Source organism: Mesorhizobium sp. ArgA1, from assembly GCF_053714375.1.
In genome coordinates, this window is the sequence record NZ_JBSKBQ010000018.1 from 12,615 (window position 1) to 70,285 (window position 57,671).

Genomic DNA, 57,671 nt, shown 5'->3' on the forward strand with positions numbered 1-57,671 from the left:
CTCGACCGGAGCGACTGGATCGACCGGTGCCACAGGCTCGACCGGAGCGACCGGCTCGACCGGAGCGACTGGATCGACCGGTGCCACAGGCTCGACCGGAGCGACCGGCTCGACCGGAGCGACTGGATCGACTGGTGCAACTGGCTCGACCGGTGCGACTGGCTCGACCGGAGCGACTGGTTCGACCGGTGCCACAGGCTCGACCGGAGCGACTGGCTCGACCGGCGCCACAGGCTCGACCGGTGCCACAGGCTCGACCGGAGCGACTGGCTCGACCGGCGCCACAGGCTCGACCGGTGCAACTGGCTCGACTGGGGCAACCGGAGCGACTGGCTCGACTGGGGCAACCGGAGCGACTGGCGCGACCGGGGCAACAGGCTCGACTGGGGCAACCGGAGCGACTGGCTCGACTGGGGCAACCGGAGCGACTGGCTCGACTGGGGCAACCGGAGCGACTGGCTCGACTGGTGCAACTGGCTCGACCGGGGCAACCGGCTCGACCGGTGCGACTGGTTCGACTGGTGCCACAGGCTCGACCGGTGCGACTGGTTCCACCGGAGCGACTGGCTCTACTGGTGCGACTGGCTCGACGGGAGCAACAGGCGATACCGGAGCGACCGGCCCGGGCGGTGAGACTGGTGACCACCATGGCAATAACGGCTTTGGCAATGGAGATCAGGATGCACCTGGTAATTCCGGGAACCATAACAATGCCGAAAACGGCCCTGGTCACAAAGCCAACCTCACGACCAGTACGCTGGGCCTAAAGGACTCGACGCAGTTCCTGCAATCCGGCTCGACCGACAGTGGTGCAGTCAGCCATGCGTCGTTCCGGCAGCTTGTCGGCCTGGCGGCCAGTTCGGTGACGACCGACCTCCTGAATGTCCTCAACACGATCAGGGGATTTGGTCAGAACCAGAACAAGCCGGTGGGTGCGAGCACCGACCTGATTTCGGACAAGACCAAGCAAGGTGCCGGCTATGCCAACACCGACGAGACAGTGAAGAAGGCTCTGAAGGATATTCTGAAGCCGCATGAGTGAGCAGGAATGGTGACCGGACAAACCACGATAGAGGCCGGTCCAAGGGTAAGAAATGGTCGCGCGGGCTTTGCGAGAGAGCAAAGCCTGCGCGTTCACCATTTCCGAAAGGACACAGGGCTCGTGCGAGCGAGTGGCCAAAGGTGTAGTCAGTGCCGCCGGAAATCCCGACGGGGACGGTCTGCCCTGGGCACGACTGGACCTTGGCTTGCGTGCCGGAAGGGAAGACCATGGTGAGCATCCCTTTGAACGCCGAAAACCAGCCCGTCCGAATCCGCACCGACACCGAAGCCGACGGGACCGGCAAGGCCGGCGGCGAGAGCGCAGTGGGGCGGACGCCGGGTGGCCCCGCCGAGTTTGACCAGGTCGGGCCGCGCCTCAAGGCAATCCTCGCGGTCGCCCGCTATTACGGGGTCGAGCTCGACCCGAAGGAATTCAGGGCGGCAAGTGCAAGTCCGTTTCCAACCTCCACTGATCTGTCAGAATGGGCCCGTAATGGCGGTATGTGGTCTCGCGCCGTCCGCGTTCGCTGGTCTCACCTCTTGCGCTTTCAGGACACCGGACCGGTCGTTCTGTTGTTCAACGATGGGGGCGCGGGGCTCCTCATCGGCGCGAGTGCGGAGCGCAACTTAGTCTTCCTCAAAAGCGCGGACGCGGCTGATGATGGTCAATCCACCGCGATCGACGAGTTGCGGCTGTCGCAGGTGTGGACGGGCGAGGCGGTGCTGCTGCGACAGGCGCGATCCTCTGTAGCGGCGGATGCGCCTTTCACTCTCGGCTGGCTCGTCGAACTGGTGCGGCTCGAAAGTCGGCCGCTCCGCGACGTCGCTATCGCCTCGTTCACGCTCAGCGTGCTTACCATCCTGCCGCCGCTTATCGTCATGACGGTCGTCAACAAGGTGCTTCAGTTCAACAGTGTCTCCACGCTGTTGCTCTTATCGGCCATAATTGCCGTTGTCTTCGCCTACGAGACGCTCCTGGGCCACGCGCGGCGATTGATCATCAACGTCGTCGGCGCGCGTCTGGACACCAAACTGCAGCTGCACGTTTTCAGTCGGCTCCTGCGCCTGCCGCTGGACTATTTCGAGCGTCATCCGGCCGGCGAGACGATGTACCGTCTCGCCCAAGTCTATCGCATCCGCGAGTTCCTGACCGGCAAACTGCTCAGCACGTTGCTCGACCTGATTACGCTGTGCGTGCTGATACCGGTGATGTTCTACATCAACGCCAAGCTCGCCTGGATCGTGATCGCCTGCGCAGGCGTGATCGTGGTGATCATTCTCGCCTTCCTCAAGCCGATGCGCCGGAGGTACCAGCGGGTGATCGAAGCCGAGACATGGAAAGCCGCAGCGCTCGGCGAAACTGTTGTCGGGATAAAGACCGTGAAGGCACTTGGTCTCGAGCCGCAACGCAAGGCGCTTTGGGACGAGCAGGTGGCGGAGTCGGGAAGGGCGCGCCTGGCCTTCGGCCAGTTCGCCAGCTGGCCGCAGACCCTGGTTACGCCGATCGAACGTGCCATGGTGCTTGGCACTATGCTGATCGGCGCCTATCTCGCGATGAACGACAGTTCGGGATATATGGTAGGCGGCCTGTTCGCCTTCATGATGATCTCCCAGCGCGTCGCACAACCCCTCGTCGGGCTTGCACGACTGATCGAAGACTACGAGGAGGTCGGGGCAGCGATCGGCGAGGCGGCGTCTGTCCTGAACCGGCCGCTGGAGAGCAGTTCGAATTCCCTCGGCCTGAGACCAAGGCTCGTCGGCGAGATCACGTTCAGCGATCTGACCTTCAGCTATATCGGTACGAAGACGCCTGCGCTCGACCGGGTCAGCTTCAACATTCCGGCAGGATCCATGTTCGGCATCGTCGGGCGCAGCGGGTCGGGAAAATCGACGATCGCGCGTCTCCTGCAGGGGATTAACCGAGACTATAGCGGATTCCTCAAGCTGGATGGTGTCGACCTCAAGGAATTCAACCTGCGCCACCTGCGCCAGGGGCTCGGTGTGGTGCTCCAGGACAATTTCCTGTTCCGCGGGTCGATCCGCGACAACATCATTGCCGGGCGCGCAGGCCTGACGCTTTCCGACGCCATGCGTGCCGCGCATCTGGCCGGCGCCGAAGAATTTATCGAACGAATGCCCAATGGCTACGACACCTACATCGAGGAAGGATCGCCCAATCTGTCGGGCGGTCAAAAGCAGCGGCTGGCGATCGCGCGCGCCCTCATCCACAATCCGACCATCCTCATCCTCGACGAAGCGACCAGCGCACTCGACCCGGAGAGCGAAGCGGTCGTCAGCAACAACCTGATGCGCATCGCCAGCGGGCGCACGATGATCATCGTTTCGCACCGGCTCTCCTCTCTCACGGAGTGTGACCAGATCCTGGTAATGGAGCAAGGTAAGGTACTCGACGTGGCACCGCACGCGACCCTGCTCGAACGATGCCCCCTCTACAGGCAACTGTGGTTGCAGCAGAACCGGCACCTCGACGGCCGTGCCGGCCGTCCGGTGGCCGTACCGTCGCGGCTGGATTGACGATGTCACTTTGCGATCGAGTGAGCCCGAGGATCGCCCGCAAATCGGCGGTCCATACCGGCGCCAAAGTGCTTGGCGGCATGAAGGTGGAATGGGATAGCAAGCCATGAGCAGCAGCACCTCACTCGCCATCCGCCCTGCCCGCTGGCAGCGAACCAAAACGAACGATCCGACCACACCCGCCATCCTCGAATTCCAGTGGCCGTCGACGGCGATCGCCAATGCCCCAATTCCGCGAGCGGCGCGGGGCATCGTCTGGGTTATTTCGAGTTTGGTGATCGCCTTGATTGCCCTGGCAGGGTTGATCCCCGTCGACCAGGTGGTGACGACCAGAGGGCTAGTGGTCTCACAATCGCCGAACATCATTGTGCAGCCACTGGAGACGGCGATCGTTCGCTCGATCGACGTGCGCGAAGGACAGAATGTGCGAGCCGGTCAATTGCTTGCCCGCCTCGATGCTACCTTTGCCTCAGCCGACCTCCAGTCGCTGGCAATTCAGGTCTCGACGCTTGAGGCCGAAGTGGCTCGGTTGAAGGCAGAGGCCGACGGGCAAGCCTTCAACTATGACGGTCTCGATCCAAGCTGGACCCTGCAGGCGTCCATCTTCGAGCGCCGTAAGGCGGTCTATGACTCCAAGCTGGATAGTTTTGACCGACAGCTTGACGAACTCAGTTCGGTGATCTCGCGATCACAATCTGATGCGGAAGGCTATCGCCAGCGGCTCAAAGTCGCGGCCTCGATCGAACAGATGCGAAAACAGCTGGAAGCAAGACAGGTGGGAAGTCGCCTCAATACGCTCCTCGCCGAGGACAACTGGGCGGAAATGTCCCGCTCGCTCAGCAATGCCGAGCAGACAACAGAAGCCGCCAAACGCCAGCAGGCGGGGGCGGCTGCCGACCGCAACGGCTACATTCAGAGCTGGCGAGCGGAAGTCTCGCAGAGCCTGTCGGAGGCGAACTCGCGACTGTCCGACGCCCGCGAACTCCTCAACAAGGCGAAGCTGCGCAAGCAGTTGGTCGAACTGCGGAGCGAAGCCGACGCTATCGTCCAGTCGGTGGCGAAGGTTTCGGTTGGGTCGGTTCTGCAGTCTGGTGAGCGCTTGATCACTCTGGTTCCGGTCAACGCGCCTCTCGAGATCGAGACAAACATCGTCGGCCGGAGCAGCGGCTTCGTTCATGTCGGCGATCCGGTGGTCATCAAGTTCGACACCTTTCCCTATTCCCAATACGGCCTCGCCCACGGCTCCGTACGAGCGCTCAGCCCTGATTCCTTCTCGGCACGAGACCAAGTGCGCGATCAGAACAGCTCCCGGGCCATGCTGCCTTCGGATGCTGAGCCGTTCTATCGTACGCGGATTTCCATCGACCAGGTCGCGTTGCACGACGTGCCCGCCGGGTTCGTGGTCAGCCCCGGCATGCCGGTGACGGCAGATGTGAAAGTCGGCCGGCGCACCGTGCTCAAATACATTCTTGGCGTGATGCTCCCGATCGGCCAGGAAGCCATGCGGGAACCCTAGCGCAGTTGGACTACGGAGGGTCGCATCGATGGCAATCCTGAATCGGCTGACCGATCGCGCCTTCCCGGCAGCGGCCTTGCGCCGGGCAATCCAGCTCAGCGACAAGCCGGCAGAAGCCTTTCCGCACTTGGCGGTCGCGGCACGCGCCGGTCTCGTCGATGCCGAGTATCGGGTCGCCCGTTGCTATCTAGAGGGCTCAGGCGTGCCGGCGAGCCGGGCGGAAGGCAGGCGTTGGCTGCTGCGGGCGGCGAACCACGGAAGTGCTGACGCGCAGGCTCTTCTGGCTGCCCTCTATCTGGCCGGGCTGGTGCCCGCGGATGCTGACGGCCGCGATGCCGGCTCCGTGAGTCTTTTCGAACGAGATTACTCTGGCGAACCTGACTTCGCCGCTGCGCTCGGTTTTGCCACCAAGGCGGCCGAGGCAGGCTCGGCAACGGGACAGGCGATCCTCGGTTACATTCTGGCCAGCGGCCCCGAGGCGATGCGGGATGCGGATGCTGCGCAGCGCTGGTACGAAAAGTCGGCCGCAGCTGGCTGCGCCGAAGGAAGTCTCGGCCTTGCCCTCTCGCTGGCCCGGCGCGGCAGGCCGGAACAACGGAGCAGGATCGCCGACGAGGTACGGCGCGCGGCAGATGCCGACCTGCCGACCGCAACCTACCTTCTCGCGGTCCTCACCGAACATGGGTTCGGAGTCACGAGCGATCTTGCTGCGGCCGCGCGGCTTTATCAGCAAGCTGCGGAGAAAGGCCTTCCCTCGGCCCAGTACCGGTTAGGGCTGGGGCTGATCGACGGGAGCCTCGTCGATCCGGATCCCGTGGCCGGGGAGGCGTGGATGCGGCGCGCCGCGCTGGCCGGCAACGTCGAGGCAGCCCACTTCCTGGGTGATCGTAACGCCAAGAGCCGGCCACCGGATTTTGCGGAAGCCGCAACATGGTATCGACGGGCCGCCGAGGCGGGTCACCAGGCCGCCGCGCGCGCACTGGCATCCCTGTACTTGACGGGAAACGGTGTTGTCAGGGATGAGAAAGAGGGGACACGCTGGCTGCGCACTGCAGCGGCCAGCGGGAACCAGGAAGCACAAGTAGACCTGGCCAACCTCGTGCTTCAAGGGGCTGGCGAGCCGGCAGATACTGCAAGTGTAGCCCGATGGTTCGAGGCTGCCGCATTGTCGGGCGACCTGACCGCTGCGTTCAATCTAGGGCTCTGTTTCACCAAGGGCGTCGGTGTACGCCAGGACGAAGGTCAGGCTGCGCAGTGGCTAAGGCGCGCGGCCGAAGGCGTGGCCGAGGCTCAATACATGTATGCGCGCATGCTCAGGGATGGGCGTGGCGTGGTGGCCGACGCGCACCACGCCCGCGCCTGGTTTGCCGAGGCAGCCGAAGGTGGCGTGCTCGACGCCCAAGTGGCACTTGCGGAGATGCTGCTCAACGGGGGCGGCGGCAAGCGTTTGCCGGAGGCCGCCGTGAAGCTGTTCGAACGGGCCGCCGCCGACGGTCATGCTGGGGCAATGTTTGCCTTGGGGGTGCTGCACAGTTCCGGCGAGGGCCTGCCCATCGACCAGGTGGCGGCGCAGAAATGGTTTGCCGCCGCCGCCGAACGTGAGCACGGACAGGCCCAATTCATGCTGGGCCGGTATCTCTCCAGAGGTCTTGCCGGAGAGCGCAACCCGGTGGCCGGCCGCCTTTGGCTCGAGCGCGCGGCAGCGCACGGCATCCAGGAAGCGGTCGAGGAGCTCGCCCATTTTGCCCCGGGTTGAAGCAGGTCAGAATATGAGCAGGCGCGCCGCCGACTTTCTACGCAGATGGATGCTCGACCATCTGCCGCCGCGAATTGAAGACCCCGCCCTTGTCGTGACCACCATGGCGGCCGACGCCGTGCGGGCTGCCGAGGTCCAAGGCATGACGCACCAAGAGATCGATCAAGAGATCGCAAGCGTCTATGAAGCGATCATGTGTACGCTCGAGGATCGCGCGTCAGATTTGGCGGGTTAGGCAAAACGCCCAGGCCGACTCGCGATGCGCCTGCGAGTGTCAGTCACATTTCAGGAGAGAATTGCCGGCATTCATCTTGCACCGTCAGCGGCCCGACAGTCTGTTGGGGGGTGTTCGCAAGTCTGCAGCAGAACCTTGTTCGGACGTTTTCCCCCGCTAATGGCCGGGCAGCTTTCGTGTTGGGAGTAGTCAGCAATGAGTTTGCGGGTGAGCTTGTCGACCGAGATGAGATGCGCCTTGCTCGTCTCCTTCGTAGAACCAAGTCCTGGCGAAACAGGAGCGGCCCGGCCTGCTTATCAGCTTGACAGAGGATTTGCTGTCGATGAGTCAGGGCAACGGGATCGGCTTATCACTGAGTGTGCGCAAGTAGGCAATTACGTTTGTTCGCTCAGTTTCGTCCGGAAGACCCGGGACCTCCATGTAAACGCCCGGCGTGGTTAGCATAGGCCCGAAGAGATATTTATTCAGGTCCTCGTACGTCCACACACCCTCCCAGCTCGACAAGGCCTCGGAGTAACGCATATTTGCCACAGATGCCTTGTCGCGGCTGACGACCCCCCACAAATTCGGTCCCGTCTTGATTCCTCCCTGTGGCTCGACACTGTGGCAACCGCCACATGTGTGAGTGAAGGTGCTCCGGCCCTTTTCGACATCCGCAGAAGCCAACTTCGCCGAAATCGGCGCTGGTGTCGGCAAGATCACGCCGTGAGACAAGAGATAGTCGGCAACTTCGCGGCGCCCCTTGAGTTTTGCCAAATGGAGCGGCGTTTTGCCGTCCTTCGTCCTCGCATTCACGTCCGCGCCGGCCTCGACCAGTGCCTTTACGCAGTCGAGACAACCGGCAGTGACTGCGATGTGGATGGCGTTTTCGCGGTTGCGCGGCGAATTCGGATTTGCGCCGGCATCCAGCAACAGTTTGATCAGATCGATCCTGCGTTTAGCCAAAGCCGGCATGAGGGCAGGACCCAAGGCTGGCGTCGGGGCGGCGTTGACGTCGGCACCGCGTTCTATGAGCAGTTTTGCTACCGCGAGATGCCCGGCTCTGACAGCAAGATAGAGTGGTGTCCCGCTCCCGTCGCTTTCATCGACGCCAACACCCGAGTCGAGTGCTGCCGCGACCGCCGCAACGTCGCCCTTCTTGGCGGCGTCATGAATGGCTGCCGCCTGCGATGTCAGCGGGAGCAAACAGAAACACATCAACCACAGCATTCCAGCGCGCATAGTTGCCTCCCGGCAGCTTCAGATGCGAGCGACGGCGAGCGCGATCAAACTTTGCGCCTCCGGAAGAATATTAGCAATATCTAAACGAAGGCACCCTGGTCTCGGGCGGGCCGCAGCTAGCGGACCGCCGAATCAGATCCACTAAATGCCTGCATGCTGCGTTGCCGATATGTTTCGTCATCGTCGTTTGTGGCCTTGAGACGCGGGGCGACTTTCACCTTGTGCTATTGACAACCGGGCACAACTTTCACGGCAGTTCAATAAACTAGGAAGTTGCCTTTTTCGTCCCGCTGAACAGATCTAAACGATAGCGACTAGAAAGAAATACGAACAATAGTATAACAAAGATCGGCGTTAACCTCACTCTACCTCTGATAATTGTAACACCTGTAAGGTTTCGCCAAGCTTACTTTGAGAATTCTTATGGGATCAGCGCCCGTTAACTCCAATTATCTTATGTTTCTTTCAACCAACTCGTCGAAGCGGAACCGATGTATGGGGTTGTGCCAGATTAACGAAATAGTTATACACACATGAGACATCGGTGGGTGGCGGGGCATAGCAATCTTGACTTTCGCGTATATGCGCGGATAGCGGGAACCAGCGGAGCGTCGCATGCGCGGAACCAAGTCTCTTGCCATCCTTTCAGCTCTGTTGCTGACGTCTCACCCTTCGTTTGCGGCCACGGCCACCGGCAACATGGCCGTCCGGATAACGATCCAGGCCGAATGCAAGGTTCAGACAGCGACCGATCTGGACTTCGGCACGAAGGGCGTCATTGATGCCAATGTCGACCAGACGAGCACCATCTCGGTGCAATGCACCAACAGCACACCCTACAACGTTGGTTTGGGCGTCGGCGCCGGCGCGGGCGCAACGACGGCGGTTCGCAAAATGACGGGGCCGGCGTCGGCCGTCGTCAACTACACGCTCTACCGCGATGCGGCGCGAACCCAGCTTTGGGGGATCACCGTTGGAACCGACACGGTAGCCGGAACCGGTAACGGCGCGGCTCAACCGCTCACGGTATACGGTCGCGTGCCTCCGCAGACAACCCCGGGCGCTGGCGTTTACAGCGACACAGTGCAAATCACCGTCACTTATTGAACGTCCGAAACTTATTGACCAACTGAACAAGGAGGTCACATGCGTTCTATGCTGGCAAGCATCGGCGCTGCAGCATTTCTGTTGGCTGGCAGCGTCCTCTCCGAAGCCGCCTCTTTGAGAGTGGCACCAACAAATCTGGAACTCCTGGCACCCGACAGTGCATCCGTTCTCAATTTGAGAAATGATGCGAAGCGGCCGATCAACGTCCAGGTGCGTGTTTTCCGCTGGACCCAGGAGGGAGGGGCTGAACGTCTTGGGCCTACCAACGCGGTGGTCGCCAGCCCCCCAGCCACGACACTAGGCCCAGGCGCCGATTATGTGGTGCGCATCGTTCGGGTATCAAAGACACCCGTTGCGGCAGAGGAAAGCTACCGGGTGATAGTCGATGAGCTCCCGGACCCGTCATTGAAGAAAGCCGGAACCGTGAATCTCGTGCTTCGGTATTCTGTTCCGGTTTTTTTTAGGAACCCGGACGCTTCAGCTCCCAAGGTCTCCTGGAGTTTGTCGCGCCATGGCGGTGCTCTTGTGCTAACTGCTCGGAATTCGGGCGACAGCCGGCTCAGGATATCGGACCTGAAGCTCACGCAAGATGGACGGAGGCTTAGTAGCCGTCAGGGCCTGGTCGGCTACGTGCTGGGCGGCGCGACCATGCAGTGGCCGATACCGGGAAAATCGCCATCGAACGGGGCGGTTGCGCTCTCGGCCGAGAGCGATTTTGGACCGTTCGATGCCGATGTCGCAGTCAAGGGCCGCTAGGATCGCGATCGCTGTCGTCCTAGCTATTCTCTCATCCTCGCCGGTCAACGCAGAAGATTTGTTACCGGAGCCTAAGGCGACCGAATCCAACACGGCCCCAACCGAGGGCCGTGACCTTTATCTTGAGGTCTTCATCAACGACGCCTCCACGAAATTGATCGGGGCCTTTAAAGAGCTGCCGGACGGGGGGCTGGCGGCGACACCCGACGAGTTGCGAGAAGTTGGACTGAAGCCCATCGACGCGGCTATCGACGCCAATGGGCTGGTGCGGGTCGATCAGCTTCCTGACGTCTCCTTTCAAATCGATGAGGCGACGCAGCGGCTTTATGTGAGGACCACGGATGAAGCACGCTCCGCACGCGTCATCGATATTTCCACCCCGGAAAAACAGGATCGCATAAAACCGCAATCGGGGTACGGCGGTGTCTTGAACTACACGCTGTTTGCCAGCACCGACGACCTGATGGATCGGACCGCGCAGCTCTTTCGGGGCGTTTCGGGAGGGTTCGACGCGCGCCTTTTCAGCCCCTACGGCACGTTGAGTCAAGGCTTTATAGCCAGTCTGACCGACGGCACCTTCGACGGCCTGACGCGCCTGAACACGACCTGGAGCTATTCTGATCCCGAGAGGCTGCTGACCTATCGGGCCGGGGATTTTGTCTCCGGTGGTCTGTCGTGGACGCGGCCAGTCTATCTCGGTGGGCTTCAGGTGCAGCGCAATTTCTCGCTGCGTTCCGATCTCGTGACCTTGCCGCTTCCAAGCTTCTCCGGAACGGCAGCGGTTCCTTCTACCCTTGAGGTCTATGCCCAGAACGTCAAAACCTACACAAGCGACATTCCCGCCGGGCCGTTCCAGGTAACCAATCTCCCGGTGTTTACAGGATCGGGCCAAGCGCAGATCGTGTTGCGAGACAGTCTCGGGCGAGAGACGACAGCAACCTTACCATTCTACAATTCAAGCATGCTTTTGCGACAGGGGCTTCTCGATTTCTCGGCAGAAATCGGGTACCCGCGGCGCAATTTCGGAATCGAATCCGACGACTATGACAATCGCATCTATGGTTCACTAAGTGCCCGTTACGGGCTGACCAATTCCCTCACCCTGGAAGGCCATTTTGAAGCGGGCCAAGACCTCGTCAATGGCGGCGCCGGCGCTGCATTCCCCCTGGGTGCATATGGAGCGGCGTCGATTGCGACCGCCATCAGCCGTTCTGGCGGGCAGACAGGCGGCCTCGTCAACGCATCGATCGAATTGAGCCATGAAGGCTGGTCCGTCTATGGGCGCATCCAACGTGCCTTCGGAGACTATCAGGATATTGCTTCGGTCACTGCCGAAGCAAATTTGATCCCAGGCCCCGGCGAATTGCCGATCTTCAGCACCCGTGTTCCAAGGGCGCTCTCCCAGGTGACGCTTGGCGTGCCTCTTCCGATCGATTTCTCAAGTCTCAATCTGTCATATGCGCAAATCGAAAGCGCCGGAGGCGACAAAAGCCAAATCGTTGGTCTCTCCTACAGTCAGCAGGTGTTCAAGGACAGCACGGTGTATGCAACCGCGTTTACCGACCTGGACGACAAGAAGAGCTTTGGGGTTTTTGCCGGCATCTCGGTGCCGATCGGCAGGGACGTCACCGCTTCGACCGGCGTGGAGCAAGGGCCAGATGGCGCGTCGGTTGTTGCCGATATCGCCAAATCCGAGAAGCTCGAAAATGGCAGCATCGGCTGGCGCACCAGGACGTCGGAGGGTGATACGCCAGCTCGCGCGGCAGCCGTCAGCTACCGCTCGCCGTGGGCCCGTTTCGAAGCAGGTGTCCAGCAATACGACAAAAGTGTCCGAGGAACCGCCCAGGTCGATGGCGCTGTCGCCGTCGCCGGCGGCGGCGTTTTTCTGGCCAACCGTATCGATGACGCGTTCGCGGTGGTCGATGTCGGCGTTGCGGGTGTCGAGGTCCAACATCAGAACAGGCCGGTCGGTGTCAGCAATCGGCAGGGCAAACTCCTGGTGCCCGACCTCAACTCCTACGAACCCAACACGATTTCTATCGATCCCAAGAACCTTCCGGTCGATGCCAATGTCCCAGAGACACGGGAAGTGGTCGAGCCGGCTGATCGCAGCGGCGTCGTTCTTGATTTTGGGGTCTCGGACAAGTCAGAGGCGGCGCTTGTGTCCTTCGTCGATGCTCAAGGCAAGGCACTTCCCGCCGGGGCGAAGGGCCATATCGAAAGTGCCAAGGAGGAGTTCGTCATCGGCTACGAGGGCGAGACCTACATCCAGGGGCTGCAAGCACGCAATCTCGCCGCCGTCGAGTTCGATGACGGCACTTCGTGTCGGGCGGAGTTTTCATATCGGCCAGCCCCGGGCACGCAGGTGGCAATCAGGAACGTGAAATGTCAGTGAAGATCCCACTTCGGTTCCTTCGCTTAGTCGTTTCTGGCCTCATCTGCCTTATGCCGGTGGCAGCCTTGGCGCAAAGCTGCAGCTTCGGCGTCTCCGACATGAGTTTTGGTCAAGTTGATACACTGCCAGGGGCTCAGACCAATTCCACGGCGACGATGAGCGTCAATTGCAGTGGCACGCCGGCAGCACGCATTCTGATCTGCCCGAATATCGGTACTGGCAGCGGTGGGGCAACGGCATCTTCCAGGCAGATGCTCAGCGGTTCCAACATTCTGAACTATCAGCTCTATTCAGATTCGGCGCGTAGCGTCGTCTGGGGCGCCTACTTCTGGCCTTATACAGCACGCGCGCCTGCCTTCGCACTGACGCTTGGTGGTTTGGGTACAGGCACTGGCAGCGCCACAATTTATGGCGCCGTTCTCGGCAGTCAGGGGACAGCCTCGACAGGGAGCTATCTCTCGAGCTTTTCCGGTAGCAATGTCGAATTCCGTTACCGATATACGACTTCGAGTTCTTGCGGGACCGGGACCGGCACCATCGCGCGGCCGAGCTTCAACGTTACAGCGACAGTTGCCGCAAACTGTCTGGTCGTCGCCCAGAATATCGATTTTGGGCCCAAAGGCGTGCTGAGCAATAATGTCGACGCCTCCGGTCAGGTCTCTGTGACATGCACGCCGGGCACAGCTTACACCGTGAGTCTCGGAAATGGTCTAACGGGCACCAGTCCCACCGCGAGACTGATGACACTTGGCGGTCAGGTGGTCACCTACGGGCTGTATAGAGATACGAATCGCAGCCAACCGTGGGGCAACACGATCGGCACAAACACTGTGGCCGGCACAGGTACGGGGGCGGCGCAGAATCTCCCGGTATATGGTCGTGTGCCGCCGCAAACGACACCTGCGCCGGGCGTCTACACTGATACGGTAGTCGTTACTGTAACCTACTAACCGCGTGAAAAGGACCCGGTTGCCTGCGGGTCCCGCTCCTGAAGCTATCAAGCGGTGTTGGATATGAACATTCGCTCCAGGGTCTGGCGCTGGCAGCCCAAGGGGTTGCAACCAAGGCAAATTCCGAGCAACGCGACCGGGCGCTAAGAACCCTTTCGAGCGAGGTTTAGGCAGCCGTTTGCTGTTTCAGGTCGGCGCGACCATCCTCGGCGCCTTTCACTTCTCTTCGTAAAAACTGAATGTGCCGCGACCGCCGTGCTTGCTCTGGTACAGTGCCAGGTCGGCTTTCCGCAACAGGTCGTCCAATGACAATCCATCGTCGGGCGCAACGGAGATTCCGACGCTGGTGCCGACCGAGACCGACTGCCCACGTACAGCGAAAGGTTCGTGCATCGCGGCCACCAGACGACGTGCAAGGACCCCGGCATCGGACCGCCGATGAATGTCGGTCTGCACGATGGCGAACTCGTCGCCTCCAAGACGAGCTACCGTATCGTGATCGCGAACCGAGGCACGCAGTCGTCCGGCAACCTGTTTGAGAAGTTCATCTCCCGCCTGGTGCCCCAGCTGGTCGTTGACCGGCTTGAACCGATCAAGGTCCAGACACAAGACCGCCATGGTGCCGTTTCGCTTCGTCTTTGCGATTGCCTGCTGCAGGCGATCGTTGAACAGCGCCCGATTGGGAAGATCGGTCAAGTGATCGTGGTGGGCCATATGGGCAACGAGTTCCTGGTTGCGCCGCTGCTCCGTCACATCAAGGTATGTTGTTACGAATCCTCCCCCTCTGAGGGGAACGCCACGCACTTCGAGCACCATGCCGTTGGGTCGCGTCCGTTGATAACTATGCGGCGTTCGCTGTTTGGCCAATTCAAGCCGAGATGCGACATGATCGTCGATCGAGCCCGGTCCGTATTCCCCTCTCTCGGCATTGAACCGGAACAGATCCTCCATATTCGGATAACCATTGCGGAACAGATCCGGAGGATAGTCTAGCATCGACCTTTGCTGGTCGTTGCAGAGTACCATCCGCAAATCGTCGTCGAACAGGGAGATGCCGCCGGGAAAATTGTCGACCACCGCCTCCAGAAGTCGGACTCTTTCCCGCAGAGACTGCTCTGACGCGCTGATATGTTGGGGTTCGTTCGATCCGAAGTCTGTCGGCGCATCCGATTGGCGCAATGCTGGCATAAGGCTTCTCTCGTTGAGGGACGGCTTCCCTGCCAACGAAATACGCCAAAAGTCTTTATATCACGTTTCCCTAAAATACCGCTGTTGCCAGTGGCTACCCGGCCTTAGTGCTACTTAGAACGAACCCGGAATGCAAAATTAGGGAAGTCAGGTGCGGATTATGGCGCGTATCTGCGTCAGGTCGAGCGGGGTACATCGTCTTCGGTGGAGCGGCCGATAGGGTGCCGGTGGACCTGGTTCCCGGCCACGCGACCGCCGACCCCACGTGCCTTCCGGCACAGTTGCGAGCCGTCGCGCGGCTGCTGCCGGCAATCGCAAAGGTCGCCGTCATCCGCACCTGGTCCGGCTGCGAAGGCTATGTGCGGGATATGCTGCCGGTCATGGGACGCTCGGCGACGACGCCAGGCTTGTTCCACGCCTTCGGCTTCAGCGGACATGGGTTCCAACTTGAATGATAATTTGCTTTAGCCAAACACAGGCACCGCGGACCGTCAAATATTCGAGCTTTTGATTTCATTGATCAATTTCCACCGATTGGCGATTCCATGCTTTCGCAGACTATCGACAGGACCGGCATGCGCTTGAGCATCCACGTCGGTGATCAGCATGTGTCCGGGCGACACTGTGATCGAAATCGCGAGTTCGGCACGAGCAAGTGCGTCCTGGGCGGTCAGGCTGCTGGCCCAGAAAACAGGGACCTCTCCTTCCAGGATTTCGACCGCATCGCCCCAGTCGGGAGCCATCAAGTCGCTTATGCCGATGATCGCGGGCTCTCCGACATGGATGGGAGAGCCGTGGGCTTGCGGGAAGCGTGCGGTAAGCGCGCGAACCTTGTCGACGTCGCACTGTTTCACCGGCCGCATCGAGACAACCATTTCGCCACCAAACGGTCCGACGCGGCACGTCTCGATTCTGGTTCGAAACTTGGGCGAGGCTTTGCCGCAGCCGATGCGACGGAGTTTCACGCCCTTTTCGGCAAGTGCAGCTTCGACGGTAAGCGAACTGCCGAGCGCGAAAGCGGCGAAGTCATCCCGCCACAGGTCGATAATGTCCGTTTTCTGGCAGATCATCTCCCCGAAACAATAGATGTTGTACTGGGGCGCATCAGTGCGGATATCGATATCACCCAGGCCTGGGAGCAATGGGCTGCCGGTACGGCTCACGCCCACCAAAGGACAGGGTTTCGGATTGCGGACGCAAAACTGATGAAAATCGCCGGCGAAGCTGCGGGGCACAATCGCAACATTGGCCTGAAGCTTGCCGCGCGCAAGCCCTCCCGTATGCCCTTCATAGGCGCCCATTCTGACCAGTCTGCGCAGCCTGTCTGCATCGACCAGTCGCAAATCCTCATAGATCAATGAAGTGGTTTGGCGAGCCATGGATTCCGATGCGTATGCATGTTCAGAGACACGTCGAGAGCGCGTAAGATCATCGACGGGTCAGCCGCTTGTCAAATTATCAGAATCTTTCCTCGTCGATAAATTGTATTTATTGGTCGACCAACCGGCGCCTCTGTTATTATTAGCAATTACTCATAAAGCTTCCGCTCTCATTGACAGCTACGGCAGCCGATCGCTTCTATCTGACGGCCTGCCTCGTGCAAAAAGCCAAGGTCGCGGTTCATGTAGAAGAGCAGGAAAGCCGCATAGAGGACAAAGACGAGGCTGAAAACCAGCGTCTTGACGACCAGCGAAAGCGCAAAAACATTCAGGTGCGGCGAGGCGCGCGCAAGGAAGGCCAACACAATGTCGGACAGGAGCATGCTGATGACGAGCGGGAACACGAGGGTCAGCGCCATCATTACAATGCGGTTCAGCAGACTGAGGAAGATTCCGGCTGCATCCTTGCTGAATACGGGCAGAAGTTGGTCGATCGGCCAAAGGCCATAGCTGTCGTAGAGGCTGGTCAGGGAAAGTTGCAGGCCGCCGGCCGCGAGGTAGACCGTGACCATGATGACGGCGAGCAAGGTGCCGGTAGCACTCGTCTCATGGGTCATCATCGGATCGATCAGGGTTCCCATCGTGGAACCGCGCTGCAGGTCCACGATATCGCCCGCAGCCTCCGCCGCCCAGAACGGTATGCCCATTGCCAGCCCGAGCGTCACCCCGACAACAACCTCCTTGAGCATGTACAGAACGATCATCGTTGTCGTGATGTCGGTGTTCGTCAGCCTGGTCACGATCATCGGAAAGACCGGAACCGCCAACGCCAGAGCCACGCCATTGCGCAGAAGCCCAGATAGCGGCACGCGCGAAAAGAGCGGCATCAGGAGCATGAAGCCGGTCAGGCGTGCGAGCGCGAAAGCCCCTGCCAGAAGATAGAACTGAAGCTCTCTGACAGACGCGAAGATTGGTTCGACCGGCATCCGCGTGCCTCAGCGCGTGACGACGGGGAATTCGTCGAGCGCTGTCGAGGCCTGCTCCGCGATCTGCTGGCCGAGCAACGGGCCGAAGACGATGATGACCAACAGGATCACGACGAGCTTGATCGTCTGCGGCAGCGACTGGTCCTGAATCTGCGTCAGCGCCTGGGCGAGACCGACTAGGATGCCCACAGCCAGCGCCGCGATGATCGCCGGACTGGACGCGAGCAACACCGTCAGAAGCGCGCTTTGGACCTTCGCCAGGATGAAGTCGTTGCTCATGCAAACCCCGCGGTGTCAGCCGTAACTCAAGATGAGGCCGTGCATCAGCCGCGACCAGCCATCAATGGCGACGAAAAGGAACAGTTTCAGCGGAATCGAAATGAGAACCGGCGAGACCATGATCATGCCGAGCGTCATCAGAACGTTCGCAACAACGATGTCGATGATGAGGAAAGGAAGATAAAGCAGGAAGCCAATCTCGAAGGCGCGGGTAAGCTCCGATGCGACAAAGGCGGGAACAAGGATCGAGAGATCGTCGTCCTTGAGATTCTGCCGCGCCTGTTCCGGCCACAGGCGACTGGTGCCGTCGAGAAAGAACCGCCGTTCTTCCGGCTGGGTAAATTTCATGAGATGTCGCTGCAATGGTTCCCTGACCAGTTGCGCGGCCCTGGCAAGGTCGTCCGTGGTCTGGAACTTAACCTGCCCCTCCTGAAGCCGGCCCGACATTTCGCTCAGCAACGGCGTGGTGACATAGACCGTAAGCACAAGCGCTATTCCGTAGAGCACCAGATTGGGCGGCATCTGCTGGACGCCAAGCGCGTTGCGGATGAGAAACAGCACGACGGAAATTTTCAAGAAGCCGGTCATCGTGACGACTGCCAGCGGCAGCAAGCCGACGAAGCCGACAGCGATCAGAATCCCAAGCAGGTTGGGCGAATTCTCAAGCATTGTCGAACATACGGACGATCCGCACGCCCAGGTTTTCCCCGATCCGCACGATCTCGCCACGACCAACACGCTTGCCGTTGGCTATGATGTCGACAGTCTCGTTCGTCACATCGGCGAGCGGAACGATGGCTCCGGGCGCAAGCTGCCTGACTTCCCCGAGAGCCATTGCCGTGCGGCCCATCTCGAAGGCAAGCGCGACCGGCAACTCGTCCAGGGTCGACTCTTCCAATGTCTGGCCGGATGGCGGCGGCGTGTTCTGATTCATGGTCCACTCCCAATTCGATCCAGCGATTGCAGTCGGCGCGGCAAGCAATTGCGGCCCACCGGCAGTCAAGGTCACCGGCGCATAAAGGCGCTCGGCAATGATGAGTGCCGCCATGCGTTCTTCCTCGACATCCCTGAAAAGCACCACATCGCCGGGCTGCAGGCTTTGAAGCTCGCCAAGGGTGATCGTCAGCGCGCCACGCCGAAGGCAGACCGACAGCGGGAATTCGGCCGAGATCGGGGGCGTCTCTTTGCCGATCTCGTCGAGAAGGCGGCCGATCCGCACCGCCAGGCCGGCGTCAGTCGTGTTCAACACGCAGTCTATCGTTTCGCCGTTGCCGACCATGACAAAAGCGAACGGGGTTTGCTCCGAGACCGTATCTCTTCGTTCAACCGACGTGAGCGCGATCCTCTCACCCAGCTTGCCCTCGATCCTTTCGATGTCCTCTTCGAATACAGATTCCAGCAGCAGTGCAGCGTGAGTGGGCGCCAGTCGTTTCATGTCGACCACGTCGTCCGCCTTGGCGAAGGCCCGTTCGACGACAGAAAGCGGCAGGCGCAATTTGGCGACCTTGTCTGCGACGGTGAACGCAATCGTGCACAGCCGCTGGTCCGCGGGGTTCGCCGCCGGCCAGACGGCAGCGATCGCCATTGCCTTCCCCGCGATGGTGATCTGCGCGGGAGCGCGCCGGCGGTAGAAGGCGTTCAATGCCCCCACTTTCACGGCCGCGACAGATTCCAACGTCAGCCGTTCGCCGACACCCGGCAGTCTGGCCGTTTGTTTCACCGATTTTCCGCGCGCTTTCGTTTTTGCCGACGCCAGGGCCTGAGGCATTACACTTCCATATCCACGATCACGGATGGCTATTGTTCTGTAGGCAAGCGCAGCGGAGCGCGTTCCTCTTCCTCGACAAGCTCGGAAAGAGCCAGGCGACGGCGCGCGCTGCGTTTGGTCAGATGCTCCAACAGTCCATCCAGCTTCGTCACGGCCTTCATGCTCGCACGATGATCATTGCGGGCTGCCGACAACTCCTGTTCCCGTCGCTCCTGGGCGGCACCGGCAATCTTCTCGTTTTCGCGCAACTGTTCGGTTTTTCTGGCGGCGACTTCAAAACGCCCCTGAAGCCGATGGAGGCTGGCAGCCTTTACCGGCTGCCCAACCAGCGAACCGAACGCTGCCTCTTCTGCGTCAACCGTGCGCTGGAGGTGTTCAGTGACCGCGGCGGCCGCCGCCTGAACCTCCTTCGCGGCCCGGTGCGCAGCCGCGTGCCTTCTGATCACGCCTTCCTTCGCGCGTTCTTCCCGACGGCGTCTGAGGTCGCGCAATCGAGCGATCATGTCACGATCTTTCATTGACGATTTCCCGCATGAGTTGGCGCGTCTTCTCGATGCTTTCGTGTGTGGCAGAGGCCTGTCGCAGAAAGGCATTGATGGCATCGATCTTCGCCACCGCCTCGTCCGCCACGGCATCGCTGCCCTTCTTGTATTCACCGACCCGCAGGAGAAGTTCGATATCGGCGTAGCGGGCAAGCAACTCACGCAGGTGGCTGGCGTCAGACCGATGTGCCGGCGGCACAACCGCATCCATGAGGCGGCTTCGGCTGCGCAGGATGTCGATGGCCGGGAAATGATTCCGCTGCGCGAGTTCGTTCGACAGGAAGACATGGCCATCGAGGAGCGCCTGAATTTCCTCGGCGACAGGATCCAGCGTGCCGTCGCCTTCCAGAAGAACGCTGTAGAGGCTGGTGATGGAACCGACGCGGCCGGGGCCTGATCGCTCGAGCAGGCGCGGCAAGACCGCGAACAGCGAAGATGGAAAGCCGCGACGCGTCGGTGGCTCGCCCGAGGCCAGGCCAATCTCGCGCTGCGCACGGGCAAACCGCGTTATGTTGTCCATCGCAAGCAGCACGTGCTTGCCCTGGTCACGAAAATATTCGGCAATGCTGGTCGCCACATAGGCGGCCTTGACGCGCTCGATGGCAGGCCGGTCGGAGGTCGCGACAACGACGATTGCGCGCTGCCGCCCTTGCGGCCCAAGCTGATGGTCGAGGAACTCGCGCACTTCACGTCCGCGTTCTCCGACAAGGGCGACCACGGCAACGTCGGCATCGGTACCGCTGACGATGTCGGAAAGCAGGATCGACTTGCCGACGCCCGGTTCGCCGAAGATGCCGACGCGCTGCCCACGCGCGCAGGTGAGCAGCCCGTCGAGGGCGCGGATTCCGAGCTGGATCGGCTCGGAAATCAAACTGCGTTCGAGCGGGGACGGCGGATAGGCGTTGACCGGATAGCTGCCGGTAATGCCATCCGGCGAAAGCTGCTTGCCATCCAAGGGTTCGCCGAGCGCGCTGATCACCCGACCAAGAAGCCCGGGACCGACGGGCACACGCTGGTCCTTTCCGGTCGCAACGACCTCTGTCAGGCTTGAAAGACCGCTCAGATCGCCCAGCGGAACAAGGATCGCCATTTCGTCCATGAGGCCTACGACTTCCGCCTTGGTCGTCTTGCCGGTCCTGGGGTCGACCATTTCGCATACCTCGCCGATCCGGGCCTCCTCCACGGTCGCATGGATGACCGTGCCGATGACCCGCCGCACGCGCCCTTTCCTGGGCCGGCTGGCGTCGTCGCGGAGGGCGGAACGCAGGTTGGGAATGACGGAAGCCAGACGGCGTTCGATATCAACAGCGGGCTCTGTCATGGAACCTCCGCCTTTGACGCAATCGCGGCAGCGATAGCCTGGAGCTGCGCGTCGATGCTCGCATCGACGACGGCAAAGTCAGTCGAAACGATGCAGGCGCCGGTTGCCAATGCGTCATCAGCGTCGATCTCGACCGTCATGCCGAGATCACCCTCGCGCAGAACCGCGTCCAGCGTATCGCGAACCCTATCGACGGAAGCGGGATGAACTCGGACTTTCAGATATTTGGCGCGGCGAATTTCAGTCACAGCCTGCCTTGCGGCCCTGGCGACAAGCGTGCTGACATCGAATTCTCCAAGCATTCGCCTGACGACATCGAGGGCCAGGCTGATGACTTCGGCTTCCAACCCGCCAAAATAGCGATCCACCTTGACCGCCGTCTCGCTCATCAACCGCGTGGCGTCCGCATCGCCTTGCGCCTTGCCGTCCTCATAGCCCTGCGCATATTCAGCCGCATAGGCTCGCCGAGCGGCGTCACGCAACTGCTGCGCATCGCGTCTTGCTTCATCGAGAAAGGCATGCCCGTCTTGCAGCGCGCGCACCTCGGCAGCGCGCAGAATCCGGGCGTAAGGTCGCCTCGGCACGGCATCGGTCGCTTTGCCAGGTTCGGCCATCCCGTCTAGCTCATCGCTCGTCGAACAATCGCGGGACCAGTCTCGGCAAAGGGTTCGGCTGCCGTCTGATCGACAAGCTCGTGCGGCACCAGCTTGAGGCGTACCCGCATGCTCGTCCCGCCAGGCATCGCCTGACACCAGGCGCCAAGGCAACTCAGGCCGTCGGCATAGACACGGGCGTAGATGTCCTCCAGGGGCTCCAACTGCTGCATCGGACCGGCCAGATCGCGGTTGGCCACCGCGAAAGCGCAGAGATCCGCGCCAAGCGCAGCCTGCCACGCGGCCGCTTCGCGTCCAACAATGACAGCGGCCAGACTGCCGGCCCAGTAGATCGCGCCGGCGCGAAGCGCAAGTTCCTCCAGTTCCTCGCCAGAGGACAAGGCGATCGCTCGATCGACCTCGTCGGCCGGCTCTTCGACTGCTGAAGAGAGCCCGTGACGCTCGATCAGAAGCTCAGACAATCGTTCATTCAGACGTCGCGACTGCAGCATGCGCACGCAGGCAGCCTCACCGATCGGGCCGTCAAAGCATTCCGCGAGCCTGGCCGCATCCACATAGGATGCGAGGTTGGACACGAATGCCTGCCATTCCAGGCTGGCTGGTTGCTTCGAGCCGGTCTGGGTCATGTCTTCTTCACAGGCATTGCCGAAGCCTCGAGCGCATAGACACCGGACTGTCGGTACCACTGCACGTAGGCCAGGCGGGCAGCCAACGCGAGTATGGTCCCCGCCATGCCGTAGAACAGCCACATCGCGGCGACGACGCTGTCCGGATGCAGCCAGAGGCCGAGGAACGTCGTGAGTTCTGCCTCGCCGGTTCCCTGCTCAGGGGCCGCCGCCGTTACCGGAATGAGGGTGACGGACACATTGTCATAGGTCAGTCCGGCTATACCCTTGGCCACCAGCATCTTGACCTGTGGGATCAGCTCATTCATCGGAGCCGATGCGCGATGCCGAATGAAGACGGAGGCGGATGACGGCACCAGTTGCTGTCTCAGCGGATCGTTTTCGGGCAAGACGAGATGAACACGCGCGGAAAGCACGCCGTCTATATCCGAGATCGTCTGCGACAGTTCCTGGCTCAGGCCATAGATCATCGCCGCCCGCTCTTCCACCGGTGAGGACACGAGCCCACCTCTCTTGAACACGTCGCCCAGCGTCTGGAATTCCTGTTTGGGCAATCCGCTTTCATCCAGAATCGCCATTGCTTCGGCGAACCGGTTTTTCTGCACGGAAACCGTCAGTTTCCCATCTTTGGCGGTCTCGCGTTGGGCCGGAATCCCATGGCGCATCAACGTGGCCACGATCTCGTTGGCTTGCCGCTGGTTGAGGTTGGAATAGAGCTCCTCCGAACACGCCTGCAACGCAAGCATGCCGATGACAATCAACGCCACGCGGCATCGACTAAATAGCGTTGACCGCCGCGGCAGGGATAGCGTGGGCACGAACACTCCGTAGCGCTTACTGTTGTTTGATCAGCGTGCTGGTGGACGACGTGACGGCGGTCACGCTGCTCGTTACCACCTCCAGATTGGCGGCTGCCCACATCACCGAAATGGATCGTTCGAGGAGTTGCGCGGCATTTTTTTCCGGGGAATTTTCGCCTTCCTTGCCTGACGGGGCCGCCTTGCCGGCAGCGTCCTGCCCCGTGGCCGCATCAGCGTTCACAGGGGCGTTCGCCCGGCCAAGGGCCTTCTGGACCTGTTGCATGGTTCCTTCCAACGACTTAACGGCGGAGCCGAACAGTGCCGACGGATCCGTGAGCGCCCCGCCCCCTGCCTTCTCGGCCTCGGCCAGATAGTCGAAGAGCTGGCGTTCGACGATCGGCTCTGTCCTTTCCGGTTTTGAGGATTGTCCAGCCATTGCCGGATTGGCTCCGGACGATGCCTGTGCCACCTGCTGACCTGCCCGTGTGGCGACATCACCGCGCTCAGGCGTGTTGACCTTCGCGGCGTCGTGCTTTTCCTGCTTGGCTCCGACCATCCGGTTGCCAGGCTGCACCGCCGCGCCGGCGGTGATCTGCTGTTGCGAGCTTATGCTGGTGGTCAAGTTTGCAAGCGTAGCTTCCAGAGCTCCAATCGGCGCGATTTGCATGGACCTGCCCTCCTGTTTCCTAGTTCTTCGTGGCGGAGGGGACATCATACGCCTCCACCTGCCTTCCGCGGAAAACGCGGACCGAAACAACCTTGCCCGGCTCCGGCTTCGTGCCCGTTGCCGCGGGAACTCCGAGCGTTTTCCTGACCAGTTCGATGTAGGAGGGTGGGCCCGATACCGAGACGACGTCGTCTTGCTTGGAAGCCTTTACCGGAAACCTCGGATCGATGACGCCCAGCCGCGAAAGCCGATCTTCCGCGCCGGCAGCCGTGTTTGCATCAAGCGGGATCATTTCCGTCTGGATTTCGGCTTCGGTTGCCACGTTCATGACAATGCCGTCGAAATGCCAGACCAGCCCGTATCGATTGCAGATCTCTTCCAGAAACTCGCGGGCCGTTCCCACCGGCATGCCGGCGCTGAGGCGTCCCTTTACAAGCTTGCTGACACGCATGGGCACCCGCATGTTGCGGCCAAGCTCGACCAGCGCGTCTGTCACCGACTGGTCGACCGTGATGTATTTGTAAGGACCGGGGGGCCAGCGCGGTTCGGCAGCGTGTGCGTGCTGCGAGCCAAGGCCGAGCGCCAAGACCGTGGCCAGGCCGCAGGCGGCAAAAGCAGCCCTGGCTCCCGACAACCGATCCGCATGGCAAATACCGCGTCCCGTCAACTTTGGTCCTATTGCAAGCGACCCACGAGTGGTGACCCGCATCGCTCGCTTCATGGTTGCCCGCCGGTTTCACTCTATCGCTCACACTGGAGAAATGGAAGTCCAATTGGACTACGTATTAACTTCCCGTGCCAAATGTTGCGAACCACCCGCAACGCGATATGGTGCGCGCTGGAATCAATCACCGGTTCGTGATCGCCGGTTCGATGCTTCGCGGAAGGGGATCGGTCTCGGTGGCGCCAAACAAGATCTCGCTCGCGAAGCTCGATGCTCGCGCAAGCGTTTTTGGAAGCAGGATTCCGATCAGCCCGCATCTCATCCGGAGATTGGGTGCATCGCTTCTGCTCGCCGCCACGTTGATTGCCGCCATGGCGCCATCGCAGGCCCAATCGAACAGCGGTTATGACCCCAGAAGTTGGGCTTACGATCAGTCAAGAAATGTGTTGGTCTCCCCTTCCGGTCGCGACCGGACTTCGGGTGAAGAAATTCAGCCCGGGTGGTCGGCAATCCCCCGGGAGATCGTGACTTTCACCGAAGCTCAACCGAAGGATCCATCGTGATCAACACCACCGAGCGCCGCCTGTACTACATCCTGGGAGACGGCAAGGCGCTGCGATATGCAGTGGGCGTCGGCAAGGAAGGGCTGGAGGGGTCCGGCCGCGACACGATTTCGAGCAAGAAAGACTGGCCAGATTGGCGGCCGCCCGCCGAAATGCGATCCGGGGAAGCATCAAAGGGCCGCCTGATGCCCGCTCGCGTCGCGGGAGGGCCGAACAACCCATTGGGCGCCCGCGCGTTGTATATCGGAAACACGCTTTATCGCGTCCATGGCACCAATCAGCCATGGACCGTCGGACAGGCCAATTCGTCCGGCTGCATCCGCATGACCAATAAGGACGCTATCGACCTATATGACCGAGTAAAGATCGGCGCTCAAATTATTGTCCGGCATTGAATCGTGATCCCTTTCAACATCAAGCAGCTCGAAACCTTTCTCCTGGTGGCGACTTTCGGGAGCTTTCGAAAGGCGGCGGAACGCCTGAACACGACGCAGCCGGCGGTCTCCACGCGAATTGCCGGCCTGGAAGAAGCGCTGGGTGCCAGGCTGTTCGAGCGGCAGAGCGGCACCGTCAGGCTGACCGCCGAGGGACAACGGCTACTGCCACCTGCTCAACGGGTCCTGCGCGTCGCGGAACGGCTGCAGCTGGCGGCCAACTCTCTTTCGGAGACGGCGGGGGTGCTTCGGCTCGGGGTTGCCGAATCCATCGTGCACACCTGGCTTCCGGATTTTCTCAGGGAACTGCAAGCGAACTATCCGCTTGTCGATACCGATATTGTCGTCGATGCGACGACCACCCTGCGCAATGAACTCATGTCCCATCGGCTCGATCTTGCAGTGCTCATGGGTCCTATACTGGAATACAGCATCGAGAATATCGAGCTGCCATCCTTTCCCCTGGTCTGGGTCTGCTCGCCGCAATTGAAATTGCCCAACCGACGCAAGCTGACGCTGAAGGACCTGATGCAGTTTCCAATCATCAGCTATGCGCGCAGCACGAGACCCTACAGCGAGCTTTACCGCAAGCTCACCGGCGAGTTGGAAGAGACGCCGCGCATCTTTCCGGCTAATTCCCTTGCCGCCTCCATCAAGATGACGCTCAACGGTATCGGCATAGCCACTCTGCCCGAGGAAGTCGTCCAAGAGTATACCGCAAGCGGCAAACTGCGCATCGTCGACTGCGAATGGCACCCATCCGACCTGCGGTTTACCGCCTCCTACTCTTCTGAACCATCCAATCCGATAGCGGAGCGGGCGGCGAGGCTGGCCGCCTGTGTTGCAAACGCCTATGCCGCGAGAACCGGCCAAGGCCAGCAAGCCGCCGGACGCTAGACGCTCCGCGCCCAGCGTTAAACAAGGTAGAGCAGTTCTGCGTTTTCATCAGACGCTGAACCGCTGCGCTCCAGGATTCGGTCGCTCCTTTCTCAGCCGATCGACGTCGCAGGCAGGTAGATGCGGTCGCCCGAGAAGATCATATCCGGGCTCAGGATATGATCCATGTTGAGCACGACGGTCTGAGCCACATCCGCTGAATGGCTTTTGGCGATCAGGCGAATAGAGTCACCGTTCTTGACCTCGACCCATTGATAGCCGTCCTTTTCCAGCGTTGGATTCGTGCGGCCCTCGGAATTGCTGCTGCCCTCGGGATGGACCTCGACATAGTCGCCGGAAACCCAGCCGCTATGCATTTCGCCGTCCGGTCCGAAACCCTCGACGGGTATCCAGGCTTCTCCCGACGGATCGGTCGACGGCTTCGCGGTCTGTTCGACGAACGTGCCGGGTTGCAGGACCGTCGCCACCGTCGAAGTCCCGTCAGGCTGGGTCCGCAAATTCAGGCCGTCATCCCCCTCCACGACGAGCTGCGGGAAGTCCTGCGGCGGGGTTTGCGTCTCACCTGGAACATCCGAGGGATCCTCGGGTTGCTTGGACGACGCATCGCCGTCCGGTTTTTTCGGATCGGGTGGAGAGGCCGGCGCGCCCTCCCAAGGCTTCGTCAGCAGAGAGTCCAGCGAGAAGAGAAGCATGCCGACGCCGAAGGTTATGCCCAGGGTCCACCGATCCCACGCACCCCATCTTTTGTCGGACTTTTCCGCCGCCGCCATTTCGGCATCGGTTCGCGGCACCGAACGGCGATTCATCCGGTCCGTCCTTATCGCCGACGCCCAGAATTCGGCGCAGCCGAACGTGAACAAGGTGCCCGCGACTGTGGCGATCGGCGCCGGCCAGGAGTGCAGCGTATAGACGGCGCAGCCAAGCACATAACCGGGTCCAGCCAGATGTTCGGCCACATTTCGGATCACCGGTCTGCCGGTGAACGACTGCAGCATCGACTTCGTACCATAGACGACGTTGCCGAGCGAAAACGTGCTGTTGACGACAAGGTCCTTGCCCTGGATCATCCCGGTCGCGGCACCTGGCGCCGCTGCAATGAATGTGGCCCCGCCGAGCGCGTTGAGGAATCGCCCGAACGGCTTGTGATTTGCGGTTGCGTTGGGGAAGATCGCCTGCGAGCCGAAAACGAAGCCTCGGACGCCAAACGCCACCGCTGCGGCAGTGGCGCTCCAGGTTGGCGGCAACGAACTCCACAACGCGTAGGAGGTGGTCGACATGCCGCCAAAGGTGGCGAGCGCCTGAGCGTTTTCGCGCATCCTGGCATGGCTGAGGGCCAGGTCGACGCTGGCAGCCTGATCCGGCGTCATCGCCTTGTTGTGGGTTGCCCGGAAGGTCGTCACCTGCAGCACGGAAAACGCGTTCGTCTGCTCCGTCGACATCCAGGCAAACTGCGTTGGCGTGAACTTGCGCAATTGGCCGGGGCCGAGCTCGCCAAGCTGCTTCGGCGTGAGAGCCGCTATTTGCTGCTTCGTCAGTGCCTCGACCTGATGAATTGTCAGGGCGCCAAGCTGCTCACGCGTAAGCGCCGAAATATGGTCAGGCGACAGCTGTGCCGTCGTCATTGGATTGCGTGCCGCGACGAGATCGGGATTCAACGCTGCGAACTGCGTGGCATCGAGATGGCCGAATTGGGCAGGTCTCATGGCGGCGAACTGTTCCGACGTGAAGGCATTGCGCTGCTCGTCGCTGAGCCCGGCTATCTGGTCGGGCGTCAGCTTGCGCACTTGCTCGATGGTCAAGGCAGCAAGTTGCTCAGGTGAGAGGGCAGCGACCTGATCTGGCCGCAAGGCGGTGATGCGGCCAGGGGCAATAGCCTGCAATCTGCTTGGCCTGATCGCCTGCAGCTGTTCGGCGCTCTCCGCCTGCAACTGCTTCGGCCGCAGCGCCGCAACCTGATCGAACGTCAGCTGCCCGAATTGCTCGGGGCCCAGTGCAGCCAGCTGTTCGGGCGTCAGCTTGGCGATGTGCTCCGGCTTGATTGCATGCAGTTGCGCGTCGGTCAGCCCGGAAATCTGATCGGCCGAAAGCGACCTGACCTCTGGCCCGGTCGGCGCGCGCACAGGTTCGGCAAATCCCGGCTCTGCGGCGGAACTTACCGGAAGCTCGAGGCCGACGAACTTTCCGCTGGCAGGGTCGAAGATCGCCCTGCCGCGGTCAGGCGTTGGGGGCCATGCGGCACCTGCGGACGATGCTTCGGCGGAAGCGTTCAACACCTGCGGCGCTTCGCTGGCCAGAGGCGCCACCTCATTGACGACGGCTTCGGTCACCGGCGGCGCGCTGACATCCCAGAATTCGTCGGCTGGCCGCAGGATTATCTGCGGGCGTTCGGGCGTCGACGCGCCCGGAGCAACGGCATCCTCGTTGCGGGTGAACCCGCCGACGAAGTTGCCGTCAGGATCCATCATCCTCCAACCGTAGACCTCGCTCCACGGTATAGTGCCGTCGATCGCCGTCTCGTCGACGCGGGCCATCCTGTCGCCGACAGGCCGGCCCATCGCCTCGAACTCGGTCGGGACGTGGAGGCGCGGTCTGCTTGGATTCAGCGTATAAAGATAGGTGTAGCCTTGCCGGCGCGCCGCCCGCGACTCTTCCGCGACGAAGGTCTTGGCCCCGGAGACCGACTGGCTCGTACCAACGAACCGGCCATGGGTGTTGCCCATCACATAGTTGCTCAGCGCGATGCCTTGCGGATTGTCCACCCAGATTCCTGTCGGCGGCGGTGGCGAGAAGCCGCCGGCGTCCCTGATCTCGCTCGGCGAGCGCGTATCGGCGCGGAAAACATAGGGGCCGACATTGCCGCGCGACGGGCGGCCGGCATTGCTTGCTTCCTCGGCCGCATTGGCAGGTTGATCGCCCTCTTCCGGCAGGCTTCCCGGCACATGGTCGTCGGAGGCACCGCGTATCCAGGGCAGCACGACGGCTTCGCCCGTGTCGGGGTCGTAGACCAGTATGTGCGTCTTGTCCTGCACCTCCGGAGCATCGGCCAGGGCGCGGGGTCCGTCGGAAGGCGGCACATAAACCTGTTCCGGGCTCCTCGGCTCCGTGCCCAGCATTGCCGCGACGATCACCTCGCCATTCCTGTCCTGGAGATGGATGGTGCGGCCCGCGGCGACCTGGCTCGACACCGGTTGAGATTGCGGAGTTGCCGTAGCGGACTTGCTGTGTCCGAAGATGTTGCCGACAATTCCCGCATCGTCGAGCGCCCGCTGCAGTTCGGCGGAAGGCGGCGCATCGAGGAAGACCCAGCGCGGCTGATAGCCGGGGTTCTCGTTGCGCAGCGCCACATCCTTGTTGATCTGCTCCTGCAGTTTCGGCGTCAGCGGTACTTCACGCATCTGGGCAACACCGTTGATCGTCGTCCAGCGGTGGTACGTCTTGATCTCAATCGCCTCGATTTCGTCCTGGCTCTTGAACACAGGTGAATCCACATATCGCCCACCTTCGCCAATGACAGGATGGGGACCATCCGGATTGGCCGCGACCGGGAAATGCGCTTCTCCAAGCGACCCATTGAGTTCGCGCGTATAGACCTCGCCGGCTTTCCATTTCTCAGGCTGCCGCATGTTGCGGACCTGCTGCAGCGAATAGGTTGTTGGCGGCGCCGCCTCGATTGCCTTCCTGGCTGGCGTTGCCGCCGGCGGCACGGTTTCGCCCTGCGGCTGTCCCCGACTGCCCGGCACATGGTCCTCGGAGGCACCGCGCACCCACGGCAGGACGTATGCTTCTCCGGTCTCCGGATCGCGGAACAGAATATGCGACTTGTGCATCAACTCCGGTTCGTCGCCGCGCGCTGGGGGCCCGTCGGCGGGTGGCACATAAACCTGCTCCGGGCTCCTCGGCTCGGTGCCCAGCATTGTGGCGATGATCATCCTGCCGCTCTCGTCCTGAAGCTGCAGGGTTCTTGGCGGGCCGGCTTCGGCTGCCGCGCCGGTCTCGGCGGAAGCTGGTTGCCCAGCCAACGCCGCATTGGCGACGCCGGCGGCCGCGTCCTGCCTCGGCGCTGGGTTGGTTGCCGGGGGCACCGGCCGTCGAAACGCCAGAGGCCTGGCTGAAGGCGAAGGAACAACCCCATGCTCACGATACCAGCGCGCAAGCGGTTGCTGCTGGTCGCCTGGTGCCAGATAGACAAATTCCGGCGGAGGCATCTCGGAAGGTTTTGCCTGTGTCTCGAGGAAGTCACGAACGGCGCTCATCGCGCCAGGTGGAATGAAAGCTTCATCCTCAAGTGACAGCAACGTGGATTGGCGGAACGCCTCAATATCGGCCTTCTGACTGGGTGTCGCGGTAGTTTCGATTTCATCCAGCCATTTTGCGAACGACGCCTGGCCGCCTCTCGGAAATGCGAGCCCTCCCCCCCTGTCAGCACGTTGGTCGAGTTCATGCAGCCAGCGTGGAACCGCTATTTCCACAGGCAGTTTGTCGTCGAAGGCAAATTCACGTCGAACGAAGTCGGCCTTCGCGACGATCGGGGCGACCTCAGGCAAATTCGTTCGGTAAAAGAACCTGATTTCGCCCGTGAACGCCAATGGCAATTGGAGGAACGGGACCGAGGGCACGCGCAACTTGAGGGCCGGGCTCCGCACCGCGAGCGTGACGTCAACTGTCGCCGCGACAGCCTCACGCTTGCCGAAAAGGTTGACATAGATCGGACCACCCGAGCGAACATAATGATTGTAGGGCGCAGGCAATTTACGCAGCAGAATGCGATCGGGACTTGGCAGGAATTTGTGGAATGCCTCGTTGACGATGACCTCGAGCCGGCTTGCGCCGGCATCCCACACGCGTCGACTTCTTCCCGTGAGATCGACAATTGTCTCTCCCAGTGCCAATCCGGGAACAGCAGATTGCCGCATCCCACTTTGTGAGCCAGGAATGAACAATATCGATTTCTGGGCATCGATTTCTCCCGACGCCACCAGTTCTCGGATCGTGCTCATGTCGGGATTGTCGGCAAGAGCCTCCGCCGTATGTTTGTCGTTCACGACGAACTGGGCTCTCAGTCGGAGGCGGTCAAGTACTCCCTTGTTTGCGTCGACGAATTCCGAGTTGACGATCGTTCCCTTGGGCAATGTTGCGTTCATCGCCACTTCGTAGCGCTTCTCGACGCTTAGCAAACTCGTCAGATAATACTTGTCTTCCAGGTAAACCTTCCGATAGGGAACGTCGCCGTCGAACTCTAAGAATTCTGTCTTGCCGTCCGCTGTTTGACGCAAGAAGTCGCTTTCCCCGTCGTTCAAAATTGCCGACTTTGAGCGAAGGGCCAGGCTGAATGTGAGCTCCACGGCCCAACCCTTGTTCCCCGCCGGACCGGCAAGACGGGCAGAACGCGACATGACAGTGAAGACAGAATCCGAGGCTTCTCCGAACAGCCTTTGATGTGCCGCGTCGAGAAGATCCTGTCCTTTGAATTGAAAGGCGGTCTGGCGCTGAACTTTGAGGCCGAGCTGTGCGAGCGTGATATTGCGATGCTCGTTGGGGCGAATGGAGATTCCCAGTTCTTTGCCGAAAGTGTAGCGCGCCGGTTCGAGCGACCGGTATTTGACGCTGTCCGCAAATGACTGCCCAAGGGCACGATAATTGGTGCGTGTCCCGAAGCCCACCATGTATGACCGCCAGGTCGGAGATCCCAGCTGGAATGCCTCAGGCATACCCGGGATCGAATGGAGAGCAAGATTTATAGGATCGGAATTGACCCGGACTCGTCCGAGCGCGGATATCCTGAAGTCTCCCCAGCTCTTGTGTTTGGCCGGCTTGACGCCCGCCGGTGGGTTGGCGCCAGGAGCTGCGCTTTCGTTCACTGTCCTCCGCAGCATTTCTGGAATGCCATCGGGACCGTAGCGATCGGCCAGCTCATGGCTGGAATAGTAGCTTTTCTCCTGCTCGTAACGGGTCACGAGCTGTTCGGTAGTCAAGCCGTCGAGATAGGCCGAGGGTGTCTTCGGATCCTTGCCACTGGTGTAGACATACCCACTCGTGTCGCGTTCGGGCGCGCCGGTGAAGCTGCGCGTCTCCGGGTCCCATACGAGATGCACGGGACGACCGTCCGTCCCGATCGGCGTTTTCGACACGATGATGGGATCGCCGCCAGCGGGATTTGGGCTTCGCTCGGCCGAGCCATCTGGATCGCGGCCCGGCAGCATCGTAGGGTCATCGCCTCCGGTGGCGTCCGGGGCCGGCTCATGCAAGACGATCGGCCGCGACGGCTGGCCGTCCCCTGAGGGATCATTCTTGTCGCCCGTGAGTGGCGGCAGGTTCTGACTCTCTGACTCGCCGGCCGGCAGTGCGCGCTGACCGGTTGGATTGCCCGCGTCCGGCGCGTTGCGGAAACCTTCCCAGGCAGCGAAACCGGGCTCCTGCTGGCCACTCGTTTCGCCGAGCACCTCGCCGTCGATGACGATCTCATTCGGATCCGGCATGACCTGCTCGCCGGTGGGCCTGTAGACACCGTCCGGGCCCATCTCATAGACGGCCCGCGGTCGCGGCCCCGAATCCGGTCCACCCGGCGGTGGAAAGCCCGACGCGGGAGCCCCGTCGCCGCCCCGAGGGCCGGCCGCTCCAGGCATATTGTAGAGCAGCGAGCGGCCGCCCAGGCCGGTGCCGACCGCGCCGGTGCCGATGCCCATGATGGCGTTCGCAAGTTCGGCAAATGACATTTCGCCGCCATGGTTGGCCAGATCCTCCGCCGATCTGGCAAGCACCGGAACACCCGTGACAACGCCCCCGGCATCAAGGCCCCACGCAGCGGTAGTCAGCTTGCTGCCGCTTTGCAGATAGCTCGCTGCCTGTTCGGCATAAGAGGATTGCGTTACGTTTACACGGAGTTTGCCAATGCCCCAACTAGCATCGCTCATGCGCGCCATTCCGAATCCGCCTGCGAAAGCCTCGGAGGTGGACAAGCCGGCCCTTGCCAGGCCAAACGTGCGCAGGGCACCGGCTCCTACGGGCAGGAACGCAGTCACGCCGGTCGCGATGTTCCAGGCCGACTGACTATCGAAGTCGCCGCCCTGAATCAGGTGCTCACCTTCCTTGTACAGAGTCTTGCCGCCAAGAGCCGCGCCGGCGGTGATCGCGATAGGGATGGCCCATTGACCGCCTGGAACGAACGAGACGATGGTGGCGGTGCCGGCCACGATGCCAAGACCGATGTCGGTGGCCTTGTCCCAGAAATCCACCTTGCGTGCGTCGGCGACCTCCACCTCGTCGAGCGAGAACCCATCGGCGCCGAGTTTCATGTTGCCGCCCTTGGCCAGGATCAGCTTGCCGTTCTCGCTGAAGATGCGGTTCTCATGCTGGAATTCGTCGAAGCTGCCGTAGTATTTGCCGGAGCTGTCGACATAGCCGATTTCTTTTCCATCGTTCTTGATCGCGAATAGTGCGGTCGACGATTCCACCCCGCCATCAAGCGCGAAGATCGGCACGACCTTGACCTCTGCGTTCTCGCCGGCGCGGTCGGTGATCTCATCTGTAACCTTTGTGACCCCGTCGCTCGATTCATCGAGACCGAGTGTGCGGGCAACCGTCCCGCTGAGTTCCCCAGGCTTGTATTGCTTGTATTCGCCGGTGACCCCGTTGTCGTACAACTGCTTGAGCTGGACCTGGTAGCCGGCGAGCGCTTGATCCCTGTGTTCCTCAAAGTACGTGTTTTTGAGCCGCGCCTCATGCTCCTCGTTGCCATATGTCAGAAGCTTGGCGTTGCTTGCATAGAAGCCGTACCAATCGCGCGCCGCCACCATCGCCGGGCGGACATCCTTTTCCCATGTCTCCAATTGGGTCTTTTCGGTTTCTGTCAGACCCCTGTCGATTTCCGCGGCCGCGACTTCGGGATGCACCCATAGCCACTGGCCATTCATCTCGATCCGGACCGACTTGCCACTGGCACCGATTGCGCCCGCTCCTTCCTTCTCGTAGGCATTGGCAACCTCGGGTGCGACCCAGAGATCGCGGCCGTTCACCGTGATCTTGACCGGCTTCTCGCCTGGCTGAAGCGTGCCGGCAGGCGCGTCGACGGTTCCCCCGCCGTGCTCGGTGATCGCCTTGTCGCGAGCCGTCGTCGCGTCGACGAGCTTGGTTTTCGCGTCTTTCAGCTGTGCGTCAAAACGATCGACCTGCACGCCGACGATCTTGGACTTGGCGGCCGCCAGCGCCGATTGCGAACCTGTTCCATAGGGCGTGCAGACCTGCGCCGAAGTCGAGCTTTGCGTCGACGCCAGCAACTCCTGCCATTGCTTGTTGAGCGGATCGTTGCGGAAATCGTCCCTGATCTTCTTGTCGTTAAGATCGTATGTGAGCGCATATTTCAGGACCGGCGTGTCATTGCCGTGTTCATCGGTGAAAACATCATTCTCATAGGTGTTTACGAGATAGAGCTGTCCATTTTCCTCGATCACTTCCTGCGATTTCAGTTTGCCGGTGAAGTCGCCCGCGCCGTTCGTGTAGCCGTCCCAATCAAAATGGTGCGGATTTCTTTGCATCGCTCGCGCGACCAAGGCCTGCTTGATCGGCTCGACATCCACGGCAAGGTCGGCCGCATTTTTTTGCGCAACTCCAAATTCCTCATACGCCTCAGCCAGGGTCACCTGGCTGGCTGCCCCCTCCTGCAGCCCTTTAAGGCCCTCGAGCCGACCGCTGATTTCGGTATACTCGGGGCTTCCGGGTTTGGCCTCGGCAAGCTTCAGCTCTGTGGCACCGACCATCTGGTCGATCGTGGCCTTATTGCCTCGCGCGGTATGCAGCGCGGCGTTGATCAAGAGCTGCGTGACCCCGGCGTGCTCAGCTTTGCCCTGCAGGTTGATTTCCTCGCGGGTGGGCCCGCCGGGAGTCCCCACGGCCGGCTTGCTCGGATCGCTGAGCACCGGCAGCGTTGCCTGCTTATCAATAGCATCGAGAAGGCTCTTCTCGCCCGCTTCGTACTCAGCCCTGGCAGTGGTGGCACTTTGAAGCACGTTGTTGGCGGTGGTCAGTCGCTTTTGCGCATCGGCCAGCGTGCCTTTCGGCTCCGGGGCCTGCCATTGCAGTCCATAAGGCGCCAAGACCTCGTCGAGCGTCGTCTCGGCACTCTTCATGGCTCCCTTATATTCGGGATCCAGCGCATAGACGTCGAGCTGGGCCCCGCTCTGCTCAGGCTTTGCCTGTGCTTCGCCGAGACGCGCTATCACAGCGTTCTCGGCGGCGATCGCCTTGGCAACTTGCGGATCGAACCATTGCCAGCTCCCGTCGACCATCAGCGGCACCCATTTGCCGCCTGACGGAGCCGTAGCCGACGGCGGATCGCCGAACGGGCCAACCGATGTGGCGCTGCCGTCGAGATTCGGCGTGGCAGGCTTGCCGCCACCATATTGCTTGATCGCATCCTTTACTGCTTGCTGCTTGTCTGCGACTTCTTGGGCAAGCTCGGGACTTGCCCCGCCGAGCACCCCTTCCAGGGTCGTCTTGAGAACCGTGTCGGTCTTGGCCTGTTCGGGATCCTTGCTCTGCGGATTGATTGCCAGCAGCAGTTCGGCCAACGCCTGCTGCGCCGTGCCTGCCTCGATCTTCAGGTCGGCGCCGGTGGTGGTGTTGTGCAGCGTCATGCTGCCATCGGGCCTGGTGGTCAGCGTATAGCCGTTGAAGGTCACCTCCACGGTCGTGCGCGTACCGTTGTCGATGGTGATTTTTTCGCCCGTATGGATGGTGTCTGGGTCGCGAGACGAGCTGAAAAGCTCCGGGTTCGTCCTTCTAAGATCCTTCAGTGTCACGCCATATTGCTGCGCAATCCGAGTCAGGTTGTCGCCGGGCTTGACCTCGTACTCGACGGCCTTGCCGCCATTGATCTTCTCGGTGGTGGTGGTCGTCACCCGGCCGTCCTTGTCGGTGACGATCTTGGTCTCGGTCCCTGTTTTCGGATCGACGATGGTGGTCGTGGCCTCCCCCGTTTTGGTGTTGCGTACACTGCTGCGGGTCCCGCCGTTGCCATCGACGGATTGCGAGGTTTCCTTGCCGTCGGCCGTGGTTACGACGGTGCGTTCGTCATGCTGATAGTCGTAAGAGTAGACGGTCTTGTCGCCGGTGTGCGGGTCGACGACTTCGACCGACTGCACGTCGCCATTGCCGCTTGCCGCTGCCTGCGTCTTGACCTGATAGCCGGCGGCCTGCAATTCGGCGATCACCTGCTGGCTTGTGAGGCCGTGTTCCCGCGCGATCTGGTCGATGCTTTTCCCGTCGGCAAGATCTTTCTTGATGTTCTGCGTGCTTGTGCCGCCTGGATCCTGAGTGGGCGCCAGGATGGTCTTTTTGCCATCCGGACCGGTGACGGTGGTCACTGGAAGTGACGGTCCCCTGCCCGGCGTCACCGTTTCCACCGAAGTATGATTGGGCAGCGAAGTTCGCTCGGTGACGGTACCCGTGCCGAGATCGTCTTCATACCGCGTCGTGATGGCGCCGGTGTCGGGATTGTAGCTGCTGGTCTCCTTGCGGCCGAGCCCGTCACGAACCGGGGTGGTGGTCGCGGTGCCGTTGGGCTGCTGCACGCTCGTATAGTAGCTGTCGTGCTGATAGTCGTAATATTGCGTGACGGTGCGGCCATTGGCATCCGTGATTTTCGTCGTCAGCACGTCGCCATTGCCACTCGGGTCGGCGGTCGACACAGCCATGCCGCCAGACCTGAGCGCGGCAATGACCTGATCGCGCGTCATGCTGCGGGAAGAGGCGATCTGGTCGATGCTCTTGCCGCCGGTGACGTCGTTGACGATGGTGCGGGCAGTCGTCGCTTCCGCGGCGTTGTCTTCGGGCTTGTCTCCCTCAAGTTTCACCGGCGTCAGCGTGGGTGCCGCGAGATCCGTCCGCACATAGACCGCCGGCGTTACCGTCGTGCCGTTGCCGGATGTGCCGGTGCTGGCGTTCACAGCCGGCGCTGCCGGAGCAGTGACCGGCGGCGGCTGAAGGGAACTCAGTTGCGTGTTGACCTGCGCCAGTTCCTGGCGGGCCTGCGCCGCCCAGTCACGCTCGCCCATCCTGTTGGCGAGCCTGATCTGCTCCCGGAGCTTCGCCGCCTGCGCCTCCAGCCGCGCTATCTGCTCGGCGTTTGCCGTGGCATTGACCTTTTGCGGCTGGACGGGCGGCTTGTTGAGCGTTATCGGGCGAACCATCTGGACGACCTCCGGAAATCACTGTTGCCGGCAGCTTGGCCGCCGGCACGCCCACCCGATCGCACCCTTTCGGATGTTATCGAGGGGGCTTCCAATAAATGCCGAAAGCGGCAAGCTGCTCTTCCGACTGTTTTACTCGTTCTGCGACATCCGTTTCGGACCGCACTGCCGTCAGTGCCGCCAGAAGTTCGACGGCGGCGAACGCCGGCGCCATGCTTCGGAAGAACGACTGCGAATTCGACGTGACGATGATTGTCTCCCGCGCGATCCGCGTCAGCGGAGACACGCTGCTGTCGGTGATTGCCACCACGCCAACACCCTGCCGAGCCGCCTGGCGCGCCACGTCGATGGTCGTGCGTTCATAAGGCGACATGCCCACAGCCAGCAGCACATCGCCACGTCCCGCGTGCTGGAGAGCGTCCAGGCCCTGTCCGGCCATCTCGCCGACAAGCGTTACCTTGCGGTCACCGCCAGCCAGAAACGACATGACGTGAACGAAGTGGCTCGCGACCGGAGAGGCGGAGCGTGAACCGAGACCGAAAAGATCGCGTGATCTTGCAAGCAGGTCGGCGGCGGCGATGAACTGCATGGCATTGCCGTATTCGCCAAGACTTGAAATCTGGGCCGCGAGCGTGTCGGCAACGACGCCGACGGTAGAGTATCCAGGGGCGCCACGCTGCCTGATATCCTGGCGCGCCGGCTCACCAGCGACCGTCTCACGCAACGCGCGCGCATAAAGGCTGCGCATATCCTCGTAGCCTTCAAGGCCAAGCCATCGCGCCAGCCGCATCATCGTGCTGTGCGAAACGCCGGCCTGGTGCGCCTGCTCGCGCATCGACATCAGCGCGACATCCTTGGGATGATCCAGCACGAAACGCGCCGCCACCCGTAGCTGCGGCGGCATATTCTCGAACCGTTCGACCAACAACTCAGCCAAAGGACCTTTTTCCATTCTGACATACCCCATTCACCCGGTGCGGAGGTTACTCCTTGAGCGCCCGCGACGCAACACTTGGAACCTTTATGGCTCAAATATTCCAAATGGACTTTCATTTTCGATCATGCTGTCTTAAGCTTCTTTCGCAACGTGCCGGATCGCAGCGTTGTGAGTCCGCAGTTTGCAACTTGAATAGTCCCTCAAGGAGACAATGATGGCACCTACCCCTCCCATTACGTCCGGCTCTGCAGGGTCGCCGGAACAGAACCTGGACAAGATGATCAAGCACCAGGAGCGCATGTTTGGCCTGGAGATCACGAAAGAGATCGCGAAATCCCAACATGACATGCTGATGAGCACCGCGAAGACCCTCGGTCAGTCGGCTGAGAAGGCCTGAGGCAAGGATTCTCGCACCCATACGCCGCCGCAGCAACCGGCGGCGTACTTGCGCGGCAGAATCTTTGAACGCCGTCGTCGCTGTATTTGAGATCGTCATCGGCGGGAGATGAAGTGGCATGACCGATAGTCCTATCGGCAGATATCTGGATGCGGCGCCAGCGCGCCTCCTGTCAATTATTGCCCCCTCCCCGGCGACCGGACATTCCATTGCGCTCAGCGTAACCCAGGGATTTCACGCCGGCGCCGAACTCAGCCTGGTCGAGCCGCTATATACGATCGGCTCCAGCACGGAGTCGGACATCGTCCTCAGGGATGGCGGCATCGCACCGATCCACGCGAGGCTGCGGCGCAGGGGCAGCCAGTTTGAAATCGAAGCCGTCGGCGGTGATGTCATACTCGCCACCGGCGAGACCATCCGTGAGGGACATGGCAGCCGCTGCAGGCTGCCGCTGACCATAAGTGTCGGTGACGCCCGTATCCGGCTGGTCAGCCCGGAACGCCCACCGAACAGGTGGTCCGTTACCAATCGCCCTCTCCTGGTCGCGGGCAGCGTTCTCATCGCGGTATTCGCTGTTTCCGTTGCCGCGAACGGGTTCTCTTTCGCCAAGCCCGACATTGGCGAGCAGGTATCTTCTCAGGACGTCAAACCGATCAGAATGGCCTTTGCCGGCGAGGCGGGGCAAGAAGTGCTGGACGATTCGTCACCGGCACGGATACAGGGCGCCGCCGACGCGGAAAGCCAGCTCAAGCTGCGTCTCGAGCAATCCGGCATGAGCACATTGACGGTTCAGCAATCACCCGGACGCCTCGTGGTCTCGGGAATGATCCCTAATGAAAAGAGCGGCGTCTGGACGGAAACACAATCCTGGTTCGATGAGGCGTTCGGCGCCCATATTACCCTCGTCTCCAACGTCATGATCGGCAACGCGGAGCAGGCTCCGCGCCTGACGCTGCAGGCAATCTGGTATGGCGAGCGTCCATATGTCATCGCAGCCGACGGCGCACGCTACCACGAAGGTGCATTCACGAATGACGGCTGGACCATAAAGCACATCGGCGAGACGGAACTCCTCCTGACCAAGGGCGGCGCCACGGTCGCGCTGAAATATCCGTGAACCGCCGGCTTGAAGGGCCGCGGTTCGACACGGCAAGGGTGGATAGTGCCGGCCGCGAGGTACGGCAGGCGGAAGGTGTGCGCGGCCAGGCAATCAACCGGCGGCGGATGAATGGCGTCGACAAAGCCGCCAACCGTGCTCAGGGCACGAAGTCGGCGGCTGGTGCGGAAAAGCCGGAAACCGCGGAATTCCAGTCCTCTCGAGGCCCGGCCGAGCAATCGCTTGACGAGATACTCATCAACTTCGTCATGCCCAGCATTCCCGAGCCAGCCATCCTGCGTCGCTCCGTACCCATTCTCCAGCATTTTGTAACGCACCTGGTCCCCGACCTTGAGGGCGGCGAGCAGCTCAAGACGCTCGCCAGAACGCTGATGGAGGATGAGATCGAGCGTCATCGCGATCTGCTTGGTCGAATGCAGGAAGGAATCGAAATCTGACCGACCCGCATGACACCGTGCACCTGCTGCATGTCCTGGGCTATCTCTACGGATGTCACGGGCAGGCAAAACGGGGCGCGGCGTACCTGCTTATCGCGGCACAGCTCGCGCCGGGAAATGCCGGTGTCCTCAGGACATTGGCGCACCTGCTCATTCTTGATGGCGAGGCCGAAAAGGCGCTTGCCACGATTGCCAGGCTGGAGACCGTGGAAGGAATGGACCACCCGGCGCTTGCATTGCTGAAGAGCCGCGCCTTGCTCGTGGCCGGGCGCAAGACCGAGGCGCGCAGTGCCTTGCTGAGCTTCCTGTCGCAACGAGGTGTTTGAATGACCATGTCGGAGCGACTTCTCCAATTCCTCGCCAGGCTTTCACGCCGCAGCGACCTGGTCATTGCCGTCCTGATGCTCGTCGCAGTGGTGATGATGCTCATTCCATTGCCGACGTTTCTCGTCGATATTCTCATCACCGCGAATATCGCCATCAGCGTGCTTATACTGCTGGCCTCGTTTTATGTTTCTCATCCGCTCCAGTTCTCATCGCTGCCGTCGGTCATCCTCATCGCCACCTTGTTCCGGCTGGCGATCACGATCACCACCACGCGACTGATCCTGCTCCAGGCCGACGCTGGCGACATCATTACCGCCTTCGGCACCTTCGTCGTCGGCGGCAGCATTGCGGTGGGCCTCGTCATCTTCCTGATCATCACCGTCGCACAGTTCATAGTGGTGGCGCGGGGCGCCGAACGCGTCGCCGAGGTGGCCGCGCGCTTCACGCTCGATGCGTTGCCGGGCAAGCAGATGAGCATCGATGCCGAGTTGCGAAACGGCGACATCGATCAGGCGGAGGCACGCCGCCTGCGCCAGCAGCTGGAGCGCGAGAGCCAGTTGTTCGGCGCGATGGACGGCGCCATGAAGTTCGTCAAGGGCGACGTCATCGCCGGAATCGTGATCATCCTGGTCAACCTTGTCGGTGGTTTCGCGGTCGGAACGCTGCAGCACGGCATGTCGCTGGGGGACGCGGCCGCGACCTACTCGCTGCTCACCGTGGGCGATGGGCTGGTCGCGCAGATACCGGCACTGCTCGTCGCCGTGGCCGCCGGCACGATGGTGACGCGCGTCGGCAGTGCGGACGGCACCGGCGATCTTGGCCGGCAAATAACCGGCCAGCTCCTGCGGGACTCCCGCGCGCTCGCACTCGCCGCGGTGATCATGGTCGGCCTTGCCCTGGTGCCAGGCTTCCCTTTCATCGTGTTCCTGATCCTTGGCGCCTCATTCGGCGCGGGCGCCTATGCAATCAATCGCCGTACCGCCCAGGAATCCGAGCCTCAAGCCACCGGCCAGATCGCCGTGCACGAACAACCGGGGAATTCCGCGTCGCTTTCGGCCATTGCGACCGGGACGCTGCCTTCTTCCTACCGCGTCGTCGTACGCTTCGGAGCCGAACTCGGACAGTCGATTCCGGAACCCGAATTTACCACGCTCGCCGACGGCGTTCGGCGCGAACTCTTCGGCGATCTCGGTGTCGACGTTCCGGCGATCGGCATACAGGTCGATGAGATGCTTTCACCACGAAGCCTCCGCGTCGATCTGGAGGGTGCGCCCATCCTGGATGCGGAAATTCCCGCCGACCGTGTTCTTGTCGAAGCGGACGCAACGCATCTCGATCTGCTCGAGGTAACTTACGAGAAAGGTGCTTCGATTGCAGGCCAGCGCAAATTCGTGTGGGTCGATGACAGCCACGTCCCGGCACTGAAAGAAGCCGGCTTCGCCTTCTGCGCTGCCGCGGAAACAGCGGCCAAATGGACCGAAAATGCACTGCGGCTTTATGCCGGCCATTTCGTCGGAATCCAGGAGACACGCCGGCTCCTGTCGGACATGGAGCCGGATTATGCGGATCTCGTCAGACAGGCACAGGAGATCGTGCCGCTGCAGAAGATCGCTGAAGTGCTCCGCCGGCTTGTCGGCGAAAACGTGCCGATCCGCAATCTGCGGCTGATCCTCGAAGCATTGATCGAATGGGGCCAACGCGAACAGGACGTCGTCCTGCTGACGGAATATGTCCGCACATCCCTGAAACGCCAGATCAGCTTCCGCTCCGCCGGGCGCAACAACATCATCGCAGCCTATGTCCTGCAGCGGTCGGCCGAGGATATCCTGCGAAACGCGGTGCAAAGCACTTCGACCGGCACATTCCTGAATCTTTCCGACGATGACGCGCAGGCCCTGGTGACCGAGATCGAGCGAGCCCTGTCGCAGAACTCGACAGATGTATCGCCGGTGGTCCTCGCCGCGATGGATGTACGGCGTCATATGCGCAGCCTGCTCATGCACAATGCCATCGAGCTTCCGGTTCTGTCCTTCCAGGAACTGACGCAGGAATTCAATGTCCAGCCGTTGGCCACGATCGCCGGGCGCTCCGGCAGGGCTGGCACTCGCAACGTCTCCCAATCGCTGCCATCGGCCCAGGCGAAAGCCGGGCAAGAGGCAGCCTCATGATGCCAACCGGACGGATGGTGACAGTTGGGGAAGCTCGACCTGCCGGTCGGGCAAGGGTGTTTGTTGCGGTTCAATGATCCGGTCGAATCCGTCCTGATTGCGGACACCACCATCGCGGACCACCAGATCGTATCGCCGAGCATGGATAACGACTGGCAAGAATACGACATGCTGCCGCATATCCACCTCTCCGTATTCAAGCCCGCCCCACCTTACAGTGCGGTAAGATTGCAACATGGCCGAAGAAGCTGAGGAAAAGAGATTACCGGCGTCCGACAAGAAGCTTCGCGACGCCCGCCGCAAAGGCCAGGTTTCGCAGAGCCGCGACCTGGTGTCCGGCTTCACATTCCTCGCAGCGCTCGCGTATCTCTATTTTTCCTGGCCGATGCTCTTCAGGCGCTTTTCGGAACTCGTGCAGACCGTGACCTTGCCTGGCGACTCGTTCGGGGAGGTCAGCTTGCGGGCCATCCGCCATTCGTTCTCGTTGCTGATGCTTGCCACATTGCCGCTGGTCGGCATCGTTGTCGTTTTCACCGTGGCCTTCGGCATGCTGGGGACGTTCGGGCCAGTCTTCTCGTTTGAACAGCTCAAGCCGCAGTTCGATCACATAAACCCGGCGAAGGGACTTCAGAAAATCCTGTCGCTGCGCAATGTCATCGAGTTCACCAAGGGCCTGATCAAGGTGGTGTTGCTGGCAAGCCTGTTCGTATTCATCCTGGCCGCGTGGCTGCAGCCGCTCTTCGATGCGCCAGGCTGCGGTCCGTCATGCCTGGAGCCGATTATCAAGGCGGTGCTGACACCCCTTGGAGCTGCCGCGGCCCTGGCCTTTGTCGTTATCGGCTTGATCGATGTTCCCATTCAGCGTTGGCTGTTCCTTCGCGACATGCGCATGACGACAACCGAATACAAGCGCGAACACAAGGATCTCGAAGGAGATCCATTGATCCGCCATGAACAGCAGCGACAGCGGCGTGAAGCGGTGATGCAACCTGCGAAGCTGGGCGTCAGGAATGCGGTCATCGTCTTCGTATCCGGTGACCGCGCGGTGGCTTTGCGTTACGTCAAAGGCGAAACGCCGGTGCCGACGGTTGTCGCCAAGGGTCAGGGCCGCGCTGCCGATGAGATAATGGCTCAAGCGCGCCAAGCAGGTATTCCCATCGTCGAGGATGCGGCCGCCGAGGCGCTCTTCGAAAATGCGACCACCGGGTCCTATATCGGCCAGCAGGTGTTTTCGCCGGTCGTTCGCCATCTCGTCCGGCTCGGGTTGACCTGACGCAAGAATCCCTGCTGTCGTTCTTAAATATCGCTGCCGCGAGCGATCAATCGGGGACAAGATGGGCGAGCGGCGCGCCGTTGGTGCCCAGCCGCCGGAACAGCCCCGCTGCCGCAAGCATCATCGCCGCGCCGGCAACGAACAGGAGCGCGCCCGTCGCGACCAGCAACCGCCAGTCGATGCCGAAGGAGCGCAGGGTGACGAACCGCTCCGCCGCCAGCCCCAACAGCAGCGCTCCCGGATAGACGAAGGGCGGAGGGAAGCGCACACCCGCGCTGTCCGGTTCGACGGCCATGCTCATCTCCAATCTATGCTCTCAAACCAGCATCGACTGCTGGCGAAGATTCCCGCCGTCGCGCCTTGCGTTATTTCCGGAGTCAGGCTGTGCAAAAGCCGGGGACGGCGACCTTTTGGAACAGGTGCGGTCTGGCTTCGACCGATGACGGATATGCTGGAAGTTTCGCGAGGAACGCGGGATCCGTGAAGGCGGCGCGGACCGCCTCGGTGGATTCCCACACCACATAATTCAGGTAAGTCGGGCTATCGCCGATCGCTCGATGCAGTTGCATGGAAATGAAGCCCGGTTGCTTCGTTATGACCTCGGCAGCCGCCTGAAAGCGTCCAGGAAACCCGCTTCGTCGGCGGGATCGACGACCGTGAAGAGGTTGATGAGCACGAGAGGCGCGGCCGCGATGCCGAGTTGGCGGTGAAACGGAAAGTTCTCGTCGAGAGGTATGAATGGTTTTGCGGCGGTCATGGTGGCGCTCCGGTCTATTGTGAATTGAACTGCGTGATCGATGCGGCCTGCCCTCAGGCCAACATCGACTGCTGGGCGAAGATACCCGCCATCGCGCCTTGCCATGTTGCCGTGGTGACCGAGGGGATGCCGGGGTTGGCAAGGTCACCGGCGGCGTAGATGCCTGGCATGCTGGTTTCGCGGCGCTCGTCGGTCTTGAGGGCGATGCCGGTTGGCGTATTGACCGTGGCGAGGCCCAGGGATTCATGAAGGCTTGCGGACGGTTTGTTGCGCGGATGTGCGAACAGGATGTCGACCGCGACATCGGGGCCGGTATCGAGCTTGATGGTGGCACCATGGCTCCCGTGACGTGCGATTTCGGTGATCCGGCCATCAACGAGAGGTACCTGGCGGCCCGCCAGATCGGCCCGTATGTCGGGGGTGATGTCGTGACCATTGCCGAAGACAGTCAACCTGTCGGTCCAATCGTGAAACAGCCTGACCTGATTCATCGACTGCGGGCCAGACCAGACGAGGCCCCAATGCTGGTCAGCAACTTCGAAGCCGTCGCAATAGGGGCATGGGATGACGGATGTGCCCCAGTTCTCGTCAAAACCCGGAACATCAGGCATTTGGTCAACAACGCCATAGCTCAGGATCAGGCGGCGCGCGCTAAGGGTTTCACCATCGCCAGTGAGGACGGAGAAATTGTCGATGGTACCGGATATGCTGTCGGCGCGGGCATTGACCATCCTGATAGCAGGGTAGCGCGCGAGTTGCTGCCGAGCCGCGGCCAGGATGTCGGACGGTGGCTTGTCATCGTGGCCGAGCACACCGTGCGAGCGGCCAGCGAAGCGGTTGCGCTGAAGGCCGGTATCGAGAACGATGACTTTGCGGCGGGCACGGCCGAGTTGCAGGGCCGCGGCGAGGCCAGCAAAGCTCCCGCCGATGATGATGACGTGATCCATGGAAATGGGCTCCGTGTTGTAGATGAAGCGCTGGGCCAGGGCACAACGACTTGCATTTCAGATACTACATGGTATCGTAATGCAGGAATTATGATACTGTCAAGGACTGAAATTGTGGTAACCGAGAAAAACACCCAGGCCCGGCGCGGCCGGCCCGCCAACGAGGCGCTTGGACAAACGATCGTCGACACCGCGGGCGAACTCTTTGCGGAATTGGGTTTTCAAGCGACGACATTGGATATGGTCGCCCAGCGGGCGAAGATATCCAAGCTCAGCATCTACAGGCACTTCGAGAACAAGGAAGCCCTGTTCAGCGCGGCCTTTGCAGCTCGCTGCCATCAGTTAATACCGCAGGCGCTTTTTGAAGACGTCGACGGTTCGGCCGAAGATCAGCTCATGGCGGTGGGATCATCCCTGCTTCGCACGCTGTTGCGCCCGGGCGTCCGCAGTGTCGAAGCCATGGTCATGACCGACAGCACGAATCAACAGGCGTTGAGCAAGCTCCATTACGAAGCCGGCCCCGCCCACATCATCGCTCAAATCGAGGCCTTGCTGCGTCAGTTGCACGCGAAGGCGGTTCTGAAGGTGCCCGATCCTCTCCGGTCCGCCCGCTTGTTTGCCGCGCTTTTCAAAGGATGCGATCTCCTGATTATCGCACGCTTCGATGAGGCGAGAGCAGAGGACGACAACGAAATCGAATCCTATTGCCGGTCGGCCGTCGCCATGTTCATCGCCGCGCACGGTGGCAACGACCACGCGAGCGGATAAGCATTTGATTGCTCCTGGCAACTTGCCGGGACCGTAGTCAAGGCGCTTCGTCATATTGGGCCGGCGCGCGCCCACAGCGGCTGGCTCTCCCTCGTCGGGGATCATGACCTTGGGGACGATCTGATGCCGCTGGCCGCCATCGCGGCGCTTCGGATCGGAGCGGAAATAGAGCATCATCACCTCAGGCAGCAGCTTGTGAAGGCAGCGATGCGGGAAGGGAGAAGCAGGCTTGCTAGGGATATGCACGACAGCCTTCTGCAGTCTCTTGCGGCGATCGGGCTGCAACTGAAGGCTCTCGAGCGAGGTGTTGCCGCGCCCGAGAGGCGGCAGATCGCCGAGATCAGAGGGTCGGTAGCGCAACAGCAGAACCTGCTTCGTCAGTTGGTTTCAGAAGTGCGGGGCAATGATCGCGGACGTGCCGCCGACACGCCCGTGGAAGCCGCAGTGGCTGATGTGCTGAGGAAAATGGAGGCGCAGTGGAATTGCCGGACGTCACTTGCCGTATCGCCTGGGAGCCTCGTCGCCAGACGAGAAACAGTAGAGGGCCTGTCATTGTTCATGGCCGAGGCTGTTGCCAACGGAGTCCGGCATGGAGGAGCAACGAAGTTCCGGCTCGACGTGGCGAAGTCGGAGAAAGCGCTATCCATCCGCCTGCAGGACAATGGCAGTGGCCTGCCCGGGCTGTCTGGCTGCCTCTCCCACAAACGCGTGTCTTAGTCCGTTGGCATTGAAGCGTGGGGGGCGGATAAACGCTTGCCCCGGGACGCGACCCCCGTTGGAGCGTCCGTGATGGCAGGACCATGTCTCGGCGACACACCAAAGATCCGGCGCGGCGATCTCTTAGGACGTAGACTCATAAAGCGGACTGTCGGCTATCGCCCAATTGAAGACGTTCAGGTAGTCAATCCATGGTCCCGAAAGCAGCCAAAGCGCGCTCCCGAAACCGTCGCGATAAAGGCTCGCAGGTCGGCCAGCATCAGTTCCGGCTCTTCCAGCGCGGCGAAATGCCCGCCCTGCGGCATGTCGGTCCAATGCACGATGTTGTAGGTTTTCTCCGCGAACGAGCGCGGCGGCGGCAAGAACACCGGATCAGGAAAGGCCGCAACGCCGGTCGGCACCTGGATGCGGGTGCCGGCCGGAAGCATCAGCGACCCCTCAATCCGGCTGCCGTAGTAGATCCAGGTTGCAGTCACGAACGATGCCGGCGCGATGTAGAGCATGATGTTGGTGAGGAGTTCCTCCTCGGAAAACTTGCTCCATATGTCCGGGGCGCCATCGGCGGTTGTCGGAAGATCGGCCCACTTGCCGAACTTTTCGAGTATCCAGCCCGCCGCTCCGACCGGGCTGTCGGCCATCGCGACGCCAAGCGTCTGCGGACGGGTTTCCTGCTCGTGAAAGTAGGCCCTCTCCCAATCGGCAATCGCGGCCCGCTTGGCGGCGAAGGACTTCTCCTCGTCGGTCGTCGGAGCGGCATCCTCCGCACGCACGGTCATCATGTTAATATGGATGCCGAGCAGAGCGTCCGGTCGATCATGCGCTGCCCAGGCCGCGATGCCGTGGCCCCAATCGCCCCCTTGAACGAAATACCGCGCGTCGCCGAAGAGTTGGATCATCAGCCCATGCACGAGCGCAGCAGCCCGCCGCGGGCCGATCGGGCGCGTGATCGGGTTGGAGAACGCGAAGCCAGGAAGCGAGGGGACGACAACATCGTGCCCGTCCGCTGCGAGCGGCTCCAACAGCCGCTCGAACTCGAGATACGAGCCCGGCCAGCCGTGGAGAAGCAGGACGGGCGGCTTGGAGCCGTCGCCTTTCACATGAACGAAGTGGAGGTGCTCGCCTTCCACGTCGGCCGTGAAGTTGGGCAGCGCGTTGAGGCGGCGTTCGACCGCACGCCAGTCGTAGCTGTCCCGCCAATAACCGGCGAGTCGCTTGAGGTCATCAACCCCGACCCCCGCCGACCAGCCTCCCGCATCCGGCAGCTGGCTCCAGTCATAAGCCTCGACCTTGGCTCTGATCGTGGCGAGCCGTTCGTCAGGGATGTTTATTGTGTAGGGTGAAATCATGATTTTCGCCACTTAAGCTGGGATGCGGTTCGAGGAAGAGGGTGTCCACGACCGGACCACCAACCATCCGACAAAACGCTGGCTGCGTGAACGGCTGACCGATCACCAGCGTTGGCCATAACCGCGGTATCGAGCTGGTCCTTTCGTATCGCTGCCACATCCCTCGGCCTGACTCTCGCCTACGGGCGTCAGTTCCACCGCCGTTCGCTGTATCAAGCCTTCGTGTCGATGGCGCTATCACTGGCAGATCAAGCAGGCTTGCGCCAATCGCCATATTTAGAGAGTGACATCAATGGAACAGATACCAAGGCATGGTCGCCAATGGATTTCCGACGGTAGGCGAAGTCGAAGTGCGACATGAATAACGGCATCTCAAGCCGACCGCGTCGGCAGGGCTGCCCCAGACCCGCCTTTATCATGGTCCCCAACCAGACTTCCGATCAGGTTTCGGACCCAGCGGTGGCCCGCATGCCTATGACATCTCTCGTGCCAAATCAGGCTGACATTGAATTGCTCACCTAGCCAGGGCAGATCAACCATCATGAGTTTTTCTGATTGCCTAAGAAATAGGCGCCTTGGCACGAGTGCAACCAAATCACTATCTAAGACGATCTCCGGCAGGAGCAAAAAGGAGGCCGCTGACACGACGACGTTGCGTCGGTAACCAAGTGTAGCCAAAGCACTGTCCACTGGCGTTTCGAAGTCGCCGCCCCGCGGTGACACCACGACGTGTTCCAATTCGACATATTCGTCTATTGTCATACCCGATTTCAGCCGAGGATGACCGTGCCTTCCTATGAGGACATAACTTTCGTCGAATAAGTGACACGTCCGCAGGTGCGGGGCCGACCGCTCGGGAGTAGCGATAACAAGATCGACTTCTTTATTCCCCAATTGCTGCTCCACCAGCTCGGGCACCAGATGCCGTACGGCCACCCGTACTCCCGGCGCCGTCTGCCGGAGAGCCAAGACGAACGGCATCACCACTGCTGCCTGGATATAGTCAGAACAGCCGATCGATACGGTCAGCTCTGCCTTGCCGGGATCAAAGTCCTGATGAGAATGTAGCGCGTTGCGCACGTGATCCAGCGCGTCTCTCAGTTGCGGTGCAAGTTCGATTGCCTTGGCGGTCGGGATCATGCCTCGACGAGTCGGGAGCAGAAGCGGGTCGTCAAACAAATCCCGAAGTCGTGCCAGTTGCGCGCTTACAGCCGGCTGACTGAGGTGCAGTTGATCTGCCGCTTTCGTTACGTTTTGTTCGGCAAGCAGCACTTCGAGCGTCGCCAAGAGATTGAGGTCGATGCGACTGTCATTCACTGCGTCTATTCCTGGCCGCCGTTTAATCAATTCTATATATGATGATCGTGGCGCTGCCCGTCAACGGCTTGGCCGCCTAATGGGAAGCTGTCTGTGTTGGCGTCGGACCGCTGGCGCGAAAGCGATCGCTGCTGTTCTCACGATTGGTAGATAGCCGCCAAACTGCAGCGTGCGGAGCCGTGTCGCGCCGACGGGCCAATCGAACGCCACCGTGCAAGTGCTGCCAACGTGGCGATCAACAGCTAGGTATCCGCTATTTGGATATCACGGGTTAAGATAATCGATTTCACAAATCTCAATCAGATGCTCATGTTGAGGCTAGCCGGGCTTCCAATCCCGAGCCGGAGGCATCGAGTGATCTTAGTCATCATCCCATACCCGACTAGCTTAGCGCGCGCTTTGGCGCGAACTGCTGCAACAAAACAAGCATTCTGCTGGTGATCGAGGAGCCTCAACGCGCCATCAACAGCGTAAGTATCGAAATCGATGTCGGCATCATCGAGCCGAGCGCGCCCGCGCGGGCACGCAAATTCCTCGAAAACGTCTGTGTCACCAACGCGCAAGCCCTGGCGCGCAATTGATACCGATCGGGAACATCAATCAAGCGGACACAGCTCTCAACAACTATGGAGACCATCTCGTGAGAAGAAATATTCTCATCGTTTACGCGCACCCTGAGCCCACTTCGCTGACACGGCAGCTGGTCGATGTGACCGCTGAGACGTTGTCGGCGGCGGGGCACACCGTGGTCCATTCGGACCTCTACGGAATGAAGTGGAAGGCGGTGTACGACGCCGATGACTTTCCGATGCGCAACAACCCTGAACGGCTGTCGTTCATCATGGAGTCAGGCCATGCTTACGCAAGCGGGCATCAGACGCCCGATGTGATCGCCGAGCAGCAGAAGCTGCTCGAGGCCGATGCTGTGGTCCTGCAATTCCCGCTGTGGTGGTATGGCGTGCCCGCGATCCTGAAGGGCTGGATAGAGCGGGTCTATGCCTTCGGTTTTGCCTACGGCTATCAGAATGGCTCCAACGAGTTTCGCTTTGGCGACGGCATCCTCAAGGGCAAGCGAGCGCTGGTCAACGTGCAGGCAGGCGGCCCAGTGGCCGATTATGGCCCGCGGGGTATCAACGGGCCGATAGAGCAACTGTTGTTCCCGCTGACCCATGGCGCGCTGTTCTACCCCGGCATGGACGTGCTCCCGACGCACGCGGTCTATGGCGCGGGTCACGTTTCCACGGCGGAGGAAGTGGAGGCGATCAAGGCAGCATGGCGTGTGCGTCTTGCCGGGCTATTCACCGACAAGCCGATTCCCTTCCGTTCGCAAAACGGCGGCGACTTCCCCGATCGCCACGCCATGGCCGAACACGTTGCACCGGGCCAAAGCGGCCTCGCCGCGCACTTGGTCGATCTGGTCGACGCATAAAGAGCAACACCGATGTCGCCTGCATTGATCGCGCTTGCCGTCGCGGCCTTCGCCATCGGCACGACGGAATTCGTCATGATCTGGGCGCAGATCGAACCTGCGAGTTCAAAGAGAAGGAAATGTCCAGCCAAGCGGAAGTAAGAAACGGAGCGGCGCGGCAATTGAAAATCGCCGCCGAAGCTACGCTATCGCCGTCGTTTGTATCCCCTACTCCCACTCGATTGTTTTAAGCCCAGCCAGGCCATTGATCTAGCTGGGTTTTTTCTTGCTTGCCGCACCGAAAGCCGACCCGGGGCCCGTCAAAAACTTATGCTATTGATTTTAAAGGGAACTTTTGGGCGAAAAAATTTTCGAGGTTTCGTGAACTATCGAGATCAATCGGCCTTTCAACCTTCCCACTGCACCGGAACGTATGCTCCCACTCCTCTCAAAAAGTACCGTCAGGATGCCGAAGCCGGCCACAACTTAACGCGACGCAATTGGGCGGCTCGATAATCCCCGCAAAGGCAAACTTGTTCGCGATTCGCCGCATATCGTTCGCCCGCGCCTGCGAACCGTGTGCACTAAGGCTACCTCTGCCGGAAGGCGGTGTGCAACGAAGTGGTCAGCGGCCCGAGAATGTAGTCCAGCGCGGTACGCTCCTCGGTCACAATCATGACGGACGCCGGCATGCCGGGATAGAGCTGGATCTGCGGCGCCGCGGCGAGTTCTTCCGGGTCCACCACGATGTCGGCGACATAATAGGGGAATCCGCTCTTGGCGTCGGTGACACGGTCGGCCGAGATGCGGGCGACGTGACCGTGGATGATCGGCATCGAGCGCTGTTTGTAGGAGGTGAAGCGCACTTCCGCCGTCATATCGGCGCGCAGGTTGGAGATGTCCTCGACGCGCACCTGCGCCTGGACAATCAGCGAATTTTTGGTCGGCACGATATCGAGGATGGTCTGGCCGGGAGAAACGACCGCGCCGGTCGAGAAGACGGTGAGGTCCATCGCCTGGCCGTCATAGGGCGCGCGCACCTCGGCGCGATCGATGGCGGCCTGAGTGGCGAACATCTTCGGCACGAGGTCGGCGAGGTTCGACTGCGTCTCGATCAGCATGGAAGATAGTTTCGCGCGGCGCTCGTTGGTGAGCTGGGCAATCTGGCTTTCGAGCTCCGCCCTGCTCTGGCGGCCGCCGGCGATTTCGCCCAGAGTCTCGTCGATCAGGCCCTGCAGGTCCGAGGCCGAGCGGTCGAGCTCCAGGATGCGTGGGCGCGTGGTAAGCCCCGCCTTGAGCAGCTTGGTCAGGCTCGCCTTCTCGTCGACGGTCGATTTGAGCTGCGCCCGGTAGGAGTCGACGCGCGCCTGCTTGCCCTCGATCTGCTCCTCGAGCTCGGCGATCCGCTTCTGCAGGATCTGCGTGGCGCCGGCCATCGAGGCGCGCTGGCTCTCGAGGTCGGCGATCTGGTTCGCCATCGCATCCTTGAGATAGGCCTGGTGCTCGGCGGTTATGTCGTTAGGAAAAGCGACCGCCTCAGTGCCGTCGAGCTCGGCGCGGATGCGGGCGTCGGTCGCGCGCAGCAGCGCATATTGCTGCGAGTAGAGGTTGAACTCGGACCGCACGCGGGTGTCGTCGAGGACAACCAGGACATCGCCCGACCGCACCATGTCGCCGTCCTTGACCCTTATCTCCTTCACCGTGCCACCATCGAAATGCTGGACGCTCTTGCGGTTGCCCTCGACCTTGACCACGGCGTCGGCAAGCACGGCGCCGTTGAGCGGCGCGACCGCCGCCCAGCCGCCGAAGACGCCGAAGAAGGCAACGATGATCACCAGGCCGATCAAGACCGGCCCCCTGATCGAATCGGGATCGGCGCCGATATCAGCGCCAGACGGGCCGCGATAAGTGATGTCGGTCATTGGGTTGCCACCGCCATTGGTGCTGCGCGCTGGTTGAGCAGCGCCACAATCTCGTTGCGCATGCCGAAGGCCTCGACGGCGCCATCCCTGAGCAGCAGGATCTTGTCGACATTGGCCAAGGTGGAAGGCCGGTGCGAGACGATGATCACCGTGCTGCCGCGGCGCTTGAGCTCGAGCGCGCAATCGCTCAGCGCGCGGTCGCCGTCGGCGTCGAGATTGGAGCTCGGCTCGTCGAGCACGATGAGGTTCGGCGTGCCGAACACCGCACGGGCCAGCGCGATGCGCTGCCGATAGCCGCCAGACAGAACCGCGCCGCCCTCTCCGATCTGCGTCTCGTAGCCCTGAGGCAGGCGTATGATCATCTCATGCACGCCGGCGAGCCGCGCAGCCTCGATCACCTCGCGGTCGACATTGGTTTTGAAGCGGCCGATGTTGGCGGCGACTGTATCGGAAAACAGCTCGATGTCCTGCGGCAGGTAGCCGATATGGTCGCCGAGTGCCTCCCTGCCCCATTGCGTCATGTCGGCGCCGTCCAGCCTGACAGTGCCGCGGCTAGGTTGCATGATGCCGGCAAGATGGCGCGCAAGCGTGGATTTGCCGGCGCCCGAGGGACCGATGATGCCGAGCGCTTCACCGGGCTCGAGCCGGAAGGAGACATCGCGCAGCAGCGCCTTCTGCAAATTGGGAACGGCGAAGCTCACCTGCTCGACGGCGATCTTGCCGATCGGCTTCGGTAGGTTGAACGAGCGTTCTGCCGACGCGCTGCCATCGACCAGCTTCTCGACCCGCGCAAGCGCCGCCCGCGCCAAAATCAGGCTGCGCCAGAGACCGACGATCTGTTCGACCGGCTGCAGCCCCCTGCCCAGCAGCAGGCTCGCCGCAAACATGGCGCCGCCGCTGACCTGGCGCTCGATGACTAGCCACGCGCCGAGGCCGAGGATCAGCGACTGCATGGTGAGGCGCAGGAAGCGGATCAGCCCGGACATCAGGGCGGCGCGGTCGCTGGCCTGAGCCTGACGTTGCAGCGCCAGGCCGCGGTCGCGGCCCCAGCGGCGGACAAGCCCGTCGATCATGCCCATGGCGCGAACGACTTCCGCGTTCCTCAGACTCATCTCGGTGAAATTGTAGTTGGCGGTGGCGAGGTCGTTGGCCTGCTTCAGCGGCTTGCGCACCAGATATTCGTTGAGCACGGCCATGCCGATGAGGAGCAGCGAGGAGCCGAGCGCGAAGAAGCCTAGCCATGGATGCAGCAGGAAGATGATGCCGATATAGATCGGCGACCACGGCAGGTCGAACAGGGCATGAATGCCGCTGCCGGTGATGACCTGGCGGAACGTGTCGAAATCACGGATCGGCTGGCTTTGCGAAGAGCCCGGCGACGGCGTCTCGACAGACGCCGCCAGGATCTTGGCGGACAACAGCCGGTCCAGCCGCGCGCTGGCGCGGGTCAGGATCCAGGAGCGGACGAGGTCGAGACCGGCCAGCGCCAGGAAGGCCGCAAGAAGCACGATGGTCAGCATCACCAGCGTGGTCTCGCTGCCGCTGGTGACCACCCGGTCGTAGATCTGCAGCATGTAGAGCGGCGAGGCGAGGTAAAGCAGGTTGATCGCCAGGCTGAACAGCGCCGCGACCAGGAAATAGCGGCGGCAGGCCGCAAGCGCATCCTTCACAATTCGAGACTTGCCGTTCACTTCCAAACCCCCACCCGAAATCGTCAGGCCATTCACGTCAGTGAGCCGCCGCTGCCGGCGGCTCGCCATTGCTTCACATGAACTCACTCGCCCCGCTGCCGATGCCCGTCAGCGTGAACTCCACCGGATTGTAGGTGACGACGGCATGGCCTTCGCCATCATCGGCAAGCCTGAAGCCCTTCGCATCATAGGTGCCAAGCAGATGCAGCGTGGCACTGTGTGAGCCATCCGAGACGCTCAGGGTGCCGCCGCTGCCGTCCTGGCTCGCCTGATAGGCGACCGTCGTGCCGGCACCGAACGAGATGTCGTTAAGGTCCAGCTTGTCGTCATTGGTGATGCCGCCGATCCGCCCGCTGTAGTCGAAGGAATCGTCCAGCTCCAGCGTGCCGGCCGCATCATGGGCGAAGGTGACGTCCGTCGATGACGCGCCGCCGAACTCCAGCTTGGACAGGTTGCCGATCGTGGCGTCGCCCTCGCCGGTGACCGCACCGTGGATGACGATATTGCCGCCATTGGCCCACAGCATGCCGGAGTTTGCCACTCCGCCGGTCACCGTCAGACCGCCGGGGCCGGTTGCTTCCAGCGTCCCGGAGTTGATGACTGCGCTGCCGCCGGTATCGATGACGAGTGCATTCGAGCCGTAGGCAATGATGGTGCCCTGGTTGTCGAGGCCAAGCATGCCACCGCCCAGTTGGCCGGCGCCCGAAATCGTGTTGTCGACGTTGACTAGCGTCACGTCCGGCCCCGTGCCGGAAATGACATTGGCGTCACTGTCGGAGAGCAGGACCTGCCCGCCGCCCTGCAGCGTCACGCCATGCTGGATGATCTGCAGCAAGGTTTCGCGGCCGGTCGAGTCGAGCGCGATGATGCCCGAGTTGTTGATCGTGCCACTCAGCGGCAGCAGCGCACCGTCGCCGATCATCATGGTGCCCGGATTGTTCACCACCGGGGTCTGGTCGAAGACGAAATTGCCGTCCGCAAGCGCGCTCGAATGTATGCCGTCGAGCGTGATCGACTGGCCGTCGGCAAGCGTGATCACCGCATTGCCGTTGGCGTCGTCGGCCATATGCGCCTGGACGTCGGCAAAACTCGCCAGTCCGTTGTAGCCGATGAGGTCGATCTGGTCGGCTGCCGAATCGAAGCTATGCACGGTGTCGTTGCCGATCGGCTGCGAGAAAACGAAAAGATCGTTACCGCTGGACCCCGTCAATACGTCGTCGCCAGACCAGGCAAAGATCGGCGAACTCGGCGCATAGGCTTCGACATTGTCGGCAACAAACTTGGTTCCGATGGTGCCGTCTGCGTTGATCCAGCTCATTGCGACATCGAGCACCGCCGCTCCAGCGAAACCAGCCGGCGTGGTGACCGTCAACGACTGCACGTCGTTGCTCTGAACTGTCCACGTGCCGTCGCCGTTGTCGGTGCCCCCACTGATGCTCCAGCCCGCCGGGACGCCTGACACGACGACGACTATGGCATTGGCGGGGTCCCCCGAAGGGTCGGTCAACGCGAGATTGATCGGCTCTCCGGCAATGCCGGCGGGTTTGACGTGGGTGTTGGCGATCAAGGTGGCAAGGTTGGCCATCGTGATGCCGGAGAGATCGACAAGGATGTCGGTTGCAGAATTCGGAGTGGCGCCAACCTGCTCATAAATATAGGTGTGGGCCGTTCCGTTTATCGTCGCCGTAAATGCCACGGTTGCGCCGGCATTTCCAATATCGTTGTTCTGCAAATACTGGACTGCAGCGGCTACCCTCGACGTGTCGGTCGCACTCAGGCTCAACGCTGCGCTGAAGGAATTGGCGTCGTCAAAGGTGATGATACCATTCGAGATCGTATGCGACTTTATGGTTTGGCTGCCAATCGTCAGCGTCGAGTTGTTTCCATCAATGTTGGTGGCCGTTGCTGCTGTCGGTGTGCCTTGCAGATCGAGGAAATCGGTGGCAGCGACAAAATCGGTAACCACGTCATAGCCTGTGACTGTTCCTGCATTGCCACTACCGCCAACAATGGCCAACGATTGCCCGGAATTGATGATGAAAGTGTCGGCACCGCCGCCGCCTGTCAGGGTGTCGGCACCTCCACCGCCTGTGATTGTATCCGCTCCGGTGCCTGCTCCGCCATCGATCGTGTCATTGCCGGATCCGCCCGTCAGAGTGTCGTCACCGCCATTTCCAGAACTGCCTATGATGTTGAAGGCTCCGGTCGTGACCGCGCTCGCGTCTACGACGAGGTCCCCGTTTCCGGTGATACCCGATCCGTCAATCGTCAGCGTCCCGTTGTTTTGGAAAGTCGAAGTGAAGGTGAGGCTGTCAGTGTGATTTCCGCTGTTCGTGTCGGTCAGATTGAAGGTTTCAAAGTTCGTGAGAAGGGTGTTTCCTACGCCGTTACCGAATGTAAATGGTCCCAGGCCGCCGTCCGTGATGTTGAGCGTGTCGCTACCCGGTCCGCCGGTCAGCTTGTCGGTGAGATTTAAAGTCGCAGTCGTGCCATTTACGGTGTTTGTTCCCGACGAGTAGAGAACGGTATCCGTGCCCGTCGTCAGCGTGAACGGATTTGGGCTGTTCACGGAGTTCACAGTAATCGCAATCGTGTCCGTGTCGGTTAACGCTCCGGCGTCACTGGTTGCGATCTGGAGGGAAGCTGAGCCGCTGAAGCCCGATGTCGGCGCGAAGCTCAGACCGTTCAGCGCGGTGTTGATGGCAGCATCCGTGCCGCT

The 57,671-nt window shown here is 61.3% G+C and carries 47 protein-coding genes and 3 pseudogenes (1 of these 50 only partly in view); 26 read left to right on the forward strand and 24 right to left on the reverse strand.

From position 1 onward, the window contains the following. The 6 genes from ACWGTI_RS26935 to ACWGTI_RS26960 all read left to right on the forward strand — a co-directional run. Window positions 1-633, forward strand: a 633-nt coding sequence (locus ACWGTI_RS26935) for a hypothetical protein (protein ID WP_454589930.1), incomplete at its 5' end; no start/stop codon positions are given. Window positions 634-862: 229 nt separating this feature from the next. After that, on the forward strand, window positions 863-1,042 hold the full coding sequence (locus ACWGTI_RS26940) for a hypothetical protein (RefSeq protein WP_454589931.1): 180 nt from the start codon (window positions 863-865) through the stop codon (window positions 1,040-1,042). Between the two features lie 149 nt (window positions 1,043-1,191). Beyond that, entirely contained in the window at window positions 1,192-3,576 is a 2,385-nt protein-coding gene (locus tag ACWGTI_RS26945) for a peptidase domain-containing ABC transporter (RefSeq protein ID WP_454589932.1), read from the forward strand. A gap of 106 nt (window positions 3,577-3,682) precedes the next feature. Continuing rightward, entirely contained in the window at window positions 3,683-5,092 is a 1,410-nt protein-coding gene (locus ACWGTI_RS26950) for an HlyD family type I secretion periplasmic adaptor subunit (RefSeq protein ID WP_454589933.1), read from the forward strand. A gap of 28 nt (window positions 5,093-5,120) precedes the next feature. Further along, window positions 5,121-6,848: an SEL1-like repeat protein gene (locus ACWGTI_RS26955; protein ID WP_454589934.1), complete on the forward strand. Its 1,728-nt coding sequence runs from the start codon at window positions 5,121-5,123 to the stop codon at window positions 6,846-6,848. Window positions 6,849-6,861: 13 nt separating this feature from the next. Beyond that, window positions 6,862-7,083, forward strand: coding sequence for a hypothetical protein (locus ACWGTI_RS26960; protein WP_454589935.1), 222 nt, complete (start codon window positions 6,862-6,864; stop codon window positions 7,081-7,083). Window positions 7,084-7,410: 327 nt separating this feature from the next. Here the strand turns inward: ACWGTI_RS26960 and ACWGTI_RS26965 are convergent, their stop codons facing one another. Then, window positions 7,411-8,304 (reverse strand): ankyrin repeat domain-containing protein, encoded by an 894-nt coding sequence (locus ACWGTI_RS26965; protein ID WP_454589936.1) that lies wholly within the window; start codon window positions 8,302-8,304, stop codon window positions 7,411-7,413. A gap of 615 nt (window positions 8,305-8,919) precedes the next feature. On the opposite strand from ACWGTI_RS26965, the gene ACWGTI_RS26970 reads away from it, so the two are divergent. The 4 genes from ACWGTI_RS26970 to ACWGTI_RS26985 are packed head-to-tail and all read left to right on the forward strand — an operon-like array spanning window position 8,920 to window position 13,512. After that, window positions 8,920-9,411, forward strand: a complete 492-nt coding sequence (locus tag ACWGTI_RS26970; RefSeq protein ID WP_454589937.1) for a Csu type fimbrial protein — start codon at window positions 8,920-8,922, stop codon at window positions 9,409-9,411. 39 nt (window positions 9,412-9,450) lie between these two features. Further along, window positions 9,451-10,167, forward strand: a complete 717-nt coding sequence (locus ACWGTI_RS26975; RefSeq protein ID WP_454589938.1) for a fimbrial biogenesis chaperone — start codon at window positions 9,451-9,453, stop codon at window positions 10,165-10,167. Further along, complete coding sequence (locus ACWGTI_RS26980; RefSeq protein ID WP_454589939.1) at window positions 10,139-12,562, forward strand: fimbria/pilus outer membrane usher protein; 2,424 nt, start codon at window positions 10,139-10,141, stop codon at window positions 12,560-12,562. Before ACWGTI_RS26975 ends, ACWGTI_RS26980 begins: the two co-directional genes overlap by 29 nt. After that, complete coding sequence (locus ACWGTI_RS26985; RefSeq protein WP_454589940.1) at window positions 12,553-13,512, forward strand: Csu type fimbrial protein; 960 nt, start codon at window positions 12,553-12,555, stop codon at window positions 13,510-13,512. The genes ACWGTI_RS26980 and ACWGTI_RS26985 overlap by 10 nt, the downstream gene beginning before the upstream one ends. Window positions 13,513-13,728: 216 nt before the next feature. Here the strand turns inward: ACWGTI_RS26985 and ACWGTI_RS26990 are convergent, their stop codons facing one another. Then, window positions 13,729-14,700 carry a diguanylate cyclase domain-containing protein gene (locus tag ACWGTI_RS26990; RefSeq protein ID WP_454589941.1) on the reverse strand — a complete coding sequence of 324 codons (972 nt, stop codon included), beginning with the start codon at window positions 14,698-14,700 and terminating at the stop codon, window positions 13,729-13,731. Between the two features lie 156 nt (window positions 14,701-14,856). Here ACWGTI_RS26990 and ACWGTI_RS26995 point away from each other — a divergent pair. Continuing rightward, window positions 14,857-15,149, forward strand: a pseudogene (locus ACWGTI_RS26995) (NAD(P)/FAD-dependent oxidoreductase); the annotation flags it as partial. Between the two features lie 42 nt (window positions 15,150-15,191). Here the strand turns inward: ACWGTI_RS26995 and ACWGTI_RS27000 are convergent. The 12 genes from ACWGTI_RS27000 to ACWGTI_RS27055 all read right to left on the reverse strand — a co-directional run bounded on the left by ACWGTI_RS27000 (window position 15,192) and on the right by ACWGTI_RS27055 (window position 24,316). Continuing rightward, entirely contained in the window at window positions 15,192-16,079 is an 888-nt protein-coding gene (locus tag ACWGTI_RS27000) for a D-glutamate cyclase family protein (RefSeq protein ID WP_454589942.1), read from the reverse strand. A gap of 170 nt (window positions 16,080-16,249) precedes the next feature. After that, the gene (gene sctT / locus ACWGTI_RS27005; protein ID WP_454589943.1) at window positions 16,250-17,065 is read right to left on the reverse strand and encodes a type III secretion system export apparatus subunit SctT; all 816 of its coding nucleotides are present in this window, start codon (window positions 17,063-17,065) and stop codon (window positions 16,250-16,252) included. Window positions 17,066-17,074: 9 nt separating this feature from the next. Next, window positions 17,075-17,344, reverse strand: a complete 270-nt coding sequence (locus ACWGTI_RS27010) for an EscS/YscS/HrcS family type III secretion system export apparatus protein (protein WP_023758730.1) — start codon at window positions 17,342-17,344, stop codon at window positions 17,075-17,077. Window positions 17,345-17,359: 15 nt separating this feature from the next. Further along, window positions 17,360-18,013, reverse strand: coding sequence for a type III secretion system export apparatus subunit SctR (sctR, locus tag ACWGTI_RS27015; protein WP_454589944.1), 654 nt, complete (start codon window positions 18,011-18,013; stop codon window positions 17,360-17,362). Continuing rightward, window positions 18,006-19,112, reverse strand: coding sequence for a type III secretion system cytoplasmic ring protein SctQ (sctQ, locus tag ACWGTI_RS27020; protein ID WP_454589945.1), 1,107 nt, complete (start codon window positions 19,110-19,112; stop codon window positions 18,006-18,008). Before sctQ ends, sctR begins: the two co-directional genes overlap by 8 nt. Window positions 19,113-19,141: 29 nt before the next feature. After that, window positions 19,142-19,630, reverse strand: a complete 489-nt coding sequence (locus ACWGTI_RS27025; protein WP_454589946.1) for a hypothetical protein — start codon at window positions 19,628-19,630, stop codon at window positions 19,142-19,144. Further along, window positions 19,617-20,975 carry a FliI/YscN family ATPase gene (locus ACWGTI_RS27030; RefSeq protein WP_454589947.1) on the reverse strand — a complete coding sequence of 453 codons (1,359 nt, stop codon included), beginning with the start codon at window positions 20,973-20,975 and terminating at the stop codon, window positions 19,617-19,619. Before ACWGTI_RS27030 ends, ACWGTI_RS27025 begins: the two co-directional genes overlap by 14 nt. Beyond that, a complete protein-coding gene (gene sctL / locus ACWGTI_RS27035; RefSeq protein ID WP_454589948.1) occupies window positions 20,972-21,589 on the reverse strand; it encodes a type III secretion system stator protein SctL in 618 nt (205 codons plus the stop codon). Before sctL ends, ACWGTI_RS27030 begins: the two co-directional genes overlap by 4 nt. A 5-nt stretch (window positions 21,590-21,594) precedes the next feature. Continuing rightward, window positions 21,595-22,215 carry a SctK family type III secretion system sorting platform protein gene (locus ACWGTI_RS27040; RefSeq protein ID WP_454589949.1) on the reverse strand — a complete coding sequence of 207 codons (621 nt, stop codon included), beginning with the start codon at window positions 22,213-22,215 and terminating at the stop codon, window positions 21,595-21,597. Continuing rightward, window positions 22,212-22,982 carry a type III secretion system inner membrane ring lipoprotein SctJ gene (gene sctJ / locus ACWGTI_RS27045; protein WP_454589950.1) on the reverse strand — a complete coding sequence of 257 codons (771 nt, stop codon included), beginning with the start codon at window positions 22,980-22,982 and terminating at the stop codon, window positions 22,212-22,214. The genes ACWGTI_RS27040 and sctJ overlap by 4 nt, the downstream gene beginning before the upstream one ends. Window positions 22,983-23,049: 67 nt before the next feature. Then, a complete protein-coding gene (locus ACWGTI_RS27050) occupies window positions 23,050-23,682 on the reverse strand; it encodes a hypothetical protein (protein ID WP_454589951.1) in 633 nt (210 codons plus the stop codon). A gap of 19 nt (window positions 23,683-23,701) precedes the next feature. Beyond that, on the reverse strand, window positions 23,702-24,316 hold the full coding sequence (locus tag ACWGTI_RS27055; protein ID WP_454589952.1) for a type III secretion protein: 615 nt from the start codon (window positions 24,314-24,316) through the stop codon (window positions 23,702-23,704). A gap of 194 nt (window positions 24,317-24,510) precedes the next feature. Between ACWGTI_RS27055 and ACWGTI_RS27060 the strand changes: the two genes are divergently transcribed. From ACWGTI_RS27060 to ACWGTI_RS27070, 3 genes are read left to right on the forward strand one after another with little or no spacing between them, the layout of a single operon-like run. Then, entirely contained in the window at window positions 24,511-24,909 is a 399-nt protein-coding gene (locus ACWGTI_RS27060) for a hypothetical protein (protein ID WP_454589953.1), read from the forward strand. Then, on the forward strand, window positions 24,906-25,304 hold the full coding sequence (locus ACWGTI_RS27065; RefSeq protein WP_454589954.1) for a L,D-transpeptidase: 399 nt from the start codon (window positions 24,906-24,908) through the stop codon (window positions 25,302-25,304). The genes ACWGTI_RS27060 and ACWGTI_RS27065 overlap by 4 nt, the downstream gene beginning before the upstream one ends. A 3-nt stretch (window positions 25,305-25,307) precedes the next feature. Continuing rightward, window positions 25,308-26,240: a LysR family transcriptional regulator gene (locus ACWGTI_RS27070; RefSeq protein ID WP_454577503.1), complete on the forward strand. Its 933-nt coding sequence runs from the start codon at window positions 25,308-25,310 to the stop codon at window positions 26,238-26,240. A 92-nt stretch (window positions 26,241-26,332) separates the two neighbouring features. Here the strand turns inward: ACWGTI_RS27070 and ACWGTI_RS27075 are convergent, their stop codons facing one another. Then, complete coding sequence (locus ACWGTI_RS27075; RefSeq protein ID WP_454589981.1) at window positions 26,333-35,521, reverse strand: enterotoxin A family protein; 9,189 nt, start codon at window positions 35,519-35,521, stop codon at window positions 26,333-26,335. 114 nt (window positions 35,522-35,635) lie between these two features. Here ACWGTI_RS27075 and ACWGTI_RS27080 point away from each other — a divergent pair, with 114 nt between their 5' ends. After that, entirely contained in the window at window positions 35,636-36,607 is a 972-nt protein-coding gene (locus tag ACWGTI_RS27080; protein WP_454589955.1) for a hypothetical protein, read from the forward strand. An 892-nt stretch (window positions 36,608-37,499) separates the two neighbouring features. On the opposite strand, the gene ACWGTI_RS27085 is transcribed toward ACWGTI_RS27080, so the two are convergent. Then, complete coding sequence (locus ACWGTI_RS27085; RefSeq protein ID WP_454589956.1) at window positions 37,500-38,360, reverse strand: MurR/RpiR family transcriptional regulator; 861 nt, start codon at window positions 38,358-38,360, stop codon at window positions 37,500-37,502. 211 nt (window positions 38,361-38,571) lie between these two features. Here ACWGTI_RS27085 and ACWGTI_RS27090 point away from each other — a divergent pair, with 211 nt between their 5' ends. The 7 genes from ACWGTI_RS27090 to ACWGTI_RS27120 all read left to right on the forward strand — a co-directional run bounded on the left by ACWGTI_RS27090 (window position 38,572) and on the right by ACWGTI_RS27120 (window position 44,079). After that, on the forward strand, window positions 38,572-38,757 hold the full coding sequence (locus tag ACWGTI_RS27090; RefSeq protein WP_454589957.1) for a hypothetical protein: 186 nt from the start codon (window positions 38,572-38,574) through the stop codon (window positions 38,755-38,757). A 118-nt stretch (window positions 38,758-38,875) separates the two neighbouring features. Beyond that, a complete protein-coding gene (locus ACWGTI_RS27095) occupies window positions 38,876-39,874 on the forward strand; it encodes a SctD/MshK family protein (protein ID WP_454589958.1) in 999 nt (332 codons plus the stop codon). After that, entirely contained in the window at window positions 39,871-40,311 is a 441-nt protein-coding gene (locus ACWGTI_RS27100; protein WP_454589959.1) for a hypothetical protein, read from the forward strand. The genes ACWGTI_RS27095 and ACWGTI_RS27100 overlap by 4 nt, the downstream gene beginning before the upstream one ends. 17 nt (window positions 40,312-40,328) lie before the next feature. Beyond that, a complete protein-coding gene (locus ACWGTI_RS27105) occupies window positions 40,329-40,637 on the forward strand; it encodes a hypothetical protein (RefSeq protein WP_454589960.1) in 309 nt (102 codons plus the stop codon). After that, window positions 40,638-42,806 (forward strand): type III secretion system export apparatus subunit SctV, encoded by a 2,169-nt coding sequence (gene sctV, locus ACWGTI_RS27110; protein ID WP_454589961.1) that lies wholly within the window; start codon window positions 40,638-40,640, stop codon window positions 42,804-42,806. A gap of 24 nt (window positions 42,807-42,830) precedes the next feature. Beyond that, window positions 42,831-43,058, forward strand: a complete 228-nt coding sequence (locus ACWGTI_RS27115; protein WP_454589962.1) for a pilus assembly protein N-terminal domain-containing protein — start codon at window positions 42,831-42,833, stop codon at window positions 43,056-43,058. Further along, window positions 43,042-44,079 (forward strand): EscU/YscU/HrcU family type III secretion system export apparatus switch protein, encoded by a 1,038-nt coding sequence (locus ACWGTI_RS27120; protein ID WP_454589963.1) that lies wholly within the window; start codon window positions 43,042-43,044, stop codon window positions 44,077-44,079. Before ACWGTI_RS27115 ends, ACWGTI_RS27120 begins: the two co-directional genes overlap by 17 nt. Window positions 44,080-44,149: 70 nt before the next feature. Here ACWGTI_RS27120 and ACWGTI_RS27125 read toward each other — a convergent pair. The 3 genes and pseudogenes from ACWGTI_RS27125 to ACWGTI_RS27135 form a co-directional block, all read right to left on the reverse strand. After that, a pseudogene (locus ACWGTI_RS27125) lies at window positions 44,150-44,374 on the reverse strand (isoprenylcysteine carboxylmethyltransferase family protein); the annotation flags it as partial. An 82-nt stretch (window positions 44,375-44,456) separates the two neighbouring features. Then, window positions 44,457-44,836 (reverse strand): annotated as a pseudogene (locus ACWGTI_RS27130) (antibiotic biosynthesis monooxygenase family protein). Between the two features lie 53 nt (window positions 44,837-44,889). Beyond that, window positions 44,890-45,783, reverse strand: coding sequence for an NAD(P)/FAD-dependent oxidoreductase (locus tag ACWGTI_RS27135; RefSeq protein ID WP_454589964.1), 894 nt, complete (start codon window positions 45,781-45,783; stop codon window positions 44,890-44,892). Between the two features lie 90 nt (window positions 45,784-45,873). Here ACWGTI_RS27135 and ACWGTI_RS27140 point away from each other — a divergent pair, with 90 nt between their 5' ends. After that, window positions 45,874-46,551, forward strand: coding sequence for a TetR/AcrR family transcriptional regulator C-terminal domain-containing protein (locus ACWGTI_RS27140; protein WP_454589965.1), 678 nt, complete (start codon window positions 45,874-45,876; stop codon window positions 46,549-46,551). A 123-nt stretch (window positions 46,552-46,674) separates the two neighbouring features. Further along, window positions 46,675-47,268: a sensor histidine kinase gene (locus ACWGTI_RS27145; RefSeq protein WP_454589966.1), complete on the forward strand. Its 594-nt coding sequence runs from the start codon at window positions 46,675-46,677 to the stop codon at window positions 47,266-47,268. A 176-nt stretch (window positions 47,269-47,444) separates the two neighbouring features. Here ACWGTI_RS27145 and ACWGTI_RS27150 read toward each other — a convergent pair whose 3' ends face one another. Both ACWGTI_RS27150 and ACWGTI_RS27155 read right to left on the reverse strand, forming a co-directional pair. Further along, window positions 47,445-48,614, reverse strand: a complete 1,170-nt coding sequence (locus ACWGTI_RS27150; protein ID WP_454589967.1) for an epoxide hydrolase family protein — start codon at window positions 48,612-48,614, stop codon at window positions 47,445-47,447. Between the two features lie 372 nt (window positions 48,615-48,986). Next, window positions 48,987-49,931 (reverse strand): LysR family transcriptional regulator, encoded by a 945-nt coding sequence (locus ACWGTI_RS27155; protein WP_454589968.1) that lies wholly within the window; start codon window positions 49,929-49,931, stop codon window positions 48,987-48,989. Between the two features lie 437 nt (window positions 49,932-50,368). Here ACWGTI_RS27155 and ACWGTI_RS27160 point away from each other — a divergent pair, with 437 nt between their 5' ends. After that, window positions 50,369-50,512, forward strand: coding sequence for a hypothetical protein (locus tag ACWGTI_RS27160; protein WP_320308366.1), 144 nt, complete (start codon window positions 50,369-50,371; stop codon window positions 50,510-50,512). Between the two features lie 59 nt (window positions 50,513-50,571). Continuing rightward, the gene (locus ACWGTI_RS27165) at window positions 50,572-51,360 is read left to right on the forward strand and encodes an NAD(P)H-dependent oxidoreductase (protein WP_454589969.1); all 789 of its coding nucleotides are present in this window, start codon (window positions 50,572-50,574) and stop codon (window positions 51,358-51,360) included. Between the two features lie 569 nt (window positions 51,361-51,929). On the opposite strand, the gene ACWGTI_RS27170 is transcribed toward ACWGTI_RS27165, so the two are convergent. From ACWGTI_RS27170 to ACWGTI_RS27180, 3 genes are all read right to left on the reverse strand, one after another. Next, entirely contained in the window at window positions 51,930-53,261 is a 1,332-nt protein-coding gene (locus tag ACWGTI_RS27170; RefSeq protein ID WP_454589970.1) for an HlyD family type I secretion periplasmic adaptor subunit, read from the reverse strand. Next, window positions 53,258-54,952: a type I secretion system permease/ATPase gene (locus tag ACWGTI_RS27175; protein WP_454589971.1), complete on the reverse strand. Its 1,695-nt coding sequence runs from the start codon at window positions 54,950-54,952 to the stop codon at window positions 53,258-53,260. The genes ACWGTI_RS27170 and ACWGTI_RS27175 overlap by 4 nt, the downstream gene beginning before the upstream one ends. 73 nt (window positions 54,953-55,025) lie before the next feature. Next, the coding region annotated (locus ACWGTI_RS27180) for a beta strand repeat-containing protein (RefSeq protein WP_454589972.1) crosses the window boundary (this coding region is incomplete at its 5' end): on the reverse strand, window positions 55,026-57,671 show 2,646 of its 4,720 nt. Its footprint extends 2,074 nt past the window's final position.

What these genes read in the sequence shown, in the direction of transcription:
- ACWGTI_RS26950 (WP_454589933.1), top strand. Translation starts at nt 3,683, where the DNA reads ATGAGCAGCAGCACCTCACTCGCCATCCGCCCTGCCCGCTGGCAGCGA.
- ACWGTI_RS26955 (WP_454589934.1), top strand. Translation starts at nt 5,121, where the DNA reads ATGGCAATCCTGAATCGGCTGACCGATCGCGCCTTCCCGGCAGCGGCC.
- ACWGTI_RS26960 (WP_454589935.1), top strand. Translation starts at nt 6,862, where the DNA reads ATGAGCAGGCGCGCCGCCGACTTTCTACGCAGATGGATGCTCGACCAT.
- ACWGTI_RS26965 (WP_454589936.1), bottom strand. Translation starts at nt 8,304, where the DNA reads ATGCGCGCTGGAATGCTGTGGTTGATGTGTTTCTGTTTGCTCCCGCTG.
- ACWGTI_RS26970 (WP_454589937.1), top strand. Translation starts at nt 8,920, where the DNA reads ATGCGCGGAACCAAGTCTCTTGCCATCCTTTCAGCTCTGTTGCTGACG.
- ACWGTI_RS26975 (WP_454589938.1), top strand. Translation starts at nt 9,451, where the DNA reads ATGCGTTCTATGCTGGCAAGCATCGGCGCTGCAGCATTTCTGTTGGCT.
- ACWGTI_RS26980 (WP_454589939.1), top strand. Translation starts at nt 10,139, where the DNA reads ATGCCGATGTCGCAGTCAAGGGCCGCTAGGATCGCGATCGCTGTCGTC.
- ACWGTI_RS26985 (WP_454589940.1), top strand. Translation starts at nt 12,553, where the DNA reads ATGTCAGTGAAGATCCCACTTCGGTTCCTTCGCTTAGTCGTTTCTGGC.
- ACWGTI_RS26990 (WP_454589941.1), bottom strand. Translation starts at nt 14,700, where the DNA reads ATGCCAGCATTGCGCCAATCGGATGCGCCGACAGACTTCGGATCGAAC.
- ACWGTI_RS27000 (WP_454589942.1), bottom strand. Translation starts at nt 16,079, where the DNA reads ATGGCTCGCCAAACCACTTCATTGATCTATGAGGATTTGCGACTGGTC.
- sctT (WP_454589943.1), bottom strand. Translation starts at nt 17,065, where the DNA reads ATGCCGGTCGAACCAATCTTCGCGTCTGTCAGAGAGCTTCAGTTCTAT.
- ACWGTI_RS27010 (WP_023758730.1), bottom strand. Translation starts at nt 17,344, where the DNA reads ATGAGCAACGACTTCATCCTGGCGAAGGTCCAAAGCGCGCTTCTGACG.
- sctR (WP_454589944.1), bottom strand. Translation starts at nt 18,013, where the DNA reads ATGCTTGAGAATTCGCCCAACCTGCTTGGGATTCTGATCGCTGTCGGC.
- sctQ (WP_454589945.1), bottom strand. Translation starts at nt 19,112, where the DNA reads ATGCCTCAGGCCCTGGCGTCGGCAAAAACGAAAGCGCGCGGAAAATCG.
- ACWGTI_RS27025 (WP_454589946.1), bottom strand. Translation starts at nt 19,630, where the DNA reads ATGAAAGATCGTGACATGATCGCTCGATTGCGCGACCTCAGACGCCGT.
- ACWGTI_RS27030 (WP_454589947.1), bottom strand. Translation starts at nt 20,975, where the DNA reads ATGACAGAGCCCGCTGTTGATATCGAACGCCGTCTGGCTTCCGTCATT.
- sctL (WP_454589948.1), bottom strand. Translation starts at nt 21,589, where the DNA reads ATGGCCGAACCTGGCAAAGCGACCGATGCCGTGCCGAGGCGACCTTAC.
- ACWGTI_RS27040 (WP_454589949.1), bottom strand. Translation starts at nt 22,215, where the DNA reads ATGACCCAGACCGGCTCGAAGCAACCAGCCAGCCTGGAATGGCAGGCA.
- ACWGTI_RS27050 (WP_454589951.1), bottom strand. Translation starts at nt 23,682, where the DNA reads ATGCAAATCGCGCCGATTGGAGCTCTGGAAGCTACGCTTGCAAACTTG.
- ACWGTI_RS27060 (WP_454589953.1), top strand. Translation starts at nt 24,511, where the DNA reads ATGGTGCGCGCTGGAATCAATCACCGGTTCGTGATCGCCGGTTCGATG.
- ACWGTI_RS27075 (WP_454589981.1), bottom strand. Translation starts at nt 35,521, where the DNA reads ATGGTCGACGGGAGCTGGCAATGGTTCGATCCGCAAGTTGCCAAGGCG.
- ACWGTI_RS27090 (WP_454589957.1), top strand. Translation starts at nt 38,572, where the DNA reads ATGATGGCACCTACCCCTCCCATTACGTCCGGCTCTGCAGGGTCGCCG.
- ACWGTI_RS27095 (WP_454589958.1), top strand. Translation starts at nt 38,876, where the DNA reads ATGACCGATAGTCCTATCGGCAGATATCTGGATGCGGCGCCAGCGCGC.
- sctV (WP_454589961.1), top strand. Translation starts at nt 40,638, where the DNA reads ATGACCATGTCGGAGCGACTTCTCCAATTCCTCGCCAGGCTTTCACGC.
- ACWGTI_RS27120 (WP_454589963.1), top strand. Translation starts at nt 43,042, where the DNA reads ATGGCCGAAGAAGCTGAGGAAAAGAGATTACCGGCGTCCGACAAGAAG.
- ACWGTI_RS27135 (WP_454589964.1), bottom strand. Translation starts at nt 45,783, where the DNA reads ATGGATCACGTCATCATCATCGGCGGGAGCTTTGCTGGCCTCGCCGCG.
- ACWGTI_RS27140 (WP_454589965.1), top strand. Translation starts at nt 45,874, where the DNA reads ATGATACTGTCAAGGACTGAAATTGTGGTAACCGAGAAAAACACCCAG.
- ACWGTI_RS27145 (WP_454589966.1), top strand. Translation starts at nt 46,675, where the DNA reads ATGCCGCTGGCCGCCATCGCGGCGCTTCGGATCGGAGCGGAAATAGAG.
- ACWGTI_RS27150 (WP_454589967.1), bottom strand. Translation starts at nt 48,614, where the DNA reads ATGATTTCACCCTACACAATAAACATCCCTGACGAACGGCTCGCCACG.
- ACWGTI_RS27170 (WP_454589970.1), bottom strand. Translation starts at nt 53,261, where the DNA reads ATGACCGACATCACTTATCGCGGCCCGTCTGGCGCTGATATCGGCGCC.